Source organism: Saccharothrix isguenensis, from assembly GCF_052936305.1.
In genome coordinates, this window is the sequence record NZ_CP193626.1 from 2,914,747 (window position 1) to 2,971,754 (window position 57,008).

A 57,008-nucleotide genomic window follows, 5' to 3' on the forward strand; every position below is an offset into this window, starting at 1 on the left:
CGACCTGCTCCGCGAGGAGCAGGTCGACCGTCTCGGCGGACAGCCGTTCCCGGTCCCAGGCGTGGGCGGTGCCACGGGGCACCCGGCCGATCCGGGCGCACCGGACGGTCAGGCCGTTGTGGTGGAACTCCTCGCCCAGCCGCACGTCCGGCGCGCCGTCCGGGTAGAACGCGAGGTCGATCACCGCACCCTGCGGCCGGAGCAGTCGCAGCGCCGGCGCCGGCCCCGACGACTGCCCACGGCACTGGAAGACGACGTCCGCGCCGCGATCGCCGGGGCCGTGCCGCCAGCGCGACTTCAGCTCGACCGCCAGGTCCGCGGCCTGCGGATCCGCGGCGGTGAGGCCCAACGCCTTCGCCGCCGCACGTCGCTGCGGCGTCGGATCGGCGACGACGACCTCCGCGGCGCCGTGGTGCTCGGCGAACAGCCCGTGAGCAGCCCGACGACCTCACCGCCCGTCACCGCGACGCGTCGGCCGCGCACCCCGCCCGCGAGCGAGCGCACGTCCGTCCCGTGCAGCTCGGCCGCCGCGTGCAGCAGGCCGTTCGCGCAGATGGGCCCATGTGCGCGACGTACACGCCGAGCAGCGGGTCCAGTGCCTCCGGCAGCGCGATCCGGTCGGTCCCGGGACACCGGTCCGGTGGCCGTAGGTCATCGCCACCACGCTGCCCGCCGCGATCCCGGCGGCCCGGCTCTCGGTGAGCGTGCCGACCTCCATGTAACCGAGCTCTCGGACGGGGTAGCCCGAACCGGCCGCCACCGGCCGGAACAGGCCGAGTTCGGTGTCCCACCGCGCGTCCAGCGAGGGGTTCGTGCCCTTGGAAGAACGACAGCTCGGTGCCCGCGGACAGTCCACTGTAGAGCTGCGGACGTGAGAATCCCCCTCCACCACCAGTCCCGGATCAGGCTCGTCGCACACCACCACACGGCCCGGCGCCTCCACCACCAGCACCCGGTCACCCATCGGGCGTCACCCGCACCGGTCGCCGGGTCGCCGCCGACTCCGCGATGAGGCACGCCAGGCGGTGCGTGCGGTAGGCGTCCTCATAGGGCACCAGAGGCTCCGTCGGCCTGCCCATCACCGCGTCGACGAACGCCTTGTCGGCCATGCGCTTCGCCGCGTCCGGATCCACCTCCAACCGCCACGGCTCGCCGTCGTCGAGCCGGACGACCGCACCGTCCTCGGCCAACGTCACCACGAGCCCGTCCGCGCACACTTCGAGACCGGCGCGGTGCTTGCGCCGCAACAGGCACGTCGCCGCGAGGGAGCCGACCGCGCCACTGGCGAACCGCAGCACAGCGGCCGTGGCGCGGTCGAGGTCACCCGGTGCGTCGCCGGGCGGCGCCACCCCGTCGGCCATCGCGTGCACCTCCACGACCTCGCCCGCCAGCAGCCGCGCCACGTCCAGCACGTGCACCGCCTGTTCGACCACCTGTCCACCGGACCGGTCGCGCCGGGTCCACCACGACACCGGCGGCACCTCGTCCAGCCAGGAACCGGTCACCAGCCGCACCTGGCGGTCGGCGAGCACCCGTGCCGCGTGCCGCAGGGGAGTGGCGTAGCGCCAGTGGTGGCCCACGGACGTCAGCAGCCCGCGTTCGGCGACGGCGGCGGCGATCCGGTCCGCGACCTCCAGGTCGAGCCCGAGCGGCTTCTCCACGAACATCGGCACCCCGGCGGCGATCACCGCCTCCTCGACGGGACCGTGCGCGAACGGCGGAACGCACACGTAGACCGCGTCGAGACCGAGGGCGAGCAGTTCGGGGACGTCCGCCACGTCCTTCGCGCCGAACTCCGCGGCGAACTGCGCGGCCCGGTCGACGAGCGGGTCCGTCACCGCCACCACGGCGGCGTCCGGCAGCCCGGTCAGCATCCGGGCGTGCCGCAGCGCGACACCACCCGCTCCGATGAACCCGATCCGGCAGTCGCTCACCGTGCCTCCCAGGGGACGTCGAGTGAGCGGGGAGTACCGCCCGTGCTCGATCCCAAAACGCCGGCCCCGGACGGACGCCGCGGGCACGGCGTTTCAACCGGGATCCCACGGGAACGTCACTCCCGCGACGGAAGAGGGACCGTTGGATGATGGAACCGATCCGATCAGCCGCTCCGTGACCGGCTCACCCGACGCACTTGTCACCACGGGCGGTGGCGTCCGCGAGAACTGAGCGCCAGCAAGGACGGTCAGCAGGTCAGCGTGGTCATCCCCGCCCAGGACGAGCGGGCGACGATCGGCTCAACCGTTGTCCGGCAAGGGCGAAGCGCTGTGGAAGGGCCCGCTGCACGATCACGTGGTGGTCCTGGAGCGCGTGACGCGGTGCAAGGGGCAGCACATCGCGGTGAGGGTCGCCCGTGAGCTGGGATGGCCGCTGGTCCTCGCCGGGCCGGTCGGTCGGTTCCACGCCCGGGACGACCTGGAGCGCGCCCTCGCCACCGATCCCGCCGTGCGGGCCAACCTCGACGTCCGCTACTGGTGCGACGAGGTCGAGCCGCACGTCGACGGACGGCGGGTGAGTTGGGTGGGCACGGTGCGCGGACGTGAGCGCGATCGACTCCTGGCCATCACCACCGCGGCGCTGTTCCCGATCACGTGGTCGGAACCGGGCGGCACCGCCGTCGTCGAAGCGCTCGCACTCGGCTGCCCGGTGGTCGGCTTCCGCCGCGGCTGGCTGCCCGAACTGCTCGACCACGGCCGCACCGGCCTGCTCGCCGAGCCGGCCGAGGAGGCCGTCCTGGCACGTGCTCGCCGCGACGTGATCCGGATCACCGGAATCGTCCTTTTCGGACCACCGGGCGCCCGGTCCGCGGCGGTCGTGACCTGTTGGTTCACCCTGAGTGGAACGATCGACGCGGCCATGCGTCGTAATTTCCGACGGCACGTCGGTTCCGGCGTTTGCCCGGTTGTGCGGCCGGGTAACTCGGAGACTGTTTCTGCCTTGAGAAAACAGGGCACTGGAGGGTGGACCGTGAGCACTGTCGATCTCCCTCGGGACGGGGTCGATCTCGACCTGCCCGATACGCCTCCCACTCCGACCGAGTTGTCGGAACTGGTCGCAGGCACGTTCCCGGAAGTCGGCGACGACCGGCTGGTGGACATCCTGGTGGTCGCGGCGCAACTGGTGGGCAACGCCTACCGGCACGCCCGCGCGCCCCGCCGGCTGCGGCTGCACCGGTCGGGCGACGGGGACGTGGTGCGGGTCGAGGTGAACGACGCCAGCCCGAGCAGGTTCCCGGTCCTGGGCCGGCTCGACACCCCCGAGCACGGTCGCGGACTGCTCATGGTCAACCGGCTGTCGGTCAACTGGGGGCATCGGCCCCGGCGCGACCACAAGACGGTCTGGGCCGAGGTCCGCCTGGTCTGAATCGTTCCGACCACCGACGCCGACGTGAGGTCGAGGTCGTCCTCGGATCACAGTTTGCGGGTGTCGCGCCGGGGAAACCCGTCCGGTACTCCCGGAGACCGCCTCGGGTTGTGACAGTTGGGGAAGGCACGAGTGTGGACGTCGTCGAACGGTCCCCTGACCACATCGACTTCGACTTGGAGGAGACCGTCCCGCCGATGCGCAGCGCGCGGAGATGGATCGCCGAGAATCTTCCCGACCTGGACCGGGCGCGGCTGCTGGACCTGCTGGTGATCGCCGATGCGTTGCTGACCAACGCCTTCGAGCACGCCAGCGCGCCGCGACGGCTGCGGCTCCGTCTCCCCCAGGAGGAGGGGGTGGTCCGGGTCGAGGTGGACGACGCCAGCCCGGAACTGCTGCCCGTGCTGGGCAAGCCGGGCGCAACTGGTCTGCACCACCGGGGTCTGCTGCTGGTGAACAGGCTGTCGTGCGGGTGGGGCGTGGCTCCCCATGCCCGCCACAAGACCGTGTGGGGCGAGGTCGCGGCCTGACGTTCACGGCCTGACTTCCACGGTCTTGAGTTTGTGCGGCCTGGCTTTGCGGTGTGACCTTGCGGTCCGGTCTCGTAGCGGGCGTCCGGTAGCCGACGAGCGACCGTTCGGCGACAGTCCGTGATGGGCTCTGCTTGAAGTGGAAACGCGTTCGGGCCTGGCGATTCCCGCAGGTAATGTTGTTGGCAGTCAGGGCACCGTCGCCCATTTCCGCACCTGTTTCGTCCTGGGGGTCTTGCGTTGACTGCCGCACGTGTGTCCGAGTCCGACGTCGAGACGTCGCCGCCCGGACTCAGTCCCAGCGACCGCGCCGTGATCGGCGTGCTGCTCGTGGCGACGTTCGTGGTCATCCTCAACGAGACCATCATGGGCGTCGCGCTCCCGGTGCTGCTGGTCGACCTCCAGGTCACGGCGGCCGTCGGCCAGTGGCTCACCGCCGGCTTCCTGCTGACGATGTCGGTGGTCATCCCGATCACCGGTTACCTGATCCAGCGGGTGCCGACGCGGGTGCTGTACGGCCTGGCGATGAGCTTGTTCAGCGCCGGCACGCTGCTCGCGGCGGTGGCGCCGGGCTTCGAGGTGCTGCTCGCGGCCCGCGTCGTGCAGGCGACCGGCACCGCGATCATGCTCCCGCTGCTGATGACGACCGTGATGACGCTCGTGCCGGCGGCCCGCCGGGGTGCCGTGATGGGCAACATCTCCATCGTCATCTCCGTGGCGCCGGCCATCGGCCCGACGGTGTCCGGTGTGGTGCTGAGCCAGTTCGGCTGGCGGGCGATGTTCTGGGTGGTGCTGCCGATCTCGGTGGCGACGCTGGTGCTGGGGCTGCGCTGGGTGACGCGCATCGGCGAGTCGAGCAGCGCGCCGATCGACGTGCTGTCGGTGGTGCTGTCGTTGTTCGGGTTCGGCGGGCTGGTCTACGGCCTGTCGAACATCGGGCACTCCGGCGGCGGTTCCGGGATGTGGGTGGCGCTCGCGGTGGGCGTGCTGGGCATCACGGCGTTCGTGCTGCGGCAGGTGTCGCTCCAGCGTCACGAGCGCGCGCTGCTCGACCTGCGGACGTTCGCCTTCCGCACGTTCACGTTGGCCAGCTCGCTGATGATGGTCCTGATGGCGCTGCTGCTGGGCGCGGTCACGATTCTGCCGCTCTACACCCAGAACGTCCTCGGGCTGGACCCGCTCGACACGGGTCTCCTGCTGCTGCCCGGCGGTCTGGTGATGGGCCTGCTGTCGCCGGTCGTCGGCCGGCTCTACGACCGGGTGGGTCCGCGCGTCCTGCTCGTCGTCGGCACGGTCGCCACCAGCGCGTCCCTGTGGTTCGCGACGACGTTCGACGCCTCGACGCCCACCGCGCAGGTGCTGGTGTTCCACCTGGTGCTGAGCGTGGGCCTGGCGTTCTCGTTCACGCCGCTGTTCTCGGCCGGTCTCGGTGCGTTGCCGGCGAGGCTGTACGCGCACGGCAGTGCCATCTTCAGCACGACCCAGCAGTTGGCCGCCGCTGCCGGGGTCGCGTTGCTGGTCAGCGTGATGAGCGCGCGTGCCGCCGGGCTGGCCGCGTCCGGCGAGTCCGCGATCGGCGCCGAGGTGGGCGGGCTGCGGATGGCGTTCCTGATGGCGGCGATCCTGTCCGTGGTGGCGGTGGTCGGCGCGTTCATGGTGCGGGGCGGGAAGGCCGAATCTTCGGGTGTCTGATCGGTTTTGATCGGATGTGACCGTGGTTGGGGTCTTGACTGGGCAAATGGCGATCACAGATGATCGGTCCATCGTCCCGTTGTGCCGGCCGCAAAGGACTCCGCGTGACCCGACCTGAAGCGTTGTTGGAGACGGAGTCGATCACCGGCTGGAGCCGGGACCGGTGGGCCGAGCTGGCCGACCGGATGCTGCTCGCCGTCCGCCCGTACGCCTCACCGGGCCACGCCCGGATCACGCCACCGGGGCCGCCCGGCGGGTACGGCACCGCCGTCGACGGGCTGGAGGGATTCGCCCGCACGTTCCTGGTCGCCGGTTTCCGGTTGGCCGGCGAGAACGGCCGCGACCCGCTGGGCTTGGCCGACTGGTACGCCAAGGGCTTGGACGCGGGCACGGACCCGGCGTCCCCGGAACGCTGGCCGCGTCCCGAGGAGCACGCGCAGGCGAAGGTCGAGGCGGCGTCGATCGCGCTGATCCTGGACATGACGCGGCCCTGGCTGTGGGACCGGCTGACGGACTCCGTGCGCGACCGGGTGGTCGACTACCTGTCCGCCGTGGTCGGCGACGACACCTACCCGCGGTGCAACTGGGTGTGGTTCCGGATCGTGGTGGAGACGTTCCTGCGGTCGGCCGGCGGACCGTGGCGGGCCGAGGACATCGCGTCCGACTTGGCGGCGCACGACTCCTTCTACCGGGGCGACGGGTGGTTCGCCGACGGTGAGGAGCGGTCGTTCGACCACTACGGAGGTTGGGCGCTGCACCTGTACCCCGTGCTGTGGGCGCGGATGCGGGGCGCTTCCGACCTCGCCGCGGACCGGACGTCGCTCGACGCGGCCAGGCTCGACCGCTTCCTGGTGGACTACGTGCGCCTGATCGGTGGCGACGGCGCTCCGTTGGTGCAAGGCCGGAGCCTGATCTACCGGTTCGCCGCGGCGGCGCCGTTGTGGGCGGGTGCGATGGCGGGTGTCCCGTCGACGTCTCCAGGTCTGTTGCGCCGCGCGGCTTCCGGGATGGTGGCCCACTTCGCCGACCGGGGCGCGCCCGACGAACGCGGCTTGTTGACCATGGGCTGGTACGACGAGTGGCGCGCGCTGGCGCAGGCCTACTCGGGACCGGCGTCCCCGTACTGGGCCGCGAAAGGCCTGCTGGGCCTGGCGCTGCCGGCCGACCACCCCGTGTGGACGGCCACAGAGGAGCCGTTGCCGGTGGAGCGCGGGGACGCGACGTGGGTCACGTCCCCGGCCGGCTGGCTGATCTCGTCCACCCGCGCCGACGGCCTGGTCCGCGTCGTGAACCACGGCACCGACCACGCGGTGGTCGGAGCGCAGGTCGGTGATTCGCCGCTGTACACCCGCTTCGCCTACTCGACCGCCACCGCGCCGCTGCTGTCGGAACGGGCGTGGACGTCGCCGTTGGACCAGTCGGTGGTCCTGCTGGACGCGGCGGGCAACGCCACGCACCGTGCCGGTATGCGGACGCTGTCCGCGGAGCAGGTGGGGGACGCCGTGGTCGGAGCCTCGACGGCCCGGGTCCACTGGCTGGACCCGGAACCGGGCCGGCGCGACCACGGCTCCGGACGTCAGGGCGTGGCGCGGGACGTCGCCGAGGTCACCACCGTGTCGGTGCTGCGGGGGTCGTGGGAAGTGCGGTGCGTCCGGGTGAACGCCCTACCCGATGCGCCCGACGCCTTGCGCGCGGCGACGGCGCTGCGGATCGGCGGCTGGCCCCTCGCCGGCGACCCCACGGTGACGACGGGTCCCGGCCGCGCCGAGGCCCGGTCCGGCGCCCTGCGCTCAGTCGTGATCCCCGGTCTCGGCCTGCACCGGACCGGCGTCCACACCGAGCCCGACGCGAGCCCACTCGGCCCGAACACCGCCACCCCGTGGACGTCGGGCGACGTGACGCCCGGCAAGTGGACGGCCGTGGTGATCGGACTCGACGCGAGCGGTCGGCCCGACAGCCCGCCGACCGTCCTGGTGGACCAGGAAACCGGCCACGTCACCGTCCGCTGGCCCGACCACACCTCGACCCGGGCCGACCTGCCGACCGGATGAGCGTCCCGCGCCGGCCTGCGGGGCGTGGCCCGTGTGCCGACATCGTCTTCGACTGGGGGCAGCAGGCGACCCTGGGCCGGGGTCTTGGACGGCCACCGGGCGGCGCCGTACGACCAGCAGGAGTTGCGCCGCCTGGAAGAGCGGGGGATCGGCGACACCGAGGACGGCCCCGCGGTGCTCGTGGAGGCCGGTCCCGGCCGCCGAGCTCGCCCGTCTGGTGGACCTCGGCCCGGTGGCCGTGGCGGAGCACGACGGTTGGGTGCGGATGGCCGATCCCGTGGGCAACGAGTTCTGCGTCCTGCGCTGACCGCCGGACGTGACCGCAGCAAGTTGCCGGTGCCCGGCAAGTAACGTCCCGCCGGACCGGCCGGGTGGGCACGTTGTCGCGTCGCCCCCGGCGGGAGAGCATGGGAGCAGGCTCGGAGCGTGGCGTCGAATGTCGACGTGCCACGGAGGGAGCGTGCGGTGGACGGCTGGCTGGTGTGGTTGCTGCTCGGGTTGTTCCTGGGTGCGGCCGAACTGCTCGTGTTGACGGCCGCGCTGGGCATTCTCGGCGGAGCCGCGTTGGTCACCGCCGGGGTCGCCGCCATCGGGTTCCCCGCTCCGGCCCAGTTCGCGGTGTTCACGCTGGCGTCGGTGCTCGGTCTCGTCCTGGTCCGCCCGCTGGCCCGTGAACACCTGCGCAAGCCGCAGACCGTGCGGTTCGGCGTGGACGCCCTGGTGGGTGAGTCCGGTTACGTGGTGAGCGAGGTGACTCGGCACGGCGGCCGGGTGCGCATCGCGGGGGAGGAGTGGACGGCCCGGCCGTTCGACGACAGCCTCGTGATCCCCGAGGGCGCCACCGTCGATGTCATGCGGATCAGCGGCAGCACCGCGTTCGTCTACCCCGGGAGTGACTCGTGGAACCCTTGATCGCCGGCCTGCTGATCGCGCTGTTCGTGATCGCCATCGTGCTGATGGCGGTGCGGATCGTGCCGCAGGCCCGGGCGCGCAACGTGGAACGGCTCGGCCGGTTCCAGCGCACCCTCCAACCGGGTCTGAACGTCGTCATCCCGTTCATCGACCGCGTGCACCCCGCGATCGACCTGCGCGAACAGGTCGTCTCCTTCCAGCCGCAGCCGGTCATCACCGAGGACAACCTCGTGGTGGAGATCGACACGGTGCTGTACTTCCAGGTCACCGACCCGCGCGCGGCGTTCTACGAGATCGCCAGCTACCTCCAGGCGGTCGAGCAGCTGACCGTCACCACGCTGCGCAACGTGGTCGGCTCCATGGACCTCGAACGCACCCTCACCTCCCGCGACACGATCAACAGCCAGTTGCGGGGCGTGCTGGACGACGCCACCGGCCGCTGGGGCCTGCGCGTCAACCGGGTCGAGATCAAGGCCATCGACCCGCCGCGGACCATCAAGGACGCGATGGAGAAGCAGATGCGCGCCGAGCGGGACAAGCGCGCGGCGATCCTCAACGCCGAGGGCCAGCGGCAGTCGCAGATCCTCACCGCCGAGGGCGACAAGCAGGCGGCGGTGCTGCGGGCGGAGGGCCAGCGGGCGGCGGAGATCCTGAAGGCGGAGGGCCAGTCGCGGGCCATCGACCAGGTGTTCCAAGCGATCCACCGCAACGACCCGGACCCGAAGCTGCTGGCCTACCAGTACCTCCAGACGTTGCCGCAGCTGGCGCAGGGCCCCGGCAACACGTTCTGGGTGATCCCGAGCGAGGTCACGTCCGCGCTGCAGGGCGTGTCGCGCGCCTTCACCGAGGCGTTGCCGAAGGTCGAGCCGAGCGCGGACACCACCGCCGCCGACGAGGCCGCGGCGAAGGCGTCCGACGACGCGGCCCGTGCCGCGGCAGCCGCCGCCGAGGCGGTCGCCGACGCCGAGACCGAGGGCGGGCTCGACGGCCGGACCAGCACCACGCACGCCTGACCATCCCCCGATGATCGGGGCGGTTCCCAGTCGGGGGACCGAGCCAACGCACCGGAGCACAGCCGACCATGGCGTGCTCCGGTGCGCTCTTTTCAGCTGTGCCACCGAACTGTGCCACCGAGGGTCGCCACCGAGCGGACTACTCGGTCTTGGACTCCTGCGACTCGGGTTGGCCGGTGGGCAGGTTGTCCGGCGGCTCCACGCTCAGCGCCTTGGCCACCGGGACGTCGGTGGAGGAGTGCAGCACGATCGACAGCGCGATCGTGATCGCCACCAGGTCGAACACGTGCTCACCGGACGGTATGCCCGCCTGGTAGGCCAGGAGCACGTAGACGACCGAGGCGAACCCCTTGGGGCCGAACCACGCCGCGACCCACCGTTCCCGGGACGGGAGGCTGGTGCGCAGCAGGGACAGCAGCATCGCGGCCGGGCGCACCAGCAGGATCGCGATCACCGCGACCGCCCAGTCGCCCCACGTCAGGTGGGAGATCCGGTCCGGCGTGATGAGCGCGCCGAACACCAGCAGCGCGGCGAACTTGGTGGTCTCGGAGAGCAGGTCGCCGAAGTGCTCGAAGTTCTCCGCGCTGACCCGGTCCAGGGTGGCCAGCGCCGACCCGGCGGCGAACGCGGCCAGGTAGGGGTTGGCGTGCGTCAGGTGGCAGGCCGCGTAGACGATCACGCCGATCGCCAGCGGACCCAGCGCCTGGAGCCGGGGTTCCGCGGTGAGGATGCGCAACCTCCAGGCCACCGTCACCGCGGCGGCGATCGCAACGCCGAACACCAGGCCGAGGACCAGTTCCAGCCCGATCGTGGCGAAGTCCGTCTCCTCGCCGGTCAGGGTGGCCAGGAAGATCAGCACGAACGGCAGCGCCAGACCGTCGTTCAGCCCGGACTCGACGTTGAGCAGGCGACGCAGGCGCAGCGGCACGTCGGTCCGCCCGACGATCGCCGACGCGAACACCGGGTCGGTGGGGGAGAGGATCGCGCCGATCAGGAACGACGTGGTCCAGTCGAGACCGGCCAGGTAGTGCGCGGGCAGCGCGATCCCGACCATGGTCAGCGGCATCGCCAGGCCGAGCGCCCGACCCGAGAGCCGCCACCCCTCCCGCAACGCGCGCACGTTGGCGCGCTGACCGTCGGTGAACAGCACGGTGAACAGCGCCAGGTCGGCCAGCCCGGTGACGAACGCGCCGTCGGACGGGATGTCCACCAGGCCGAAGCCGCCCTGCCCGACCAGTGCTCCGGCGACCAGGAACAGCAATGCCGTGGACAGCACCGTGCGCGCGGCGACGCCGGAGAGGGACACGCTGAGGAGCAACACCAGCCCGAAGGCCAACACGAGAGCCATCTACCCGATCCTGTCATCGGCGATACGGCCCTCCGCATCGCACAAAGGGCGTGCCGACCAGACGTCCCGGCGGTCCGGGCGGAAAGGTTGCCGCATCAGCGCCGTTTCCGCAAACCAGCGCCGAGGCGAAGACGACGGGGTTACCAGGAGATGTCGCCGGACTCCACCCGCGCCACGAACGCGTCCGCGTCCGGCGCCGACGACCGGGCGGTGGACCACCCGGCGCCCGTGACGTCCACCAGTGCCACGGGCGCGGGATCTTCGCGCAGGTCGAACGCGAGGCGTTCGCGGGAGCCGTCGTCGCCGACGATCGCGATGCCGGGGCGCGCGGCGGTCGCCGCGGTCGCCTCCACCGTTTCCAGCGGCGTGTAGAGGGTGACGAAGGTGTCGCCCAGCCACCCGCTGCGGAACCACGACTCACCCTGGAGGTAGCGCCGCCACGCCGCCGGCAGCGGTCGGCCCAGGTCGGCCTCCGCCCGGTCGAACTCCGCGTCCGCGACCGGACCCCGGTACTCGGCCTCGCGGACGATCGTGCCGACGATGTTCGCGTTGAACTCGTCGAGGTCCTCGGCGGGCACCCAGTGCTCCAGCACCTCGCGCCCGCCGGCCTGCTGCACGGGGTACCGGGCGAGGAAGTCGCGCCGCACGCTGAACCGGGTGACGAACCCGACGCCCTCGGCGGGCACGTTCCACTCGCGTGCGATCTTGGTGGCGTACCAGCGGTTCGCCACCGGGTAGAAGATCGGCTGGTCGGGCAGCCTCGGCGGCCACGCGCGCCACTGCGACGCCGCCACCAGGTCCAGTTCCGCCCGTCCGGTCGGTCGCCAGAGGTCCACCAGGTCCATGGCGGAGAGGGTAGGCGCGCGGCGCGGATCGGTCAGCGGATTTCCGCTCAGCCCACCTCGACGCCGACCGGCATCCCGGTCACGGTCCGGCCGGTGGCGGACGCTATCGCCGCGGCAGCCGGTGGGTAGGCCAGTTCGCCCAGCCCGCCGATCGGCGCGTCCGACGGCACGATGACCACGTCGATGTCCGGCGCCTGGTCGATGCGCGCCCACGCGTAGTCGCGGAACGACGACTGCACGACCCGACCGTCCCGCACGGTGATCTGCGCGCCGGACACGGTCGACACCGCGTCCAGCACCGCGCCCTCGACCTGCGCCCGCACCCCGGACAGGTGCAGCGCCGGACCCACGTCCACGGCGGCCGTGACCCTGCGGACCGCGCCCTCGGAGCTGTCCGCGATCACCGCGACCACGGACCCGTAGTCGTCGTGGCACGCCACCCCGCGGGTGAAACCCGGCCGCACGGCGCCGGCCCGCGCCGCCGCCGCGTCCAGCACCCGGCGCAGCCGTGAGTCGGCGGGCAGCAGCCGACGCCGCAGGTCCACCTGGTCGAGCCCGGCGCGGTGGCCCAAGGCGCTGAGGAAGTTCTCCTCGGCGTACTGGAACTGCCCGGCGTAGACCGCGCGCCAGAAGCCGGTGCGCAACGGCGAGGGCCGCAGCGCCACGTCCACCGGACCCGGCACCGCGTACGGGAAGTGGTCACCGTTGGACTTGACGGACTCGGGGTCGGTGAAGAACGGCAGGACGGTCAGCGGCCAGGTCGCGACCCCGTGCGCCCGCCACGTCGGCACGCCGGACCCGTCGACCACGGCGGACAACCGGTGCACGGACATCGGCCGGTACGAGTCGTGCCGGATGTCGTCGTCCCGGGTCCACAGCACGCTGACCGGCGCACCCGCCGCCCGCGAACACGCGATCGCCTCCAACACCGGGTCGGATTCGATCCGGCGGCCGAACGCGCCGCCCGCCAACGTCGGCTCGACCCGGACGTTCGCCGGGTCCAACGCGAACTGCTCGGCCAGCATCGTCCGCAGACTGCCCGGGTCCTGCGTCGGCGTCCACACGGTGAGACCGGTCGCCGTCAGGTGCGCGGTGGAGTTCATCGGTTCCATCGGCGCGTGCGCCAGCAACGGCAGCCGGTAGACGGCCTCGAACGCCACCGGACCGGGCGCCGCCGGCACGGCGGGCAGCGCGGATTCCAACTCGGCCAGCCACACCCGGCTGTCCGCATCCGGTGTGCCGCCGCGCCACGTCACGCGCAGCGCGTCACGCCCGCGCAGCGCCTCCGGCATCGACCGCGCGATCACCGCGACGCCGCCCTGGCCGGACGTCGCCGGGTCCAGCGCCGTCACCGCGACCACGCCGGGCACGGCGCGCGCCGCCCTGTCGTCCACCGCGTCGACCACCGCGCCGATCCACTGTGGACGGAGGGCCACGGCGACCAGCGCGCCGGCCGGACGGGTGTCGATGCCGTACCGGGCCTTGCCGGTCACGATCGCCTTCGCACCCACCTGTCCGGCGCGCGTGCGGCCCAGCAGCCGCCACTGGTCCTGCGGGGTCAACGTGACCGGCACGGTCGCCGGGTCCAACGCCGCCGCGTCCCTCACCAGGCTCCCGTACCGCGCCGCCCGACGTCCGTGGCGGACCACGCCGTCCCGCGCCGTGCAGTCCCCGGCCGGCACGCCCCACCGCCGGGCCGCCGCCTCGACCAGCAGGCACCGCGCGGTCGCGGCGGCCGTGCGGATCGGTTCGGTGAGCTGCCGGGCGGAGAACGAGTTGCCGACGCCCTGCCACCCGAACCGCTCCTCGTCACCGAGGGCCTGCTCCAACCGGACGTCGTCCAGCCCGACCGCCAGCTCTTCGGCGACCAGCAGGGCCACCATCGTCCGCATGCCCTGGCCGAAGTCCGGTTTCGGCACGGTCGCCGTGATCCGGCCGCGGTCGTCCAGCCGCACGAACACGTTGGGGGCGAACCTTCCGGCCGCTTCGGCCGAAGCCGGCAGTGCGATCGGCACGGACACGACCAACACGCCGCCGAGGAACGTCCGCCGCTTCACCGTTCATCCCGCTTCAGCTGGGCAGCGCGCTTCACGGCCGCGCGCACCCGCGTGTACGTCCCACACCGGCACACGTTGTCCCGCAGTGCCGCGTCGATCGCCGCGTCGTCCGGATCCGGGTCGACCGCGAGCAGCGCGACCGTCGACATGATCTGGCCCGGCTGGCAGTAGCCGCACTGCGCGACGTCCAGCTCCAGCCAAGCCCGCTGAACCGGGTGGTCACCGTCCTCGGACAGGCCCTCGATGGTGGTGACGCGCCGACCCTGCGCCTCGGCCACCGTGGTCACGCAGGGCCGCGCCGCCTGACCGTCCACAAGGGACGTACAAGCGCCGCAAGCGCCCACCCCGCAGCCGTACTTCGGCCCGAGCAGCCCCAACTGTTCCCGCAACGCCCAGAGCAACGGCGTCCCAGCGGGCAGGTCCACCTCGCGCCGCTCGCCGTTGACGTGCAATCGGTATCGCCCCACCAAGGCCTCCTCCGCCTGCCCCCATCGTGGTGGGCGGGCGACCGGCAGGCAATCATTCATTCAGACGTTGATCGAACTCGCCGGTACGGCCGTCAGGCGGTTGTGCCCCTGCTCCGGCCGGCCACCCCGGCGTCCCGCGGGACGTACCGCACGACTCGCGCACGGTCAGGCTCGGCCACAGGGTGACCCGGTGCACCGGCCGGTCCAGCGGATCGGCGACCCGGGCCAGGGCCAACTGCGCGGCCAGCGCGCCGAGCCGGTGCTTCCGCGGCCGGACGGCGGTCAACGGTGGGTCCGACGCGGCGGCCACCTCGTCGTCGTACGACACCACCGCCAAGTCGCCCGGCACGTCCAACCCCTGGTCGCGGGCGCGTTCCAGCAGGCCGATCGCCTCGCGGTCGGCGTGCACCAGCAATGCCCGCACCTCGGCGCGCACGCACCGCTCCAGCACGTCGTCGCACGCTTCCGCCCACCCCGGCGACCCGTACGGCGGCACGTCCAGCGCCGGCACCCCGCCCGACGACAGGTCCAGCGACGACAACGCGGCCGACCACCCGGCCCGGATCGCCGCCCGGTGCGGGCTCAGGCGCGACAGCACGAGTCCCACGGCGCGGTGCCCCATCGTCGCCAGGTGCCGCACGGCCAGCCCCGCGCCCAGCGCGTGGTCGGTGACGGCGGCGTCCAGTCCGATCACCGGCAACTCCGCCGGCGGCATCCGCTCGATCAGCACCACCGGCGCGCTCAACCCGCTCAGCCAGCGCAACAGGTCGATCCCGGCGGCCCCGGTGGTGCTCGGCGCGACCAGCAGCGCCTGCACACCGCGTTCGAGCAGCTTCACCACCTGCCGCCGGTCCTCGGCCGCGTCGTAGCAGGACGTGCGCAACGCCAACCGCCCGCCGGCGGCCGTGACGGCGGCCTGCGCGCCCTGGATCACGGCCGGCCAGTAGTACTCCTCGGACGGCGCGACCATGCCCACGAGCGTGTGCGCAGATCGGGGTGACGGCGGCGGATCGCCGTGGTGCGGCATGGTGATGCCGCCGTGCACCCGGGACACCAGGCCGCGATCGGCCAGTGCGGTCACGTCCCGGCGGACCGTCACCGCCGTCACGCCCAGTTGGTCCGCCAGATCCGCCAAGCGGACCACCCCGTGGGCCCTCACCGCCGCGAGGATCAGCTCACGTCGTCGCGCCGCCAGTCGCATCTTCGGTTCCGATCGACTTCGATCGATTCTGTTCGTTTCGTTGACCCGGGACTATGCCACGGACTGGGGTGGTCCTCATCACTCCAGTGGAGGGACGGGCGATGAGGCCGCAGTCGGACGACGAGAACTCCGTGCACCCACCGAGGAAGGTCACCCGCAGAGCGCTGTTCACGACGGCGGTGGTGATGCTGGCCGCGTCACTGGTCCAGCCGGGCGTCGCGCACGCCGGGCCGGGCGTCACGCTGCTGTCCGACACCGTGCTCGACCAGTCGGCGCTGTACTTCGTGTCGTACGACGGGCTGGTCAACAACAACGCGTTCCAGGACGCGATGGTGACGTACAACGGCCACCAGTACGCGGCCTGGTACACGTCCAGTCGGAATGCCGTGGTGGCGCGGCGGGCGTTGGGCGGGACCTGGGAGAAGGCCGTGCTGCCGCACCAGCTCAGCGCCAACGACTCGCACAACGTGATCTCACTGGGGATCTCACCGCAGGACGGCACGCTGCACGTCGCGATGGACACGCACAACACGCGGCTGCACTACTCGAAGTCCGTCGCCGGGCTCGCGTCGCAACCGGGTTCGCACCGGTGGTCACCGTCGGTGTTCGGCTCCGTGCAGCGGACCCTGGGCGGCGTCGAGCTGGGCACCATGACGTACCCGCAGTTCGTCGTCACGCCCGAGGGCGCCTTGCAGTTCAGCTACCGGACCGGTGGGTCCGGCAACGGCGTGAACGAGTTGGCCGAGTACACCGGTGGCGCGTGGCGGCGGTTGGGCGCGTGGTCGTCGGCGACGGGCAACTACAGGGGGCCGAACGGGGTCGTGTCCACGACTCGCAACATGTACCTGCACGGCCTCACCTACGACCAGCGGGGACGGCTGCACGTCGCGTTCACGTGGCGTGAGGGCAACTCGGGTGTGCTGTGCAACTCCGGCGGTCTGACCAACCACGAGACCGGCTACGTGTACAGCGATGACCGGGGTCGGACCTGGCGCAACGCGGGCGGCAGCGTCGTGGGCAACACCGGTGGCACGCGGGTGTCGGTGAACTCGCCGGGCCTGGTGGCCGATCCGCTGGACCCGAACCACGGTCTGATGAACCAGGAGGGGCAGGCCGCCGACTCCACCGGCACACCGCACGTGGTGATCAGCTACGTGCCGGGCCGGTTCACGCAGTGCGTCTCGAACTACTCCCAGCAGCGCACCCAGTACGGCCGGACGTTCCACGTCGTGCGGAACTCGAACGGCACGTGGACCAAGCGCGAGGTGCCCGTGGCGCCCGGCAGCACCCAGCGCACCAAACTCGTCTTCGACCGCTCCGACAACGCCTACCTCGTGATGCCGCGCGGTCGGATCGTGTCGGCGAGCAAGGCCGGCGGGTGGACCGACTGGACCCTCGTCTTCGACCGGCCGTCGATGAACGCGTTCGGTGAGGTCAACGTCGACACGTCCCGGCTGGCGGCGGACGGCATCCTGTCGGTCCAGTACCAACAACGCTCCAGCGGCACCACGCCGTCACCGATCCGGGTAGCCGACTTCCGCCTCGGCTGACGGGCGTCCTGCTACCCCGTGGTGTGCCGGGCCGCCGCCCTGTTCTTGATCCTCCCGACCGGGTCCGACAACTCGTCCGCGACGAGGCGCTCCAGCAGCGGCACGGCCGCCGAGGGCTCGGGCAACCGGAGCATCTCCGCCCGCACCCGTTCGGCCGCCTGCCGGTAATCCCGATCGGCCAGCACCTCCGTCACCGCCGCCCGCACGTCCTGCGGCGTGGCGGTGACCGGGTCCAGTTCCTTCCCCACCCCGAGCCGCGCGCACTGCTCGGCGTTGTGCGGCTGGTCGGCGCCGATCGGCAGCAGCACCGTGGGCAGGCCGTGCGCCAGCGCGCCGATGACGCTGCCCGACCCGCCGTGCGAGATCACCAGGTCGCAGCGCGGCAGCACCTCGGACTGCGGCAGGTAGTGGGCGATGCGCACGCCCGGCCGCTGCTCGCCGAACTCCGCCGGGTCGATGTGCCGGCCGACGGTGGCGATCACGTCCACCGGCAGGTCGTCCAACCCGGCCAGCACGCGGGCGAACAGGTCGCCGGACTCGGTGTTGAACACCGTCCCCAGGGTGAAGTAGACCGTGGGCGTGTCCGACCTGGCCCGCGGACCGACCGGCGGGCGGATCGGGAAAGCGGTGTGCGGCAACGGGAACGCCGGATGGCGGAAGCTGGGCGGGAACGGCGAGAGCACCAGGTGGCGGTGCAGCATGACCAGGTTCGGGTCGGGCGCCAGACCGTGCTCGGCGCGCAACTCGGCCAGTGCTTCCCCGATCACCGCCGGCCGCACGAACGAACCGGACGCGATCACCTGCGCGTTCGCGAACGGCAGGCCGAGCTTCTCGGCGGCGAGCACGCTGCCGAAGTCGGTCTCCTCGCACACCACGACGTCCGGCCGCCACTCGCCGAACAGGTCGAGGTAGAGCGGCAGGCGGTGGGCGGCGCCGTGCCGGACGAAGCCCTCGCGCAGGTCGCGCTCCTCCCGCTCCCGGTCGGGTACCAGCAGCGGCCGGCGTTCCGGGACGTCGTCGCCTCCGTCGCCCACCGCGAACGCGGTGAACCCGGCTGCCTCGATCGCCTCCCGCTGCGCCGGACCGGCCGCGATCGCGACCGCGTGGCCGGCGGCGGCCACGGCCGAGGCGAGCGGGATCAGCGGCTGGAAGTGGCCCAGCCCGCCGGCGAACGTCAGCAGCACGCGCATCCCGTCACCCTATCGAGCCGTCCCGCGGGCTCACGCCAACAGCGCGGCCACGATGTCGACCACCTCGGTGATCACGGCCGGTTCGCGCAGGCTGCGCGACCACAGCGCGGACTCCGCCGCCCTGGCCTGCGTCCACCGGCGGACCCGTTCCCGGTCCACTTCCGCGGCCTCGGCGAACTCCGCGATCCGTCGCTCCACCGCCGTCCTCAGGTCCGGTTCGCCGGCGACGGCGAGCCAGTCGCCGCGCAGGAGGGGGAGTAGTTCGAACGCCGGATCGCCGACCAACCCGGTCGGATCGACGGCCCGCAGTTCCGCGTGGTCGCCCATGATGTTGCCGAAGTGCAGATCACCGTGCACCAGGACGGCCGGCCCCGCCGCCAGGTCGCGCGCGTTGGCCACGGCCGCGTCGACCACCCGCGCCGGCAGCGGTGAACCCAGCCGCGCGGCGTGGGCGGGCACGTCCTCCACCCACCGGAGCGCCTTGTCCGCCAGCGACGGCACACCGGGCGGTGCGGCGATCGCCAGTCGGCGGACGAGCCGGCCCACGGCGGTGAACGGCGCGGACGGGGGCTGGGCCAAGGGCCGCAACCGCTCCAGCACCATGGCGGACCGGCTGTCGTCGCGCTCCAGCAGGCGCACCGCGCCGTTGCCGTTCCACGCCGCCAGCGCCACCGGTTCCGCCGCGTTGGACGACCCCGGGAACCCGAGCTTCAGCACCGCCTCGGACCCGTCCGCGGGGACGACCGGGATCACCACGCCGACGAAACCGTGCACCGTCGGCCCGGACGCGGTGCAGGACCAGCGGTCCAGGAACTCGGCGGCCGACGCGGGCAGCGACTCGACCCACCGCCGGCCCGCCGCACCCTCACGACCGATCGTGGCCTCGGCGAAAGCCGCCGGAACGGCCCACCCGCCCGTGCTGTGCGCGCTCATGCCGTGCGTGTTGATGCCGTGCGTGCGATGCGGAACCCCACGTCGTCGATCTTGAACTTCGGGTGGCTGCGGCGGCGGACGGACGCGCGGCAGCTCCAGTGCTCGTCGAACCAGCCGCCGCCGCGCAGCACCCGGTAGATGCCCTTGACCTCGACGTCGTGCATGTCCCAGCACCACTCCCACACGTTGCCGAGCATGTCGTGCAGGCCCCACGCGTTGGGCTGCTTCCCGCCGACCTCGTGGACGCGCTCGTCGGAGTTGCCCCGGTACCAGCCGACGTCGTCCAGCGCTCCGTAGCGCGCGCTCGTCGTACCGGCACGGCACGCGTGCTCCCACTCGGCCTCGGTCGGCAGCCGGTAGCCGTCGGCGGACACGTCCCACTCGACGTCGTCGGCATCGACCCGGTAGGCGGGGGTCAGGCCATGGAGGAGCGACAGGGCGTTGCAGAACCGGACCGCGTCGAACCACGACACGCCCTCGACGGGCAACCGGTCGCCGTGCGCGGCGCCCGGCCGTTCCCCGGTGACCTCCGCGTAGCGCGCCTGCGTCACCGGGTGGGCGGCGATCTCGAACGCCTCGACGTCGACGGACCAGGTGCGCTGGGCGCCGCGGTGCGTGAGCGTGACCCGGCCAGGCGGGGCGGTGATCATCCCCGGCTCAGTAGCCGACGTAGCCGCTGCCCTGCCGGATGCCCACGAGGCCCGGGTGGTTGCCGAAGCCGCCGTAGCGGGCGTACGTGTAGCGGACACCGGCGATGATGTTGTCGACCGGGGCGTAGATGTCGCCGTAGCCGGGCAGCATGTAGGCCCGGAACGTCGGGTCGATGCACTGCATCAGGCCCTTGGACGGTGTGCCGCGGACGGCGTTGGAGTCCCAGGTGTTGACGGCGTTCGGGTTGCCGTTCGACTCCTTGATGATGATCGTGTAGATCTCGTCCATGCTGTCTTCTGTGATCGGGGTGCCGTTCGCGGCCAGGACGCCGATCGCCTCGCGGATCCAGCCCTCGATCTGACGCTGCTTCGGCGGCTTGCGCGCCTCCGCGGCCTCCCACGCCTCACGCGCGGCCTGCTCCTCGGCCGCCTTGCGCGCCGCGTACCCGTCCTGGGCGACGCCGCTGGCCTGGTTGAACGCCTGCATCGCGGCCAGCTGCTCCTGGCGGATGATCCGGGCGGTCTCCGACCCGAGGTCGACCGCGTGCACGGTCTCGACCTTGGCGACGGGCGCCGACTGGTCCGGCACACCACCGAGGTCCGCTCCGCCGGCCACGGGGCTGAACTGTCCCGTCATCGCGTGGGCCGCGGCTCCGGCGGCGCCCACGATGCCGACGGCCACCGCGACACCGGCGATGCGCCGCGGGAGGACCCGCTCGGACTCGGCCCGGTGCGCGCCCTTGTAGCCGGGCGGCGGCGGTGGGACGTGGAACGTGGTTTGGTCACGTTTGTTCTTGTGACGGACATGCCGAGCCAACGGTGCAGCCTCCTGCGGTCGGGGAACTCCGTCACCGGAACCCGGCGGGGGATCCAGGTGGCCACGGGGCCGTTTTCGGGGATGAGTGGCCCGTGTCCGTTCGGTGATGGAACCGTGATCTGCGGCCGAGAACGTAACCGTTCGTGTTTTAGAGAGGCAAGCAAACCGCGTTAATGGGTGACGCGGGTCACGTTAGATGGGTCCGGTGACTACTCTCTGTCTTCTGAATCGTCACCGTTATGTCGGGACGGTCACGAACGAGTGATGAGGTTGCTCAAGGTCGGGTGAACCTCCGTCACCCGTTCGGCGGCGGTGGCCGGGCGAAAGTACTTTCTCAGTGGAAAGCCGCTGCCTGGAGGGGACGAGGCGAACGTGGACGATCCCGAGGAAGGCCTGGCCGCCGTGCGCCGCCGGCGTGCGGCGATGGCGGACCGCATCAACCTGCCGTGGTGGTACCGGGTGGCGTTCGCCGTCGCCTGGACCGGCGTCCTGCTGGGTCCGCTGCTGGCGCGCGACCACGGCCGGTTCGGCCTGCCCCCGTTCCCGTACTGGCTGGTCGCCACGGCGCTGCTGCTGGCGCTGCTGCTGGAGTACCGGCGGCGGTCCGGGCTGGACGTGCTGGCCCACAGCAGGCCGTACCCGGCTCTGCGCGCGCTCCTCGTGCCCACCGCGGCGGTGATCGCCGGGAGCGTGGTGGTGGTGTGGGGGCTGACCCTGCTCGACCAGCCCTACGCGGCGATCGGCTGCGCGGTCCTCGCCGGCGGGCTGACCGCCCGGCAGGTGTGGCTGGTCAACCGGGCGATCCGGCGTGACGTGGTCGAGGGCAGATGAGCGCGTCCGACCTCGACCCGGTGATCCACCCGCTGCCGCGGCTGTCGCTGTGCGCGGCGCTCGCGGTCGGTCCTGAGTGGGCCGGTTTCCAGGTCGTCCGCGACACCACCGGCCTGAGCGACTCGGCGCTGTCCAAGCACTCCCGGACCCTGGAGGAGGCCGGCTACCTGGAGATCCGCAAGGGAGCGGTCGGCCGCCGCCCCCGGACCTGGCTGAGGCTGACCACCCTGGGCCGGGCCCGACTGCGCGCGCACGTCGACGCGCTCCAGCGCCTCGCCGCCGGAGTGCGGGACACGGCACCGGAGGTGTCGACCTGACGGGCCGTGCGCCCACACCGCGTCACCGGCCGTAAGTTGAGGTCATGAGCAGCGCGAAGGGCAGCGGGCAGCAGCCGCATGTCGTCTCCGGCAGGCAGTCGGAGCTGCTCGGGCTGCTCCGCGACGAGGGTGCGATGTCCCGGGTCGCGCTGGGCGAACGGCTGGGGCTGCCCCGCGCCAAGCTGGCCACCGAGCTGCCCAGGCTGGTGGACGTCGGGCTCGTGCAGATCGGCGGACCGGCGGCGAGCCGGGGCGGGCGGCGGTCCACGCTCCTCCACCTGTCCGACGACCTGCGCGTCCTCGGGATCGACGTGGGCGCCACCTCGGTCACCGTCGCGGTCACCGACGGCCGCTGCGAGGTGCTGGAGAGCCGCAGTGAGGACTGCGACGTCCGGGACGGCCCCGCGCAGGTCCTGAGCCGGGTCGCCGAGCTGGCCGACCTCGTCTACGCCAAGTCGCCGGGCCGGCTGATCGGCGCCGGTATCGGGCTGCCGGGTCCGGTGAGCTTCCGCGACGGCATGCCGGTCGCGCCGCCGATCATGCCCGGCTGGGACCGCTACCCCGTGCGCGACGAACTCGCCGGCCGGTGGGGCTGCCCGGTCACCGTGGACAACGACGTGAACGTCATGGCGCTCGGCGAGCGCCACGCGGGCGTCGCCCGGTCGCTCGAAGACCTGATCTTCGTCAAGGTCGGCACCGGCATCGGCTGCGGGATCGTCCTCGGTGGACGGGTCTACCGAGGTGTGGCCGGGACGGCCGGCGACATCGGGCACATCAGGCTGGACGACTACGGCCCGGCCTGCGCGTGCGGCGAGGTCGGGTGCCTGGAGGCCTACTTCGGCGGCGCGGCGCTGGCCCGTGACGCCACCGCGCTGGCCCGCAGCGGGCGTTCCGTCGCCCTCGCCACCGCCCTGCGCGACAAGGGCGTGCTCACCGCCGAGGACGTCGGCGCCGCCGCCGCGGCGGGCGACTTCGCCGCGGCGAACCTGGTCCGTGAAGGCGGCCGGCGACTGGGGCACGCGGTCGCGTCGCTGGTCAGCTTCCTCAACCCGGGCATGGTCGTCATCGGCGGCGGGGTGTCGAGGCTGGGCCACTCCCTGCTCGCCGAGGTCCGCAGCGCCGTCTACCGCCGGTCCCTGCCGCTGGCGACCGGCAACCTGCCCATCGTGCTGTCGGAGCTGGGCGACCTGGCCGGCGTGACCGGCGCGGCCTGGTCCGCGACCGACCGGGCCTTCTCCCCGGCGGGCTGACCGGACCCGGCTGGTCGGGTCGTAACGAACCGCTCACGGCATTTGCGAAAGCAACGGGCTTCCGGCTGAACCGAACCGACTTTTGCAACGGTGTGGCGAAAGTCGGCCCGAACCGTTGTGACTCCGCACGGGGAACTGTCAAGATCGGGCACAACCCACCCGGAAACGTGAGCTGGACCACGATTCGACCCCCTGACGAAGCCGGAGCGACGATGCAGGCGCAGACGGAAGGCCGACGCGAGTCGAACCTGCTCAGGATGACGGGCATCGGCAAGACCTTCCCCGGCGTGCGCGCCCTCGACCAGGTCGACCTGGAAGTGGCGGAAGGCGAGGTGCACTGCCTGCTCGGCCAGAACGGCGCCGGCAAGTCCACCTTGATCAAGGTCCTGTCCGGCGCGCACCAGCCCGACGACGGCGAGATCACCTGGCGCGGCGCGACCACCACCCTCCCGTCGCCGGTCGCCGCGCTGCGGCTGGGCATAGCCACCATGTACCAGGAGCTGGACCTCGTCCCGGACATCACGGTCGCGGAGAACGTCTTCCTGGGCCACGAACCGGCCAGGTTCGGCTTCACCCGGCGTTCGGCGGCCCGCGACCGCACCCGGACCCTGATGGCCCGCCTCGGCCACCCCGAGATCGACCCGGACCGCGAGGTGGGCACGCTGTCGGCGGCCGGCAAGCAGCTGGTCTCGATGGCCCGCGCCCTGGTCCACGACGCCCGGCTCATCGTGATGGACGAGCCGACCGCCGCCCTGGCCGCCGACGAGGTCGACAACCTGTTCCGGATCGTCGGCGAGCTGACCGACGACGGCGTGTCCGTCCTCTACATCTCGCACCGCCTGGATGAGATCCGCCGCATCGGCACCAGGGTCACCGTGCTCAAGGACGGCCGCACGGTCGCCGCGAACCTCCCCGCGCACACCCCGACCGCCGACCTGGTCGACCTCATGTCCGGCCGCAAGGTCGAGACGGTCTTCCCGCACCGCGACACGTCCACCATCGACACCGGCCGCGAGGTGCTGACCGTCACCGACCTCTGCCGCGCGGGCGAGTTCAAGGACGTCACCTTCCACGTGCACGCGGGCGAGGTGCTGGCCATCGCGGGCCTCGTCGGCGCGGGGCGCAGCGAGATCCTGGAGACGGTGTTCGGAGCTCGGAAACCGGACTCCGGGCACGTCGCGGTCGACGGGAAACCGGTCCGGCCGGGCAGCGTCGTCGCGGCCGTGAAAGCGGGCATCGGCCTCGCGCCCGAGGAGCGCAAGGCCCAAGGACTGCTGCTGGGCCTGTCGGTCGCGCACAACGTGACGCTGTCCAGCCTCCCGAGCTACAGCCGCGCCGGTTTCATGGACCGCGCTCGCGAGCTGAAGGACTCGAAGGCCACCCTCGAACGGCTGGACCTGCGACCCGCCGACCCGCGACGGCTGGTCGCCGAGTTCTCCGGCGGCAACCAGCAGAAGGCCGTCGTGGCGCGCTGGCTGGTCAGGGGCTGCAAGGTGCTCCTGCTGGACGAACCGACGCGCGGCGTGGACGTCGGCGCGCGCGCCGAGCTGTACCGGGTGATCCACGAACTGGCGGCGGCCGGCGTGGCCGTGGTGCTGGTGTCCAGCGAGGTCGCCGAGGTGCTCGGCCTGGCCGACCGGGTGCTGGTGCTGCGCGACGGCGAAGTGGTCGCGGACCGGCCGGCCGCCGAGCTCACCGAGTCCGCCGTGCTGGACATCGTGATGACCGGCAGCGCCGTCACGGAGAGCCCGATGACCGGGAACACAGCGGCTGTGACGGAGGAGGAGGTCCAGTGACCGAAGCCCGGGTGCTCGACCAGGGATCAGCGCCGCTCCAGGAGCCGCGGAAGCACCGCCGCCACCTCGACCTGAGGCTGACCGGCCTGCTCGGCGTGCTGGTGGTGCTGTGCGCGGTCGGGTACCTCACCCGACCGGACAGCTTCCTCACCGAGGCCAACATCTCCACCATGCTGCGGCTGGCCGCGGCGATCGGCGTGGTCAGCGTCGGCATGACGTTCGTGATCATCAGCGGCGGCATCGACCTGTCCGTCGGCTCCCTCGTGGCGCTGTCGGGAGTGTGGATGACGACCGTCGCCACCCAGTCCTACGGGCCGGTGGTGATGGTGCTGTGCGCGCTGCTGGTCGGCCTGGGCTGCGGCCTGGTCAACGGCGTGCTGATCTCGTACGGGCGGATAGTGCCGTTCATCGCCACCCTCGCCATGTACGCGTCGGCGAAGGGCCTGGCCGAACGCCTGTCCGGCCGCCGCACGCAGGTCGTCACCGAGACCGGGTTCTCCACGTTCTTCCGCGGTGACGTCCTCGGCATCCCGGTGCTGATCTGGATGCTGGCCGCCGTGTTCGCGGTCGGCTGGGTGCTGCTCAACCGCACCACGTTCGGCCGCCGCACGTTCGCCGTCGGCGGCAACGCCGAAGCCGCCCGCCTGGCCGGTATCGACGTCCGCCGGCACACCGCGCTCGTCTACGGCATCGCCGGCCTGTGCTGCGGCATCGCCGCGATCATGGTCGTCGCCCGCACCACCTCGGGCGCGTCCACCAACGGCATGTTCTACGAACTCGACGCCATCGCCGCGGTGGTCATCGGCGGCACCCTGCTCAGCGGCGGACGCGGCTCGTTGATCGGCACGTTGATCGGCGTCCTCATCTTCACCGTGGTCGGCAACATCTTCACCCAGAACAACCTCGACACCGACATCCAGAACATCGCGAAGGGCGTCATCATCGTCGCCGCGGTGCTCCTCCAGCGGACGACAGCCCGCCACCGCGGAGCGCACACCACCTGACGCACGGCGCACCCCGCCAGTCCCCTCCCCAATCCCACCCACGCCCGGGAGCCAGCCATGTCCTCACTCGACCGTCGCCGCTTCCTCTGGGGAACCACCGCCGTCGGCACCGCCGCCATCCTCGCCGGCTGCACGTCCAACGAGTCCGCGAACACCGCGCCGAACGCCGTCGCGGGCGGATCGGGCCAGAACAGCCAGCCGGGCAAGCCGGTCACCATCGGGTTCTCCGCGCCCGCCGCCGACCACGGCTGGATGGCGGCGATGACGAAGAACGCCAAGGCGCAGGCCGACCAGTTCGCCGACGTCACGTTCAAGGCCACCGAGGGCACCAACGACGTCAACCAGCAGATCGGCCAGGTCGAGACGCTGATCAACGACAAGGTCGACGTGCTGGTGGTGCTGCCGTTCGACGGCAAGGCGCTCACCGAGGTCGGCCGTCAGGCCATGGACGCGGGCATCCCGGTGGTCAACGTCGACCGGATCTTCGACACCCCGCTCGCCTACCGGTTGTGGATCGGCGGCGACAACTACCGGATGGGCGTCAACGCCGGCGAGTACATCGCCGAGCAGATGAAGGCCAGGAACGTCGGCAACCCGATCATCGGCGAGGTCGCGGGCATCGACTCGCTGCCGCTCACCCAGGAACGCAGCAAGGGCTTCCGGGACGCGTTGGCGCGCGCCGGCTTCTCCGTCGGACCGCGTGTCTCGGCGTCGTTCACGTCCGAGTCGGGCGAGCAGCAGACCGCGAACCTGCTCCAGTCGGCGGCCAAGCTGGACGCCCTGTGGAACCACGACGACGACCAGGGCATCGGCGTGATGGCGGCCATCGACAGCGCGAACCGCACCGAGTTCGTCATGGTCGGCGGCGCCGGGTCGCGCAACATGATGGACCTGATCAAGGCCGACAGCGGCGTGGTCAAGGCGACCGTCCTCTACAGCCCGTCGATGGCGTCCTCGGCGATCGCGCTGGCCCGGCTGCTGGGCCAGGCCAAGGGCATCGGCGACCTGGCCGAGCACGACGTCCCCGCGTCCATCACCACCTACTCCGCCGTGGTGACCAAGGAGAACGTCGACCAGTACCTCGACGTCGGTTTCGACTCCTGACCCGGTCCCCGGGCTCTCGGACACCGCTGCTGTGAAAGGTTCCCTGATGACAGACGAGATCGGCGTGGGCATGGTCGGCCACGCGTTCATGGGCGCGGTGCACTCACACGCGTGGCGCAGCGTCCACCGGTTCTTCGACGTGCCGCTGACACCACGCCTGGCCGTTCTCGGCGGACGTGACCCGGTGCGCACGAAGGAGGCCGCGACCAAGTACGGCTGGGCCGCCGTCGAGACCGACTGGCGCGCGCTCGTCGCCCGGGACGACGTGCACGTCGTCGACATCTGCACGCCCGGCGACACCCACGCCGAGATCGCCCTCGCCGCCCTCGCCGCGGGCAAGCACGTGCTGTGCGAGAAGCCGCTGGCCAACACGGTGGCCGAAGCCGAGGCGATGACCGCCGCGGCCGAGGAGGCGGCGACGCGGGGCGTCCGGTCGATGGTCGCGTTCAACTACCGCCGGGTGCCCGCCATCGCGTTGGCCCGCGAGCTGGTCGCGGAAGGCCGGATCGGCGACATCCGGCACGTCCGCGCGGTCTACCTCCAGGACTGGCTGTCCGACCCGGAGGCGCCGATGACGTGGCGGCTGCGGCGCGAACTCGCCGGCTCGGGGGCCCTGGGCGACCTCGGCGCGCACATCGTGGACGCCGCCCAGTACGTCACCGGCGACCTGATCACCGGGATCAGCGGCACGACGGAGACCTTCGTGCGGTCACGGCCGGACGGCGACGGGCGCGGCGAGGTGACGGTGGACGACGCGGCCGTGTTCCTGGCCCGCTTCTCGTCCGGCGCGCTGGGCACGTTCGAGGCGACCCGGTACGCGCTGGGCCGCAAGAACGCCATGCGGCTGGAGGTCAACGGCACGCGCGGCAGCCTGGCGTTCGACTTCGAGGCGATGAACGAGCTGTCCGCGTACTTCGAGGACGACGGGCCGTCGGCCGGGTTCCGGCGGATCCTGGTGACCGAGCCGGAGCACCCCTACTTCGGCGCCTGGTGGCCGCCCGGTCACCTGATCGGCTACGAGCACACGTTCACGCACGAGGTGGCGGACTTCCTGACCGCCATCGGCGGTGGCGAAGACCCCGCGCCCAGCTTCGCGGACGGCCTGCGCGTCCAGCGGGTCCTGGCGGCGGTGGAGGAGAGCGCCGGACGGCAGTCCGCGTGGACCGCGATTGGAGACAGTCGATGAGCCGTCCGGTCACGTTGTTCACCGGTCAGTGGGCGGATCTGCCGTTCGAGGAGGTGTGCCGGTTGGCGTCCGGGTGGGGCTACGACGGGCTGGAGATCGCCTGCTCGGGCGATCACTTCGAGGTCGACAAGGCGCTGGCGGACGACGAGTACGTGCCGGCCAAGCGCGCGATGCTCGAAAGGCACGGGCTGGAGGTGTTCGCCATCTCCAACCACCTGGTCGGCCAGGCCGTGTGCGACGACCCGATCGACTTCCGCCACCAGGCCATCCTGCCCGCGCGGATCTGGGGCGACGGCGAGCCCGAGGCGGTGCGCGAGCGCGCCGCCGCCGAGATGGCCGACACGGCGCGCGCGGCGGCCAAGCTGGGCGTGGACACCGTCGTCGGCTTCACCGGGTCCTCGATCTGGAAGTACGTGGCGATGTTCCCGCCGGTGTCGCAGGCCGTGATCGACGCCGGGTTCGACGACTTCGCCCGGCGCTGGAACCCGATCCTGGACGTGTTCGACGAGGTCGGGGTGCGGTTCGCGCACGAGGTGCACCCGTCGGAGATCGCCTACGACTACTGGACGACGCGGCGGGCGCTGGACGCCGTCGGCAACCGGCCCGCGTTCGGGCTGAACTGGGACCCGTCGCACTTCGTCTGGCAGGACCTCGACCCGGTCGGGTTCATCCTCGACTTCGCCGACCGGATCTACCACGTGGACTGCAAGGACACGAAGAAGCGGTTCGACGGGCGCAACGGGCGGCTGGGCTCGCACCTGGCGTGGGCCGACCCCCGGCGGGGCTGGGACTTCGTGTCGACCGGACACGGCGACGTGCCGTGGGAGGAGTCGTTCCGCGCGTTGAACGCGATCGGCTACCGCGGGCCGATCTCGGTGGAGTGGGAGGACGCCGGCATGGACCGGCTGCGGGGCGCGGAGGAGGCGGTCGGGTTCATCCGGCGGCACCTGTTCGACCCGCCGGCGGCTTCCTTCGACGCCGCCTTCAGCACGGGGGAGTAGCCCGGTGGGCACGGATCGCGGACCGCTCCGGCCGCGATCCGTGCCGCAGGGGCGAACCGGACCGGCGGCCCTTCCCCATGCCGCTTGTGCGCCCTTTGCCGCTTATGACGTGGTCGGCCCGTTGGGAGCGTCGGCGATGCAGGGCGCTCCAGGTGACCTCCGCGAACAGCTCCCGCTCGTCGCGTGGTCGCAGCGGCCTCGAACACCCGGTCCACCCCGCAGCTCTCGGCCGCTACCGGGACCACCTCATGCGCCACCACGACGAGTCGCCACTACCGGTCGCACCGCGCGCGTCGGGCCGGCGCACGGCCGCGCCGGCCCGACCCACGACGGCGTCAGCGCGTCGAGTACTGGTGGTCGTCCCCCTGCGTGCCGTACACACCGGTGTTCTTGGGCACCTGCGTCACGATGGTCTCGGCGATGTCGTCCGCCGCGCCGGACGGGATCTTCGGCATCGCCTTCGCCAGCGCGTCCTTGACCTTCTCCAGGATGCCGAGGAACTTGTCGACCAGCTTGGACAGGCTGCGGATGGTGCTGACGATCTTGTCGATCCACTCCTTGACCTTGTTGGCCCACTTCACCACGACCCGGATGCCGTCGGCGACGATCGCGGGCGTGGCCAGGCCGAGGGTGATGGCGGCGGCAGCGGCGGCCCGGATGAGCCACTGCACCAGCTCGCTCATGCCCATGGCGATCAGGTCGCGCACGGTCGTGCGCACCACGGCGACCGCCGCGGCGGCGCCGGTCAGCGCGGCGCCCACACCGCTCGCGGCGACCGAGGCGGCCTTGATCGCTCCGGCCTGCGCGAGCGCGACCGGGCGGTACGCGGTCACCGCGGGCCCTTCCCACTGCGCGGTGTCGGACTCGACGATCCGCACCATGTCCTCGGACGCCCGGCCCAGGGCGTCGGAGACGTTGCCCCAGGTGCCCGCGTTCTGGTTGATCACGCCGGGGTTGCCCGCGAGCGCGTCGAGCATCTCCTTGAGCGGTGACGTGTTCTCCATGAACCAGGCGAACGCCGAGGTCAGCAGGCTGCCGAACGGGTCGGCGATGAACCCGAGCGCGTCGATCGCGGTGGCTCCGGCGTTGACGCCGGCCTCCAGCCAGTCCCCGCGCTGCACGGCCAGCACGGCGTCCGTCGCGGGCTCGACCATGCCGATGCCGGTGAGGTGGTCGTAGCCGTCGTTCGCGGTCGGCGGAGCGATCAGCGGGTTGTTCATCCGAGGGACCCCAGCTTTTCGAGAATCTTGGACAAGGCGCCTTCGACGGCCCCGTCGACCGCGTCGTAGGTGTCGGCCATGGCGACGATGGACTCCGACGTCGCGGAGACGACGGTGTTCGCCGTGCCGATTGCCGCGTGCCCCATCGCCTCGATGGAGCCCATCAACGGCAGCAGGAGGGGGCTGCACAGGATGCCGTAGGCCGTCGTGCCGCTGATGGTGGCCTGCGTGGCGGCGTCCTGCGCCACGCCGATCTGCTCGACCACACCGTCCAACCGGCCCGCGTGCTGCCGCATCGCGTCGGTGTGGACGCCGAAACCGTCCGTCATCTGGTCACCACCCGCTCTTGTCGTTCGGACGGTCGGTGGCCCAGTTGTGGCCGCCGAAGTCGTCGTCGTCATCCGGTCGCGGGGCGCGGGCAGGCGCGGTCCCGTCGGGCTCGGGCGGCGGGGGGAACTTCTCCCTGTACCCGCCCATGATCGCGTCCATGGTCGCCGAGTCCCCACCGACGATCGGCGCCATCGCCTCCTGCATCCGGCCGGCGATCTGCGCCTGGGCGGCGCGCATCGTGCCGAGGATCTCCGCGGACAGCAGCGCGGGCGGCTTGCGCAGCGCGGCGTCGGTCAGGTCGAGGGCGGTGACGTTGCCGCCGCTGTCGACCGTGATGGAGACCGCGCCGTCCTTCGAGCGCTCGGTGACGTTGAGCTCGCGCGCCGCCTGCGAGATCTGGTCGGCCTGCTTGAGCTTGGCCTGGATCTGCTGGTCCCAGCTCCGCAGCAACGCGTCCGGGTCACCTGTGGCCGGATTCATACCCACTCACTTCCCTCTTTGTCGTGCCTTGGTCCGGGACAGCGCGGCCCCGAAGATGATCAGGGCGAGCAGACCTCCCAGCCCGATCCCGGCGAGCAGCGACCCGACCCCGAGCACCGCGCTCGGCTCGAAATCCGCCCGGTACACCTTCGGCGTCCCCGGCCCGCCACCCTTGTTGCCGAGCACCGTGCGCTGGACCACCGGCACGTCGCGGTCGCGGTCGTCCGGGCTGAACTGCCCCGGCTGCGCCGTCACCCGCTCACGTTCACCGCCGTCCCACACGACGTCGGCCTGGCACGTCCACCAGTAGCCGACGCCGAGGCCCCCGATCGGCCCCTCCTCCACGCAGTCGACCACCCGGGCCGTGCCGCGGTCCGTGACGTCCACGGTCGCGGCCTGCGGCTGGTAGTGGGTCATCCCGCTCAGGCCCAGCATGATCGCGCTCGCCCACACCGCGAGGGCGATCAGCCCTGCCACCGCTTTCACGAGTCAGTCCCACCTTCGTCCCCGAGTGCTCTGCCGTCCGACGCGAGGATCGCACACCCGGTTCCCCCGTTTCGGCGATTCCGGCGATCGGAGGTTTACGACGCTCGATCGGCCGAACGGGTGTACGTGGCGGCAGGCGGGCGGGCGGGCCTACCAGGTGATCGGCAGGGACCGGAGGCCGTAGATCGGCGCGTCGAACTTGAACTCGACGTCCTCGAACGGCACGGCCAGGCGCAGCGTCGGCAGGTCCGTCACCAGGGCGCGCAGCGCGACCCGCAGCTCCGCACGAGCCAGCAGGTGGCCGACGCACTGGTGCACCCCGGTGCCGAACGCGAGGTGTGACCTGGGGTTGCGGCGCAAGTCGAGGCGGTCCGGTTCGGGGAACGCGGCCGGGTCGCGGTTCGCGGCGAACAGGGACGCGATCACGCCCTCGCCCGCGCCCAACGCCGTGCCGCCGACCGTCGCCTCGCCCGTCACCGCCCGCACCACGCCCTGGTGCACGGGACTGAGGTAGCGGAGCAGCTCCTCCACCGCCTTGTCCACCAGACCGGGCCTGGCGACCAGGGCCTCCCACTGCGCCCGGTCGCGCTGGAGCGCCAGCACGGACAGCGCGATGGAGTTCGCCGTCGTCTCGTGCCCGCCGACGAGCAGCAGCACGGTCATCCCGACGGCCTCCTCGTCGGTCAACCGGGGCTCCCGCACCAGGCGGCTGATCAGGTCGTCCCGTGGTGACTCGCGGCGGGCGCGGATCAGGTCCGCGAGGTAGGCGTGCAGCTCGTCCAGCGCCGTCCGCACCCGCGCCGCCGACAACGTCCGATCGAGGTGGGCGCGGCTGCGGGTGGAGAAGAAGTCCTGGTCCGACACCGGCACGCCGAGCAGAAGGCAGATCACGTCGGACGGCACGGGCAGCGCGAACCCGGTCACGAGGTCCGCCGGGCGCGGCCCGGAGCACATCGCCGCCAACCGTTCCCGGGTGATCCGCTCCACCTCGGGCCGCAACGCGGTCATCCGCCGCACGGTGAACTCGCCGGTCAGCATGCGCCGGTACCGGGTGTGCGCGGGCGGATCCGTGACCAGGAAGCTGCCCGGCGCGGCCTGTCGGTCCACCACCGGGCGCAACTGCGGGAAACCGGGCCTGCTCGGATCGGACGAGAACCGCCCGTGGTCCCGCAGCACCGCCCGCACGTCGTCGTACCGCGTCACCAGGTGCGCCTGCTGCCCGTGCCGCAACGACACCGGGCACACGGGCGACTCCTGGCGCAACGACGCGAACTCCGCCGGCGGGTCGAAGCCGGGACGACGCGCGATCGGGTAGTCCATGGTGATCGACCTTATAGCCGTCATCCGCGCCGGAAAGGCCTGAGGACCAGCACACTGCTCGATGTGGACGCGGTGACAGCGCAAGCCTGGGCGGCACTGGGCGGACGACCCGACCTGACCGTGGAGCACCGGACGGCGGGCGACGTCCTGGACGCCCGCCTGCCCGTGCGCGACATGGCACGGGCCACAGTCGGCGTGTGCGCGCTCGCGGCGGCGGAACTGGCGGCTCAGCGCAACAGGACGCCCGTGCCGGTGGTGACGGTGGACGAGGCCGCCGTCGCCACGGCGTTCGTCAGCGAGCGCCACCTGCGGATCGACGGACGGCCCGGCGCCACCTTCGCGCCGCTGTCCGGGTTCTGGCGCACCGCAGACGGCTGGGTCCGCACCCACGCCAACTACCCGCACCACCGGACCCGCCTGCTCGAAGCGCTCGGCACCACCGCCGACGCGCTCGAACGCGAGCTGGCGACCAGGCGAGCCCTGGAAGTGCAGGAGACCGTCTACAACGCGGGTGGGCTGGCCGTCGCGGTCCGCGCCGAACCCGATCCGACGCGACGCCCGTTGGTCGAAACGACCCGCACCGGCACCGCGATCCGCCCGCTGCCGCCGGCATCCCGCCCCGCGGAGGGCGTCCGCGTCCTCGACCTCACCAGGGTCATCGCCGGTCCGGTCGCCACCCGCACGCTCGCGTTCCTCGGCGCCGACGTCCTCCGCGTCGACCCGCCGCACCTCCCCGAAGACCCGGACGCGCACGCGGACACCGGCATGGGCAAGCGCTCGGCCCTGCTGGACCTCGCCACCAGCCACGACCGGCAGGTGTTCGACGACCTCCTCGACCGGGCCGACGTGCTCGTCACCGGCTACCGGCCCGGCGCACTCGAACGGCGTGGCCTCGAAGCGCTGCACGACAGGCGTCCCGACCTGGTCGTCGCCCAGCTCTCCGCCTGGGGCCGCACCGGCGGCTGGGCGCACCGGCGCGGGTTCGACAGCCTCGTCCAGGCCGCCACCGGCATCGCGGCGGTCGAAGGCGCGGACGGCGTCCCCGGCGCGCTGCCCGCCCAGGCCCTGGACCACGGCACCGGCTACCTGCTCGCCGCCGCGGTCCTGCGCGCCCTCGCCGACCGACGGGGCCACCACATCAGGCTGTCGCTCGCGGGCACCGCGTCGTGGCTCCTGCACGACATCGACCCCTCACCCGCCCGGGGCGACTACGACCCCGAACCCTGGCTGGTGGAGACAGCCTCGCCGTACGGCGTGCTCCGCCACGCCCGCCCGCCGTTCACCGAACGCGGAACGTGGGCGAAACCGTCGTCCTCGTGGGGTTCCGACGAACCCCGCTGGTCCGATCCGGTCCACTGAGGACGGTGAGGTGGCGCGCTGGTCACAGCCCGGATCGACCCCCGCGTGGTGAGCGGACAAAGCGCCCCTGAAGTGTTACCACTGAAACGCACGTTCGAAGGGTCACTCGATCGGGTACCCCGGTCGCCGGACGTGCGCGCGACGTTGGGAGCACGGGTGGAGGACCGCACTATCGCAGGCCGGTACCGGCTGACCGAGAAGATCGGGGCCGGTGGGATGGGGGTGGTGTGGCGGGCCGAGGACCTGAGGCTCCGTCGCATCGTCGCGGTCAAGGAACTGCTGTTCCGCGCCGGCTTCGACCAGGAGTCGATCGACCGCGCGGTCCGGGAGGGGCGCATCGCGGCGAAGTTGCAGCACGCCAACGTGATCGCCCTGTACGACGTGGTCGAGCACGACGGCCACCCGTGGCTGGTGATGGAGTACCTGCCGTCGCGCAGCCTGTCCACGCTGATCAGCGAGCGCGGCACCCTCCCGCCCGACGAGGTGGCGCGGTTGGGCGTGCAGTTGGCGTCCGGGCTGGCCGCCGCGCACCGCGCCGGGGTCGTGCACCGGGACGTGAAGCCGGGCAACGTGCTGGTCACCGAGTTCGGCACGGTCAAGGTCACCGACTTCGGCACCTCGCGCGCGGCGGACGAGGTGACCGTCACCGCGTCCGGGATGCTCGTCGGCACACCCGCCTACCTGGCGCCGGAAGTGGCGCGCGGTGGGACGGGCGGGTTCCCGGCGGACGTGTTCGCGCTGGGCTCGACGCTCTACGCGGCGGTGGAGGGCGCGCCGCCGTTCGGCGCGGACGGCAACACCATCGCCCTGCTGCACCGGGTCGCCGACGGCCGGTTCCCGCCGCCGCGCAACGCCGGGCCGCTGGCCCCGGTGCTGCTGCGCCTGCTCGACACGAACCCGGACACCCGGCCGACCATGCCCGAGGCGGCGGACATGCTGCGGGACGTGCGGTTCGACGAGACCCCGGCTGCGGCCCCCGCGCTTCCGCCGCCCCCGCCTCGGCCGACCGCCGTCATGCCCGCGCCCGTCGACCCCGCGCCCGCCGGTCCGACGCCCGCCGACCCCCAGCCCACTCCCCAGGAGCAACCCCGACGTGACCGGAAGGCGCTCGTCGCACTCGCGGTGGTGGCAGTGATGGCCGCGGTGCTGATCGGTTACCTGGTCAGCCGGGGTGAGAAGGGGTCACCCTCGGCGGGGGAGGACGGAACCACGACCGAAACGGCGCAGACCACGACCGTCGCCGCCGCCGAACCCGCCGACCCGACCTCGGAAGAACCGGAGCAGCCGCCGACGACCACGGCAGCGGAGACCACGACCACGGCCGAGGCGCCCGTCGCGGTCGGCCCCGACCAGGCCCTGGCCGACTACTACGGCCTCGTCCCGAACGACCTGGAAACCGCGTACGGCCGGCTCACCGCCGGGTTCAAGGCCGCGCGGGCGCCGAGCTTCGAGGCTTACCGGGGGTTCTGGGACCAGATGAGCGCGGTAACCGTGAGCGGCGTGCAGGTGGTCGGCCCGAACCAGGTGTCGGCGTCGGTGTCGTACACGCGCAAGTCGGGCGCGAACGAGGTCGAGCGGCACGTCTACACGCTGGTCGAGGTCGACGGGCAGTGGATGATCGACGGCCAGTCGTAGCCGGCGCGGTGCGGCACTGTCGATCCCGTTTTCGCCCGGTTAAGGTCTCCGGATGATCGTCCGGCGGATGTGGGTGTTGGCCCTGCTCGCGGTGGTCGCGGCGGTGGGCGCGCTGGCGGTGCTGGCGTTCCGGCCTCCCGCGCCCCTGGCGGACGCGGCGGCGGGGGAGTTCGCCGCCGGACGTGCCGAGCAGCACCTGGTCGCGATCGCCCAGCGACCACACCCGATCGGGTCGGCCGACAACGCGCGGGTCCGCGAGTACATCGCCGACACCGCCCGCGGCTTCGGGGCCGAGGTCGCGGTGGAGTCCGACGACGTGGTCCACCCGTGGCGCGACGTGGTCCGCGTGGCCACCGCGCACAACGTCGTCGCACGCGTGCCCGGCACGGACCCGTCGGTGAGCGGCGGCAAGGCGTTGATGCTGGTCGCGCACTACGACTCGGTGCCCACCGGTCCCGGCGCGGCCGACGACGGGGCGGCGGTCGCGGCGATGCTGGAGACCCTGCGCGCGCTCCGGACCGCCGACGTGCGCAACGACGTCGTGTTCCTGTTCACCGACGGGGAGGAGTTCGGGACGCTCGGCGCGGAGGCGTACGTGCGGCGGCACGGCGTGGACGGGCTCGGGGCGGTGCTGAACTGGGAGGCACGGGGGAGTGGCGGGCCGGTGTGGATGTTCCAGACCGGCGCCGACAACGGGCCGCTGGTGTCGGCGTTCGGCGCGGCGAGCAGTCGGCCGATCGCGAACTCGATGGCGTCCGAGGTCTACCAGCGGATGCCGAACTACAGCGATTTCACGGTGTTCCTGGACGCCGGGGCGCGCGGTCTGAACAGCGCGTTCATCGAAGACGTGCGGGACTACCACTCGCCCTACGACGACCTGGAGCGGCTCGACCGGGGCAGCCTCCAGCACCACGGCGAGACGATGGTCGGGCTGGTGCGGGTCCTGGGGGACCGGGACCTGCGGGCCGGCGACGGGGACGCCGTCTACTTCGACCTGTTCTCCCGCGTGCTCGTGCACTACCCGACGTGGCTGGCGGTGGCGCTCGCCGTCGTGACGGTGCTGGGGCTGGCACTCGGCATCCGGAGTGGACGGTTGCGGGTGCGGGCGGTGCTCGCGGTCGCCGGGGTGGCGGTCGGGGCGGTGGTCGTGGCCGGTGCGCTGGCGTTCGGGCTGTGGGCGCTGGTGACGGCGGTGCGGCCGGAGTTGGCGTTCCTGGCGTTGTCGGAGCCGTACGAGCGGGGCTGGTTCGTCGCCGGGTTCCTGGCGGTGGGGCTGGCGGTGCTGTTCGCGGCGGTCCGGGTGGTGCGGCGGTGGTCGCCGGCCGAGGTGCTCGCCGGGGTGCTGGCGCTGACGGCCGCGCTGCTGGTGGCCACGACGGTGGCGGCTCCGGGCGTCGGGTTCCTGTTCCAGTGGACGTTGCTGCTCGGTCTGCCCGCGCTGTGGGCACCTCGCCTCGCCTTCCTCCCGCCGCTCGTGGCCGCCGCGATCTTCCCGCCGTTGGTGGGCACGCTGATGGTGGCGCTGGGGATGCCGCTGAGCGCGGCGGGCGTGGTGTTCGCGCTGCTCGCGGGCGTGCTGCTGATGCCGTTGCTGGGTTTGCTGCCGCGTCCCGGCGCGATGGCGGTCGGGGTGGCCGTGGTCGCGGTGGCGTTGATCGCCGTGGGCACCGCGCGGTTCGGCTTCGACCCGGACGAGCCGCGCCCCAACTCGCTGATCTACCTGCTGGACACCGAAACCGGCCGGGCCGACTGGCTCTCCGCCGATCCCGCGCCTGACCCGTGGACGTCCCGCGTGCTGGGGGAGAACCCGGAACGGGTGAACTTGACCGGTCGCTACCCGATGCTGGACGACCCGCTGATGCGCGCCGACGCCCCTCGCCTCGCCCTGCCGGCGCCCACCGCGACCGTCGTCGAGGCCACCGACGGGGACGTCCGCACGGTCCAATTCCGCGTCACCCCCACTGCTTCCGCGTGGCGGACGCAGGTGACGTTGTCGGACCGGCGGGTTTGTCGGTCCGGCGGTGCGGAGCTGGCCGGCGCCACGCTGGAGCTGTACGGCCCGACCAGCCGTGAGATCACGTGCGAGCTGGACCCCGGCACACCGCTGGAGGTCGCCGTCGCCGACCACTGGATCGGCCTGCCCGCCGAGGCGGCGGCCCTGGTCGGGCCGCGTCCGGCGGACACCATGCCCGTCCAGTCAGGCAACCGCCCGTACGACGCCGCGCTGGTGCGGGCCGTGTTCCGGCTTTGACGTCTCGTCGCGATGCGACTCGCGCCCGCGTTCGGCGCCTGGACGCGCTAGCGGGGACGCACTGCCCTGACCCACATGTGCCAGGGGATCGTGTCGTTGTCGACCTGCGGTTCCCGGAGGGCCTCGATGAGCAGGCCGGAGATCTCCAAAGCCTCGGTGTAGGCGCTCAACGGGTGGTTCCACCCCTGGAACTTCATCCGCATCCCGTCCCGCTCGACCTCCTCCTCGAAGCGGTGACGTCCGAAGTAGGGCCGGTCGAGGACGAACAGGCCGTCCTGTCGGCTGCCGGTGTTGGTGATCGGGTGGGTGATCGACAGGCAGAGCCTGCCGCCCGGTTCGAGCACCCGGCCGACCTCGCTGATGGTGCCCGGCAGGTCGTCGACGTCCATCAACACGTTGTAGGCGATGACGGTGTCGAAGCTGTGGTCAGAAAAGGGGAGGCCCGCCGAATCGGCGAGCAGGTACCGCCCTTCGGGGTGAGCCTGTCGCGCCGCTTCCAGCAGCGTGGGCGAGGCGTCGATGCCGGTGACCCGGTGGCCTCGCCCGACGAGGTCGCGGGACACCCGGCCCTCGCCGCAGCCGAGGTCGAGGGTCGCCCGGCCCGCGGTCGGCACCAGCGCGAAGAACGCGTCGCGGTAGCGCCAGTACGAGTCGAAGCCGGGTTCGCGCACCCAGGCGATCCAGTTCCGCGCCTGCTCTTCCCAGTCCTGCCCGGCGGCGGTCAGCGCCTTCTCGGTCATCCCTCGGAGGCTAGTGCGGGCCGGCTGCGAGGCAACCGGTTTACCGCGACCGCACCGCCCCGAGAGGATCGCCCGAAGGCGTCACCCACTGCTCAGGAGCCGGCCGCCGACGCGGTAGCGCTGCATCACGACGCCCGTGCCGAACGTCCGGGTCTCGATGAGGTCCAGGTCCGTCCGGCGGTCCTCCGGCCCGAACACCGGCCGCCCACGACCGATCAGCACCGGGTGGACGTACAGCCGGTACTCGTCGATCAGGCCGTGCCGGCGGAAGGTCGACGCCAGGTCCGGCCCGCCCACCACGAGGTCCCCGCCCGCCGAAGCCTTCAACGCCAGCACCTCGTCCACCACCACGTCCCGCACGATGGTCGTGTTCCAGTCCGCCGACTCCAGCGTCCGCGAGTACACGATCTTCGGCATCTCCCGCCAGATGCCCGCGAACTCCACCTCCGGCCCCGTGCTCGCCGGGTCGCGATCCGCCGTCGGCCAGTGCCCCGCCATCAGCGAATGCGTGCGCCGCCCGCTCAAGAACGCGCCCATCCGCCCCAGCCACGAGTTCATGTGCTGGTGCAACTCGTCGTCCACGACGTGCCAGTCGATCTCGCCGTCCGGCCCCTCGAAGAAGCCGTCAACGGACACCGACGAGGAGAAGATGATCCGCCGCATTGCCGCTCACCAGTCGTGGAGGGTGCCGTCCGCCAGTCGGTTCACCGGCAGGTACGCGGCACGGTAGGGGAACCGCCCGGCCGCGTCCAGGTCCAACTCCACACCCAACCCGGGCGTGTCCGACGGGTGCAGCAGCCCGTCCGCGAACGTGTAGGACGTCCGGAACACCTCCAGCGTCGCCGCCGTGTGCGGCATGTACTCCTGGATTCCGAAGTTGTGCACCGCCAGGTCCAGGTGCAACGCGGCGGCCATGCCCACCGGCGAGATGTCCGTCGGCCCGTGCATCCCCGACTTGACCCCGTACACCGCCGCGAAGTCCAGCACCTTCTTCAACGCCGTCACGCCACCGGTGTGCGTCACCGCCGAGCGGACGTAGTCGATCAACCGCTCGCTCAGCAACGTCGTGTAGTCGTGGATGGAGTTGAACACCTCGCCGATCGCCAGCGGCGTCGTGGTGTGCTGCCGGATCAGCCGCAGCGCCGCCTGGTCCTCACCCGGCGTGGCGTCCTCCAGCCAGAACAGGTCGTACGGCTCCAGCGCCTTGCCCAACCGGGCCGCCTCGATCGGGGTCATCCGGTGGTGGCCGTCGTGCAGCAACGGCAACGACGGCCCGAACTCCGCCCGCACCGCCTCGAACACGGAAGGCACGTGCCGCAGATAGGCGCGCGTGTCCCAGCTCTCCTCCACCGGCAGCACACCGGCTCGCGCCGGCTCGTAGTCGTACCGATCCCCACCGCCCGCCGCCGACGCCGCGACCCCGTACACCGTGTCCAGCCCCGGGATTCCGGTCTGCACCCGGATCGCCCGGAACCCCAGCTCCAGGTGCAGCCGGATCGAGTCGAACAGTTCCGGCAGGTCACGCCCCGACGCGTGCCCGTACGCCAACGCACCGACCCGGCACGCACCACCCAGCAGCTGGTACAGCGGCATCCCGGCGGCACGCGCCTTGATGTCCCACAACGCGGTGTCGACGGCGGCGATCGCGGCCATCGTCACCGGGCCGCGCCGCCAGTAAGCGCCCCGGTACAGGTACTGCCAGGTGTCCTCGACGGCCGACGCGTCCCGCCCGATCAGCAGCGGCACGACGTGCTCGCGCAGGTACGCCTCCACCGCCAGCTCGCGGCCGTTCAGCGTGGCGTCGCCCAGACCGGTGATCCCGTCCTCGGTGGTGATCCGCAGCGTGACGAAGTTCCGCCCCGGGCTGGTCACCACCACCTCCGCCGCAGCGATCTTCACGACTGAGCCCTCCGCACTTCCGCCACCGACACGCCATACGCGTCAAGCTCCACAGTGGACAGAGCCGCACCGTCCAGCGCCACCAAAGCCCCGTCCACCACGGGCCGCGCCACCACCGGTGACGCGTGCTGGCTGATGAACCACGCGAACACCCGCCCGTCGGTCGAGTGCTCCATCAACCCCGTCATCACCAACGGGTCGTCGACCCGCACCCACGGCGTCACACCGGCCGACGCCGCCAGAGCCGCGTACAGCCGCCACGTCGGCTCGGGGTTCACCCGGGGGGTCATCGCCGCCATGTGCTCCAACGGGTACGTGCACAGCACCATCCACCCGTCGCCCACCCGGTGCCGCAGCAGCGCGGGCCGACCGCGCCCGTCCACCGCGATCACCTCCGCGCCATCGGGCACCACCGGGAGGAACGCCCGCGAGTTCTCCGTCCCGCCGACCCGGAACACCAGCTCCTCGCCCGCCCCGACACCGCCGAAGTCCCGGACGAACACCATCCGCAGCTCGTCGTCCTCGATCGGGTCGACCAACCCGTACCGCAGCTGCTTCACCACGCCGAACGTCTCGTCCAGCTTCGGCCACCACGGCCCGCGCTGCGTCCGGTGCTCACCGACGAAGTACGACGCGTACACCACCGCACCGGCCGCGGCGCGCTCCACCAACGTCCGCCACGTCGGCGCGGTGAGCTGCTTGACCGACGGCGCCAGGTACAGCGCGCAGTCGTCCGGCACGCCGTCCAGCTCCCGCACCACGCCCACCGGCAGGTCCGCCTCCCTCGCCGCGATGTACGCCTGGCGGCAGTTGTTCGCCACGCTCGTCGCGTCCTCGGGCTGCGTGAACGGGTACTGCGCCTCCAGGAACGACGACACCAGCAACGCGATCCGCGTGTCCGGCCGCCGCAACCGGCCGAAGTCCGTGCGCCGCAGCACTTCCGTGAACGCGTGCACCTCCCGCAACTGCTGCTTCGGCCGTCCCCGGGAGTCGGTCAGCCCGAAGTGCATCTCGAACGGGTGGTGCCGGTACGGGTCCTGGTCGGCCAGGTCGTCGTAGTCGGTGTTGTTCCACGGTATCCAGCCCGTCGCGCCCGCCAGCAGCGTCGTGTGCAGGACCTGCCGGTAGTAGTGCGCCGCGTTGGCCTCGGAGGCGTAGTCGGACGTCACCCCGAACTCCTCCATGACCACCGGCTTGCCGCCGATGTCCAGCAGCTCGCAGACGAACGCCGCGCCGAGGTGCAGCCGGAACTGGTCGTCCTCCATCCGGTAGACGTGCGGCCCGTGGAAGTCGATCAGCGGCGCCAGGTCTCGGACCCGGAAGCCGTTGTCCAGCCCGGTGACCTCCACGCCCCAGGCGCCGTCGCCGACCGACACGGGCTGCGTCGCGCCCGCCGCCCGGACCTCGCCGATCAACGCCGCCGCCCACGCCGTCACCGCGTCCGCGTCGAGCGTGCCGATGCCCCGGGACTTCCAGTCCGCGTAGATCGGGATCTCGTTGCTCAGCAGCCATCCCGCGACCGCCGGGTGGTCCTTCCACCGGGCGGTCAGCTCCCGGACGTACCAGCGCTGCCGCTCCAGGAACGACTCGTCGGTGAAGACGTCCCGGCCGTTCCGCCACGCCGGGTCCCAGTTCTGGCCGGACATGTGCCCGACGACGAACGTCGGGATCGTCCGCATGCCCAGCGCGAGGTGCCGGTCGAGGAAGTCGTCGTACCTGGTCAGGAGCGTCCCGTCCAGCGCGTCCTCGGTGGGCATGAAGTCCGGCCAGTAGAAGAAGCTGCGGGTCAGGCCGATGCCGTGGTCGCGCATCACCCGCAGCTCCTCGTCCACCACGGACGGGTCGTAGTCGCGCCACATCAGCGGGCCGCCGGTGCGCGACCAGTAGTTGACCCCGACCCAGATCAGCGGGGAGCCGTCGGCGTCGGCGAGCTTGGCGGAGTTGCGCTGCATGCACATAGGTATATCGTTTAACTGCACGTATGTCGAGGCACAGCGACCAAGCGGTGTAACGTTCGCCTGGTGGTGAGACGTGCTCAGGGCAAGCCCACGATCGCTGACGTCGCCGCCCTCGCGGGTGTGTCGGTGGCGGCCGTGTCGAAGGTCGTCAACGGCAAGGGCAGCATCTCCGCGCCCACCCGTGAACGCGTCCTGACCGCCGCACGCAAGCTCCAGTGGACGCCGTCCGCCGCCGCCGTCGCCCTGCGCTCGGCGAAGACCCGGGCCATCGGCATGGTCGCCAAGCGCTCACCGGACCTGCTCAGCGCCGACCCGCACTTCACCCTGCTGATCTCCGGCATCGAGAGCGAACTGTCGCCGCTCGGGTACGGCCTGCTGCTGCACATCGTGGGGGAGGAGCCGTCCGCCGAGGAGGCCGCCTACCGCAGGCTGGCCGACGAACGCCGGGTCGACGGCGTCGTGCTCACCGAGAGCCTGATCGGCGACAGCCGGTTCGACCTGCTGCGCACCCTCGGCGTGAACACCGTGCTGATCGGCACGCCGTGGCGCGACGACCCGGTGCCCGCCGTGCAGGCGACCGGGCTGGACAACGGGATCCGGTCGGCCGTCGAACACCTGGTGGCGCACGGGCACCGGCGCGTCGCCTACGTCTCCGGCCCCGAGGACCGGGTGCACACGGTCTACCGGCGTCGGGTGTTCGAGGAGGCGCTGGCAGCGCACGACCTCACGCCCAGCCACGCGATCGTGTCGGACTTCACCGCCGCCGGCGCGGTCGACGCCGTCTCCGGGCTGCTCGCCGACCGCCGACGCCCGACCGCCGTGCTGTTCGCCAACGACTCGATGGCCGTGGCGGGGATGAGCGCGGCGCGGCGGCTCGGGGTGGACGTCCCCGGTGAGCTGTCCGTGATCGGCCACGACGACCTGCCGCTCGGCGAACTCGTCTACCCGCAGCTCACGACCGTGCGGCAGGACCTCGTCGGCCTCGGGCGTGCGGCGGCCCGCGTCCTCCTCGCGTCCCTCGGGGAGGTCGAGGACGCCCCGGTCGGCATCCGTCCCCCCGAGCTGGTGGTCCGCGAGTCCACCGGTCCGCTGACCAGCCGGTAGCGGCGCCGGCCCACGTAAAGTGGAGCGCATGCGCACACGGCCGACGTTGAGCTGGACGGCGACCGGCACCCCGTTGCCGCGCACGACCAGCCTGGACGAGGTCGTGCGGGTGGTCGCGGGCGGCCGGGTGCTGGTGCTCAGCGGCGCCGGCCTGTCCACCGAGTCGGGCATCCCGGACTACCGGGGCGCGGCGGGCAGCCTGCGCAAGCACACGCCGATGACGTACGACGAGTTCGTCGGCACCGTCGAGGGCAGGCGCCGGTACTGGGCGCGCAGCCACCTCGGCTGGCGGACGATCGCCCGTGCCGCGCCGAACACCGGTCACCACGCCGTCGCCGAACTGCACGCCCGTGGTCACCTGTCCGGTGTCATCACGCAGAACGTCGACGGACTGCACCAGGCCGCCGGCACGCCCGACGTGGTCGAACTGCACGGCAGCCTGGACCGCGTGGTGTGCCTGGACTGCCGCGCCGTCAGCGCCCGCGAAAACCTGGACCGCCGCCTCCGTGCCGCCAACCCGTCGTTCGAAGCGACCGCGACCCGCATCAACCCGGACGGCGACGTGGACCTGGCCGAGCACGAGGTCCGCTCGTTCCGGCTGGTCGCCTGCGCCGACTGCCGTACGGGCACCCTCAAGCCGGACGTGGTCTTCTTCGGCGAGAACGTCCCCCGCTCCCGGGTGGACCAGTGCTACCGCTCGGTCGACTCCGCCGACGCGCTACTGGTGCTCGGCTCCTCGCTGACGGTCATGTCCGGCCTGCGCTTCGTCCGCCACGCCGCCACCACCGGCAAACCCGTCCTCATCGTCAACCAGGGTGAGACCAGGGGCGACCCCCACGCCACCGTCCGCGTGGACCTCCCCCTGGGCCAAGCCCTGACGACCCTCCTGGCCCACCTCCCCTAACGCCCACCCGAACACCGCGAGTCGTCCATGTGCGGGTGGTCGACTCGCGGTGTCGGAGTGGAGGGCTCGCGGGGCGGGGTTAGCGGAGGCGGAGGCGGAGGACGTGGTCCGAGCGGGTGCCCTGTTCGCCGTTGGGGCCGGGCATGTCGCGTTCGACCGTCTCGTCCACCTCCACGGTCCAGCGCTGGTCCGGCTTGAGCGAGTCCAGCAGCTCGGCGTTGGTGTCGAAGTGGTGGTGGGCGTGCGGGTGGTCGTGCTGCCACGTGGCCCAGCCGCCGTGCCCGACGACCAGCAGCACACCGCCCGGCGCCACGGCCTCGGCCGCCCGCGCCAGGATCCCGTGCCGCTCACCGTCCGCGGCCACCGCCGAGTGCAGGAACATCGCGGAGACCAGGTCGAACGTCCCGGTCGGGAACGACCGCGCCAAGTCGTGCTGCCGCCAGTCGATGCGCGCGGCCAGGCCGGCGTCGGTGGCCCGCGCCGCGCCGCGGGCCAGCGCCGTGCTCGACACGTCGACCGCGGTGACCATCCAGCCCTGCGCGGCCAGCCACAGCGCGTCGCCGCCCTCGCCGCAGCCCAGGTCGAGCGCGGTGCCCGGAGTGAGCTGTTCGGCTTCTCTCTTGAGCAGTTCGTTGACCGAGCCGGTCCAGATCTGACCCTTCTCGCGGTAGAACGACTCCCAGTGGTCCTCGGTCGTGCTGACATCCGTGTTCATGTCACCGATCCTCCGAACACGCGCCAGTTCTGGCAAGGTTTGTTGCCAACTCGGCAACTCGCCGGCGAGCCTCCGTTGCGTAGTCGGAGGGGATAACTCGATCGGGTAGTGACCTATCGCTCGATCGAGTCGGGAAGATCCGGGTTCTACGCTCGCGCTCCGATATCGGGATCACACCGACCGCTTCCGCGCGCCGGATGTCTCCATGGGAAGAGTCGCGTGACTGGTTACCTCGAACTCGCCGCGTCCGCGGTGCTGTACGCGCTGGGCATCGTCGCCCAGTCGGTCGCCTCCCGCCGCGCCGATGAAGGCGTCGGCGGACTCGGGCTGCTCGCCCGGCTCGCCCGGGACCGGCTCTACCTGCTCGGCTTCGCCGGCCAGGTCGGCGGGTTCGCGCTGGCCTTCCTGGCCCGCGCCGAGCTCCCGCTCTACCTCGTGCAGGCCGGGTCCTCGTGCGCCGTCGGGCTGGCCACCCTCTTCGGCATCACCGTGCTCGGCTGGAGGGTCCGCACGGTCGAGGTCGTGGTGCTCGTCGTGATGGCGACCGGCCTGGTGCTGCTCGTCGCGGCGGCCACCCCGTCGACCGCGCACGACGTGCCGCAGGGCCTGGGCATCGTCCTCTTCGGACTCCCGATCGTGGCCCTGGTCCTCGTCCAACGGCGCGTCAAGGGCGTGGTGCCGCTGGCCACGGCGGCAGGGCTGACGTTCGCCGTGGTCGCCATGACCAGCCGCACCCTGGCCGACGAACCGTTCCTCACCCTCCCGCTGTACCCGTTGGCGTGGCTGATGATCGTCGCCGCGCTCGTCGGCCAGTCCTACCTCGCCCTCTCCCTGCGCCGCGGCTCGGCCACCTCCACCGTCGCGACCATGGACGCCACCACGGTCGTCGTCACCTCCGTCATCGGCATCGCCGCCCTCGGTGACCGGATCACCCCCGGCCGCGAGTGGTGGGTCGTGCTCGGCGTGGGCCTGGTCGTGTCCGGCGTGCTGCTGCTCGGCTCGGCCGACAGGTTCGCGAAGACCGCCAAGACGAACCCGGCACAGGTGACCCGATGAGCACCGCCAGCGTCTCGCTCGACCTCGACAACCTCTGGGCCTACCTCAAGACCCACGGCAACCCCGAGTGGGAACGCCGCCCCAGCTTCCTGCGCACCGCCGTGCCTCGACTGCTGGAGGCGTTCGGCACGAACGACCTCACCACAACGGTGTTCGTCGTCGGCGCGGACGTCGAGCGCGACGACGGCGCCCAGGCCGTCGCCGACATCACCGCCGCCGGCCACGAGATCGGCAACCACTCCTACGGCCACGAACCCTGGCTGCACCGCTACTCCCGGACCAGGCTCGAAGCCGAACTCGCCCGCACCGAGCACGCCATCATCACGGCCGGCGCGCCACGGCCCACCGGCTTCCGCGGCCCCGGCTACAGCGTCACGCACAACCTGCTGGAACTGCTGGCCGAACGCGGCTACCGCTACGACGCCAGCACCCTGCCGACCTGGATCGGCCCGCTCGCCCGCGCCTACCACAACCGCACCGCGCCCACCGGCGGCGACCGCGACCTGTTCGGCGGCTTCTCCCGCGTCCGCGCCCCGAACGCCGCCTACCGCTGGCGCGTCGGCACGGGCCTGGTCGAGCTGCCCGTCACCACCATGCCGCTGCTGCGCGTCCCCATCCACGGCTCCTACCTGCTCCAATTGCACCAGGTGTCACCCCTCCTCGCCCGCGGCTACTTCACCACCGCGTTGCGACTGTGCCGGGCGCGCGGCGTGCAGCCGTCGTTGCTGCTGCACCCCACGGACGTGCTCGGCGCCGCCGAAGCCCCGGGCATGGAGTTCTTCCCCGGCATGGCGGTGCCGGGCGCGCGGAAGGTCGAGTTCCTGGGCTGGGTGCTCGGCGCGCTGCGCGCCCACTTCGACGTGGTGGGCACCGGCGAGCACGTCCGCCGACTCGAAGCGCGCCTGCCCGAGCACGACACCGGACTCCTGGCGCGGTGCGGCGGATGACCTGGCGGATGGCCCGGAGGAGTGCCTGGCGGACGACCGGACGAGCGACCGGGCAGTCGGCCGGGTGGATGACGTGGCTGCTGCGGGCCTTCGCCTGCGCGACGGTGTTCGCCGCGCCGCTGGAGGGCTACCTCCTCCAGGCGCACGGCCAACTCGCCAAGCTGCCACCCGCCCTGCTCGTCGTCACCTGGGTCGTGGTCAGGGTGCGTCAGCGCCGAACGCCGGAACCACACCCGGTCCACGCGGTCCTCGCCCTGCTCGCCGTCGTGCTGCTGACGTCCTCGGCGCTGCACGCGGGCGGCCCGTACACGATGGAGTACCTCCTCCGCTGGCTGCCGTTCCTGCTGGTCGCGGTCGTCCTGATCGACGTGGCGGCACGCGAGGTGCCGATCCGGGCGATCCTCGCGGCCACCGTCGCCGGAGCCGTGATGGCAGCGGTCGGGGCGCTGCACAGCCTCCTCGCGGCGGGCGAGACGCGGGCGACCGGTCCGCTGGAAGACCCGAACGACCTCGCGTACTTCCTGGTCGCCGCACTACCGCTGCTGGTCGCCCTCCGCCGCGGCGCGGTAGTGGCCGCGGCCGTGCTCGTGGCAGGGGCCGCGGCGACGTTCTCCCGGGGCGGCGCCCTCGCCCTCACGGCCGCCATGACGTGGCTGCTCGCCCGCCGCGCGTTGCCGCTCAAGGCCGTGACGGGCGCGGCGGTGGCCGTGACGGCGCTCGGCGTGGCGGCCGTCCTGTTCGCCGGACCGGAGCTGGACCGGGCGATCAGCGAGAAGTCCCACATCGCCGGGACCAATGTGGACACCCGTGAGCTGCGCTGGCAGGCCGCCGCGCGGATGGTCGCCGACCACCCCGGCCTCGGCGTCGGACCGGGAGGGTTCCGCGCCTGGTACCCGGCCGCCTCGCACAACGCCGAGATCGACGAGCAGACCCCGGTGGCGCACAGCATGTACCTGGAGGTGGCCGCCGAACTCGGCGTGCCGGGGTTCGCCCTGTTCGCCGCGCTCCTGGTGCTCACCGCGGTCACCAGCGAACGCGTGCGGCGCACCACCGCCGACCCGTTGCCGATGGTCGCCGTGCAGGCGTCCCTGATCGCGGTCGTGGTCGCCTCCACCTTCCTGTCCCAGCAGTACTACCTGCCGTTGTGGTCGCTGGTCGCGGTCGTGGCCGCGGCCGACCTGCGTCTGAGGAGGACGAGCGACGTTGCGTGTGCTCCACGTGATCAGTGAGATGGGTACCGGTGGCGCCGAAGCCCTGGTAGCCGGGATGGCCAGGGCGGGGGCGCAGTTCGGCTGGCAGTCGGCCGTCGCCAGCGGCGGCGGGCACCGGGCGGAGGCGTTGCGCGCGTGCGGCGTGCCGACGTTCACCGTGCCGGTGGCCGAGCGCAAGGCGACCGGCGTGCTCCGCGCGACCACCGCCACCAAGGCCGCGATCCGCACCTTCCGGCCGGAGGTCGTGCTGGCGCACAACGTGTCGGCCAGCCTGGTCGCACGGCTCGCCGTGCTGCCGCGCCGGCTGCCGCTGCTGACCGTCTTCCACGGCGTGGCGGAAAGCGACTACAGCGGTGCCGCCCGCATCCTCAAGCGCACCTCGCGCACGGTCGTCGCGGTCGCCGACGCGACGGCCGACCGGCTGCGCGCCGCGGGAGTCGCGGACCCGGTGGTGATACCGAACGCCGTGTTCCCGCAGACGGAGAGGGTGAACCGGGCGGCGGTGCGGGCGGTGCACGGCGTCGCGCCCGACGTGCCGGTCGCGCTGTGCCCGGCCCGGCTGGAACCGCAGAAGCGGCACGACGTGCTGCTGGAGGCGTGGGCGAAGCTCGGCGGCAACGCGGTGCTGTGGCTCGCCGGTGACGGCAGCCTCCACGACGAGCTGCGCCTGCGTGCGGCGGAGCTGGGCATCCGGGACCGGGTCCGGTTCCTCGGCAACCGGTGCGACGTGCCGGACCTGCTGGCCGCCGCCGACGTCACCGTGCTCGCCAGCGACTGGGAGGGCATGCCGATCGCGGTGCTGGAATCGCTGGCCGCCGGACGCCCGGTCGTGGCGACCGATGTGGACGGTGTGCGGCAGGCGCTGGCCGGTGGCGGCGGCATCCTGGTGCCGCGCCGTGACCCGGGTGCGACGGCGGAAGCGCTGCGGTCACTGCTGTTCGACCCCCGCGCGCGGGCCGAGCTGGGCGAAGTGGGGCGCGCGTCCGTTCAGCGGCAGCACGACCCGCGCCTGCTGATGCGGTCCTACGACGAGCTGTTGCGCACCGCGATCGGGGTGTCATGAGGCTGCCCGGGATGCAGGTGAGGATCAGCCTCGGCGTCGCGCTGCTGGTCGCGGTGGTGGTGCTGGTCGTGGTCGAGGTGGGCGGCGAGGAGTACGAGAGCCGCGTCGGCCTGCTGGCGGTGGCGGCCGAGAACTCCGCCGAGTCCGGTCACGCCCGGTACGGCGAGGTCGTCGCCCTGTCGCTGCCCGCGCTGGTCGAGGTGTCGCGCAGCCCGTCCGTGCTGCGCGAACCCGCCCAGGAGCTGGGCACCACGATCGACGACCTGGCCCGGCGCGTGTCGGTGGAGCTGGTGCCCGCGTCGGGCCTGGCCCGGTTGTCCGTGCGCGCCCGGACCGCCGACGAGGCCGCGCAGGCCGCGACGCGCATCGCGCGGGCCGTGGTGGACGTCGACCTGCTCGCGCCCGCCGCCCGGCTCCGCCAACTCGACCGGCCCGAGACCACGCGGACCGCACCGGACCGGCCGTTGGCGTTCGGCCTCGCGCTGATCGCCGGGGTGATCGCGGGTCTCGCCGCGCACGCCTTCGGCCACCTGCGCCGGACCCGTGCCGGTGACCTGATCCGAGCGGCGTTGACGGCCGGTGGCGTGCGGCACCCGGTCACGGTCCTGCCCGACGACGACCCCGGTCTGGGGCGACGGCTGGCGGTGCTGTGCGAGGCGTCGGCACGGCCCGCGCGGGTCGTGGCCGTGGTCCCCGAACTGACCGCACGTGCCGACGAGCTGGCCGCCGAACTGCCGGACAAGACCGGTGAGCCCGGCGACGGTGACGCGGTGATCGCGGTCGTCCCGGCGGACGGCAGGCGACAGGACGAGTTGGCGACCGTGGTCGGCGCACTGCCGGCCGCTGCGACCGTAGTGGCGGTGGTGACGTGTTGACATCGGTGAAGATCGGTTTGTGGAAGCGGTCGGGGCTCACCGCGCTGGTGGCGTTGGTGGGGGTGGTGGCCGCGTGGCGCGCGCTGCGGCCGTCGTGGGAGGTGCCGCTGCCCACCCTGGCCACCCTGTCCGAGGAACGGATGCAGGACTTCCGGGACGCGTTGTACTTCCCGGTCCGGGAGTTCCTGGCCGGCGGCAACCCGTACCACCCGGCGATGATGTTCGAGCACTGGCCGGTGCGGCAGAACTTCAACCTCTACCAGCCGTACCACCTCCTGCTGCACGCGCCGTTCGCGCTGCCGGGGTACCGGGTGGGCGCGGTGGCGTTCGCGTTGGCGTCGCTGGTGCTGCTGGTCGCGCTCGCGGTGCTGGCGGCGGGACGGCTGCGCCCGCACCTGCCGGTGGCACTCGGCACGGCGGTGATCGCGACGCTGCTCGTGCTCAGCCAGGTGGGCAAGGCGCAGCTGTACGTCGGCCAGGTGAACCCGCTGATCGCGGTCGGCGCGGCGGGCGCGTTGCTGGCCCGGCGGGACGCGCCGAAGTGGGCGGCGGTCGCGTTGGCGCTCGCGTGGCTCAAGCCGCAGTTCGGCCTGCCGCTGGCGGTGCTGCTGTACGTGCGCGGGTCACAGCGGGTGGCGTTGGTCGGCACGGCGATCGCGGCGGTGGCGAGCCTGGTCGTGGTGGTCCCGCTGATCGTGCGCGGTGGCGGGGTGGGGCCGTTCGCGGATGTGATCGCGGCGAACCTCGCGCACGCCAACGAGACGGCGTACGGCGCGGTGGACTCGCTGGTGTCGCAACGGGTCGACCTCGCGGCGGTGTTCTACCGCGTCACGGGCTGGTTGCCGGCGGGTGCGGAACTGGTGGTGCTGATCGGGGTGCTCGCGGTGAGCGCGGTGCTCGCGAAGCGGCTGGACCGGATGGGCAAGCCGGCCGCGGCGGACCTGCTGACGTGCCTGGCGGTGGTCGTGGCCGTCGTGCACCAGCCGGGCGACGTGCTGATCGCCGTGCCGTCGATGGTGGCGGTGGGTGTCGTGTGGTGGCGGCGCCCGCGCGAGCGGGACTGGCGGCTCATGTGGTGGTCGGTGGTGCTGCTCCTGGTTCCCTTCGCGCACCTGCACTTCGTGAGCTCGGCGATCCGGGACTCGCTGGGTGCGCGGGTCGACGTGACGGTCGACGGTGTCGCCGTCGTGGCGGCGTGGCTGCTGGCAGTGGGCTTCGCGGCCACCCGCCGCTGCTCGGGCGGCGGGACGGTGCGGATGTGACGGCCCTCGGTCAGCGGGCCGTCCGCGGTTCGCTGTGGCTGTTCCTGGTCAACCTGGTCGGCAAGGGCAGCCAGATGGGCGTCACGCTCGTGCTGGCCGCGTTCCTCACGTCCGAGGGCCTGGGGTTGGTGGCGCTGGCCGTGGCGCTGGTGAACATCGGGCAGGTCGTCCAGTCGATGGGCGTCTACGACGTGGTCAGCCGGACGGTCTGCGACCCGCTCCGGGTGGCGGGCACGTTGCTCACCCTCAGCGCGGGCGTCGGGCTGGTGCTGGCGCTGGGGCTGGTGCTCGCGGCGGACGGGATGGCGCAGGCGCTGGACGCTCCGGCCGCCGCGCCCCTGGTGCGGCTGGCGGCGGTGAGCCTGCCGTTCTCGGCGGTGGCCGGGGTGCAGATGGGGCTGCTACACCGGGACCTGGACTTCCGCCGTCGCCTGCTGCCCGACGCGGGCGGCGCGGTGCTCGGTGCGATCGTGACGGTCGTGCTCGCGGTGGTGGGCGCCGGGCCGTACGCGCTGGTCATCGGCCTGCTGTGCACGGCCGTGGCGCAACCGGTGCTCGGTGTGGTGGTCGGGGTGCGGGTGCGACCGGTGTGGGACGCGGACGCGGCGGCCGAGGCGCTGCGGTGGATCGCGGTGGTCGGACCGGGTGCGCTGGTGGCCGTGCTGCTGATCAACCTGGACTACCTGGCGCTCGCCCGCGTGCACGGGCCGGAGGCGGTCGGCGTGTACTCGTTGGCGTACCGGATCGCGTGGGTGCCGTACATCCTGGTGGCGGTGGTGCTCGGCGGTGTGGTGCTCCCGTTGTGCGCACGGATGATGAGGGACGGGCAGGAGCTGTCCGAAGTGGTCGGACGCTTCACGGTGGCCGTGCTGGCGGTGACCGGCGGCCTGTACGCGGTGACGGCGGCGTTGGCGGACCGGGTCGTGGTGTTCGGCGCGCGGTGGTCGGACGCGGCGGCGCCGTTGGCCCTGCTGTGCCTGTACGGCTTGGGGATCAGCCTGCTGCACGTCTGGTACCAGGTCCTCAAGGCGGCCGGGCACGCCCGCCGCTACCTGGCGCTGGAGGCGACCCACCTGGTGCTGCTGGTCGGCGGGCTGCTGGCGTTCACCCGGCACGGTGTGGTGGCGGTCGCGCTGGTCCAGCTCACAGCCGCGTGGCTGGTGGTGCCGCTCACCTGGCGCGCGTTGGCCCGGCGCGGGCTCGGACCGCCGCTCGAGGTGCTGGCGAAGGGCGCCGCCGGGGTCGTGCTCGCGGCGGGGTGCTGTGCGGCGGTGGCGACGTACTTGTTCGGGCCGCCCGGTTCGGTGGCGGCGGTGCTGGCCGAGGGGACCGTGTTGACGGTGGTGTGCGGGGTGGTCTTGTCGGCGGCGAACCGGGAGGTGGTGCGCCGGTGGAGGTCGTGCACGTGAGCCAACCCGTGACGGCGGGTGTGGCGTCGGTGGTGCTGGAGTTGGCCGAGGCGCAGCGGGCGCTGGGGTGGACGGTGGTCGTGGTGTGCCCGCCCGGTCCGCTCGGCGAACGGGCACGGGGGCTGGGGATCGAGGTGCGCGACTGGCCGGCGGGTCGGCAGCCGGGGTTCGGGACGGTCGCGGAGGTGGTGCGGCTCCGGCGGATCCTGCGGGACCTCGCGCCGGACGTCGTGCACCTGCACAGCTCCAAGGCCGGTCTGGTCGGCCGGCTGGTGGTGCGCGGGCGGCGGCCGACGTTGTTCCAGCCGCACCTGTGGTCGTTCCAGACCGCTACCGGGTTGGTGGCGGGTGCGTCCCGCGCCTGGGAACGGGTGGCGTCGCGGTGGACGCACCAGCTCGTGTGCGTGAGCGACGACGAACTGGCGGTCGGGCGCGCGGTCGGCGTGGGAGGTTCGGCGGAAGTGGTGTGCAACGGCGTGGACGTCGACCGGCTGCGGCCCTCGGACCGGGTTGCCGCGCGATGGCGGTTGGGGCTCCCGGACGTGCCCACGGCGGTGTGCGTGGGTCGGCTCGCGCCGCTCAAGGGGCAGGACCGGCTGCTCGCGGCGTGGCCGGCGGTGCGGGCGAAGGTGTCGGACGCGCGGCTGGTGCTGGTCGGCGACGGACCGATGGGCGAGCGGTGGCGGGCGGCCTGCGGCGACGAGTCCGTGCGCTGGTGGGGGCACGACGACGAGGTCGCCGACTTCTACGCCGCCGCCGACGTGGTCGTGCTGCCGTCACGGGCCGAGGGGATGGCGCTGGTGCCGCTGGAGGCGATGGCGTGCGGGCGTTCCGTGGTGGCGTTCGACGTCAGCGGGGTGCGGCAGAGCGTCGGTGAGGCCGGTGCGGTGCTGCCGGACGGTGACGTCGAGGCATTGGCCGAGGCGGTCGCGGAGCGGCTCGCCGATCCCGCGCTGGCAGACGGGGAGGGCGAGCGGGGCAGGCGGCGGGTGGAGCTGCTGTTCGACCGGCGGCAGGTGGCCGACCAGGTCGCGACCCTGGTGGACAAGCTCGTGGTGGGTGCCCGGTGAACCGACTGCGGATCGCGTACCTGCTGACCCAGTCCGGCGGGGGACCGGTGGACGTCACCGTGCGGCTGGCGCGGGCGTTGCTGGCGACCGGCGAGGCGGACGTGCGGGTGTTCGGGCCGGTGCCGCGCCGGGGTGCGGAGGTGGTGACCGGGCACCACGAGCTGGTGGAGGTCGGGGACAAGGCCGACGTGCGTGCCGGGCGGCGGGCGCGGGCGGCGGTGCGGGCGTGGGAGCCCGATGTGGTGCACGCCCAGGACCGGCGGGCCGGGCTGGTCTGCGCCGGGCTGCGGTGGCGCCACAAGGTGGTCCAGACGTACCACGGCGTGCCGGACGACGTGGGGGAGCAGTGGTTCCGGGGTGTTCCGGGTGCTGCGCAACCTTCCGCGTACACGCGGACCGTGCTGGCCGCTGATGCCGTGGTGGCGCGTGCCGTGCACCGGACGGTGGTGCCGGCGCGGGAGATGGGCCGGTTCCTGGAGACCCGGCTTCGGGTGCCGTCGACCATGGTGACGCACATCGACAACTGCGTGGAGCCCGCGCACGTCCACCTGCCGGTCGGGCCGGTGCGGCGGCTGGTGTTCGTCGGTCTGCTGGTGGAGCGCAAGGGGTTGGGCACGTTGTTGGCGGCACTGGCGCTGCCGGGTGTGATGCCGGCGGACGCCACGTTGACCGTGGTGGGTGACGGTCCGGAGCGGGCCAGGTCCGAGGAGCTGGCGCGGGCGCTGGGTGGGCGGGTGACGTTCCTGGGGTTCCGGGCCGACGTGCCGGAAGTGCTGCGGCACCACGACGCGCTCGTGCTGCCGTCCACGATGGAGCAGCAGCCGCTGGTGGTCGCCGAGGCGATGGCGGCGGGCAAGCCCGTCGTGGCGACGGACACCGGTGGGGTGGCCGACATGCTGGGTGGTCCGGACGACGCCGTCGCACTGGCCGCGCCGGGAGATGTCGACCAACTGGCCGAGCGGCTGCGCGAGCTGTTCGCCGATCCGGACCCGGCGCACATCGGCAAGCGGCTCGCCGAACGGGCGCGGGAACGCTTCGCGCCGCACGTGTCCGCTCGTCGCCACCTCGCCCTCTACCGCGAACTCACGGGGCGGGAGCCGACGTCGTAGGGGCGGGTGAACCTCACCGCGCGGGTCGGGCTGACGGAGCGCGTGCCGGCGGCGTAGACGGCGCGGGACTCAGGGGGCGGGCGGCGGCGCAGGGGGCGTTGTCGTCGCGCCCGTCGTGGTCGTGGTCGCGGTCGTCGTTGGCGGGGTGGTTGTCGTGGTGGTCGGAGCGGGAGCGGTGGTGGTCGGCGTTGGGCTCGTGGTCGGTGGTGTCTCGGGCTTGACCAGGATCACGGCGTCGCCGCCGGCCACGTCGATCGTGGTCGGCGCGGGCTCGCCCCCGTCGAAGTCCACCAACCCCTCCGGCGGCGTCACCTGGGCCGTCTTCCCGGTCGGGTTCACCACCACGTACCCGCCGGTGAACCGCCGGTCCCACACGCCGGACGGCAGCTGGTTCGCCGTCTCGGTCGCCTCGCCGAGCGCGGACCCCTGGTACCGCGACCAGTCGGGGTCGCGGTAGTCCTTGGTCGTCGCCCCCGACCAGCACGTGAACGGGCTCGCCAACAGCGCCGCCGTGGCGTAGCCGACGCGCTCCTCCCGCGCGCCCTTGGTGTGCGTGATCAGCAGCAGCCAGGACTCGCCGAGCGCGGCCTGTGACCGCAGCTCTTTCCACTCGTTCCCCTTGAAGGTGAGAAGTTCACCCGTACCGGTGTCGCGGAGCCCGAAGTTCTCCTCCATCGCGCCGTCGTACCGGGAGTGCGCCGCCCACCGCCCGGCGGTGAGGTGCGATTCGGACACGTTCGGGATGAGCATCTTCCCGGCTTGGTGCAGGGAGTCGCCGGCCGTGGCGAGGAACTTGTCCATGCCCTCGCGGATGATCCGGTCCGACTCCTCCGCGTCCTCCGCGCCCTTCAGCACGGCCGACGAGTAGTGCTTCAGGGTGCTGAAGTCGTTGTCCGCCAGCACGCCGTCCCAGCCCTCGCGCACCACCTCGGCGGTGACCGCGTCGCTCCACGCCTTCTGGTACGCCGGGTCCCACACCGTCATCTGCCAGTGCTTCGGGTAGCTCTTCCACTCGATCCGCGACCCCGACGTGTCCACCGCGAACCAGTGCGGGCTCTCCCGCTGCGCCTTGAAGTAGCCGATGCCGGTGGGCAGCAGCGGGGCGTCGTCGTCGCCATGCACCGCGCCGGGGTAGTTGCGCGCGCTGGAGAAGTCCTTGTAGACCAGCACCTTGATCTTGGGGTTGAGCTGCTTGAGCTGCCGCAGCGCCGCCGTCTCGGTCGCGTTGAGCACCACCAGGCTGTAGTGGCGCGCCGCGAACTCCAGGTCCCTGGACGTGGGCGGCTCGCCGATGCCGTACCACCAGCCGCACGGCGCCAGCGGCTTCGGCAGCGGGCCGAGCGGGTCCCCAGGCGGCCCGACGTCGGGCGCGGACGCGTCCACGGCGGTGCACCCGATGCTCGGCAAGAGGAGGGCGGCGGCGCACAACAGGCCGAGCAGTCGGCTGCCCAGCCCGTGACCTGGTCGTCGGTTCAGCGATTCCTTCGGCACAACAGCTCA

Annotated in this window: 53 protein-coding genes (2 of these 53 only partly in view); 30 read left to right on the top strand and 23 right to left on the bottom strand. The window is 72.4% G+C overall.

Translation table 11 applies throughout. The features are described 5' to 3' along the window. Positions 1-427: the 5' portion of a zinc-binding dehydrogenase gene (locus ACRAKI_RS13765; protein ID WP_447008417.1), read on the bottom strand. It extends 122 nt beyond the left edge of the window; 427 of the gene's 549 nt are visible here — the first part of the coding sequence; it begins with the start codon at positions 425-427; its stop codon lies off the left edge, out of view. Positions 428-956: 529 nt separating this feature from the next. After that, the gene (locus ACRAKI_RS13770) at positions 957-1,934 is read right to left on the bottom strand and encodes a Gfo/Idh/MocA family protein (RefSeq protein ID WP_447007460.1); all 978 of its coding nucleotides are present in this window, start codon (positions 1,932-1,934) and stop codon (positions 957-959) included. Positions 1,935-2,241: 307 nt separating this feature from the next. Between ACRAKI_RS13770 and ACRAKI_RS13775 the strand changes: the two genes are divergently transcribed. The 7 genes from ACRAKI_RS13775 (at position 2,242) to ACRAKI_RS13805 (ending at position 9,558) form a co-directional block, all read left to right on the top strand. Beyond that, positions 2,242-3,360 (top strand): glycosyltransferase, encoded by a 1,119-nt coding sequence (locus ACRAKI_RS13775; protein ID WP_447007461.1) that lies wholly within the window; start codon positions 2,242-2,244, stop codon positions 3,358-3,360. A gap of 134 nt (positions 3,361-3,494) precedes the next feature. Next, positions 3,495-3,890, top strand: coding sequence for an ATP-binding protein (locus tag ACRAKI_RS13780; protein ID WP_447007462.1), 396 nt, complete (start codon positions 3,495-3,497; stop codon positions 3,888-3,890). Between the two features lie 240 nt (positions 3,891-4,130). Beyond that, positions 4,131-5,582, top strand: a complete 1,452-nt coding sequence (locus ACRAKI_RS13785; RefSeq protein ID WP_447007463.1) for a DHA2 family efflux MFS transporter permease subunit — start codon at positions 4,131-4,133, stop codon at positions 5,580-5,582. Between the two features lie 104 nt (positions 5,583-5,686). Further along, positions 5,687-7,633, top strand: coding sequence for a DUF2264 domain-containing protein (locus tag ACRAKI_RS13790; RefSeq protein ID WP_447007464.1), 1,947 nt, complete (start codon positions 5,687-5,689; stop codon positions 7,631-7,633). Between the two features lie 31 nt (positions 7,634-7,664). Next, the gene (locus ACRAKI_RS13795) at positions 7,665-7,940 is read left to right on the top strand and encodes a VOC family protein (RefSeq protein ID WP_447007465.1); all 276 of its coding nucleotides are present in this window, start codon (positions 7,665-7,667) and stop codon (positions 7,938-7,940) included. Positions 7,941-8,077: 137 nt separating this feature from the next. Beyond that, the gene (locus tag ACRAKI_RS13800) at positions 8,078-8,545 is read left to right on the top strand and encodes an NfeD family protein (RefSeq protein ID WP_447007466.1); all 468 of its coding nucleotides are present in this window, start codon (positions 8,078-8,080) and stop codon (positions 8,543-8,545) included. Beyond that, complete coding sequence (locus ACRAKI_RS13805; RefSeq protein ID WP_447007467.1) at positions 8,533-9,558, top strand: SPFH domain-containing protein; 1,026 nt, start codon at positions 8,533-8,535, stop codon at positions 9,556-9,558. Before ACRAKI_RS13800 ends, ACRAKI_RS13805 begins: the two co-directional genes overlap by 13 nt. Before the next feature lie 139 nt (positions 9,559-9,697). Here ACRAKI_RS13805 and ACRAKI_RS13810 read toward each other — a convergent pair whose 3' ends face one another. From ACRAKI_RS13810 to ACRAKI_RS13830, 5 genes are all read right to left on the bottom strand, one after another. Then, the gene (locus ACRAKI_RS13810; protein WP_447007468.1) at positions 9,698-10,906 is read right to left on the bottom strand and encodes a cation:proton antiporter; all 1,209 of its coding nucleotides are present in this window, start codon (positions 10,904-10,906) and stop codon (positions 9,698-9,700) included. Positions 10,907-11,046: 140 nt separating this feature from the next. Then, a complete protein-coding gene (locus ACRAKI_RS13815; RefSeq protein WP_447007469.1) occupies positions 11,047-11,751 on the bottom strand; it encodes a hypothetical protein in 705 nt (234 codons plus the stop codon). A gap of 47 nt (positions 11,752-11,798) precedes the next feature. Further along, on the bottom strand, positions 11,799-13,808 hold the full coding sequence (locus ACRAKI_RS13820) for a molybdopterin cofactor-binding domain-containing protein (protein ID WP_447007470.1): 2,010 nt from the start codon (positions 13,806-13,808) through the stop codon (positions 11,799-11,801). Further along, positions 13,805-14,275: a (2Fe-2S)-binding protein gene (locus ACRAKI_RS13825; protein ID WP_447007471.1), complete on the bottom strand. Its 471-nt coding sequence runs from the start codon at positions 14,273-14,275 to the stop codon at positions 13,805-13,807. Before ACRAKI_RS13825 ends, ACRAKI_RS13820 begins: the two co-directional genes overlap by 4 nt. A 52-nt stretch (positions 14,276-14,327) precedes the next feature. After that, on the bottom strand, positions 14,328-15,476 hold the full coding sequence (locus tag ACRAKI_RS13830; protein WP_447007472.1) for a substrate-binding domain-containing protein: 1,149 nt from the start codon (positions 15,474-15,476) through the stop codon (positions 14,328-14,330). Positions 15,477-15,577: 101 nt separating this feature from the next. On the opposite strand from ACRAKI_RS13830, the gene ACRAKI_RS13835 reads away from it, so the two are divergent. After that, entirely contained in the window at positions 15,578-17,026 is a 1,449-nt protein-coding gene (locus ACRAKI_RS13835) for a BNR repeat-containing protein (RefSeq protein WP_447007473.1), read from the top strand. An 11-nt stretch (positions 17,027-17,037) separates the two neighbouring features. On the opposite strand, the gene ACRAKI_RS13840 is transcribed toward ACRAKI_RS13835, so the two are convergent. From ACRAKI_RS13840 to ACRAKI_RS13855, 4 genes are read right to left on the bottom strand one after another with little or no spacing between them, the layout of a single operon-like run. After that, positions 17,038-18,216 (bottom strand): glycosyltransferase, encoded by a 1,179-nt coding sequence (locus ACRAKI_RS13840; protein ID WP_447007474.1) that lies wholly within the window; start codon positions 18,214-18,216, stop codon positions 17,038-17,040. Between the two features lie 30 nt (positions 18,217-18,246). Then, positions 18,247-19,149 carry an aminoglycoside phosphotransferase family protein gene (locus ACRAKI_RS13845; protein WP_447007475.1) on the bottom strand — a complete coding sequence of 301 codons (903 nt, stop codon included), beginning with the start codon at positions 19,147-19,149 and terminating at the stop codon, positions 18,247-18,249. Then, the gene (locus ACRAKI_RS13850; protein WP_447007476.1) at positions 19,146-19,799 is read right to left on the bottom strand and encodes a formylglycine-generating enzyme family protein; all 654 of its coding nucleotides are present in this window, start codon (positions 19,797-19,799) and stop codon (positions 19,146-19,148) included. Before ACRAKI_RS13850 ends, ACRAKI_RS13845 begins: the two co-directional genes overlap by 4 nt. A gap of 7 nt (positions 19,800-19,806) precedes the next feature. Next, positions 19,807-20,616 carry a transglycosylase SLT domain-containing protein gene (locus ACRAKI_RS13855; protein WP_447007477.1) on the bottom strand — a complete coding sequence of 270 codons (810 nt, stop codon included), beginning with the start codon at positions 20,614-20,616 and terminating at the stop codon, positions 19,807-19,809. A gap of 372 nt (positions 20,617-20,988) precedes the next feature. Between ACRAKI_RS13855 and ACRAKI_RS13860 the strand changes: the two genes are divergently transcribed. From ACRAKI_RS13860 to ACRAKI_RS13895, 8 genes are all read left to right on the top strand, one after another. Beyond that, a complete protein-coding gene (locus ACRAKI_RS13860; RefSeq protein ID WP_447007478.1) occupies positions 20,989-21,447 on the top strand; it encodes a hypothetical protein in 459 nt (152 codons plus the stop codon). Next, a complete protein-coding gene (locus ACRAKI_RS13865; RefSeq protein WP_447007479.1) occupies positions 21,444-21,764 on the top strand; it encodes a winged helix-turn-helix domain-containing protein in 321 nt (106 codons plus the stop codon). The genes ACRAKI_RS13860 and ACRAKI_RS13865 overlap by 4 nt, the downstream gene beginning before the upstream one ends. Positions 21,765-21,808: 44 nt before the next feature. Further along, positions 21,809-23,014, top strand: a complete 1,206-nt coding sequence (locus ACRAKI_RS13870) for an ROK family transcriptional regulator (RefSeq protein WP_447007480.1) — start codon at positions 21,809-21,811, stop codon at positions 23,012-23,014. A 212-nt stretch (positions 23,015-23,226) separates the two neighbouring features. After that, the gene (locus ACRAKI_RS13875) at positions 23,227-24,810 is read left to right on the top strand and encodes a sugar ABC transporter ATP-binding protein (RefSeq protein ID WP_447007481.1); all 1,584 of its coding nucleotides are present in this window, start codon (positions 23,227-23,229) and stop codon (positions 24,808-24,810) included. Positions 24,811-24,821: 11 nt separating this feature from the next. Beyond that, positions 24,822-25,814 (top strand): ABC transporter permease, encoded by a 993-nt coding sequence (locus tag ACRAKI_RS13880; protein WP_447008418.1) that lies wholly within the window; start codon positions 24,822-24,824, stop codon positions 25,812-25,814. A 57-nt stretch (positions 25,815-25,871) separates the two neighbouring features. Then, the gene (locus ACRAKI_RS13885) at positions 25,872-26,918 is read left to right on the top strand and encodes a substrate-binding domain-containing protein (protein ID WP_447007482.1); all 1,047 of its coding nucleotides are present in this window, start codon (positions 25,872-25,874) and stop codon (positions 26,916-26,918) included. Positions 26,919-26,964: 46 nt separating this feature from the next. Further along, on the top strand, positions 26,965-28,104 hold the full coding sequence (locus tag ACRAKI_RS13890) for a Gfo/Idh/MocA family protein (protein WP_447007483.1): 1,140 nt from the start codon (positions 26,965-26,967) through the stop codon (positions 28,102-28,104). After that, a complete protein-coding gene (locus tag ACRAKI_RS13895; protein WP_447007484.1) occupies positions 28,101-29,105 on the top strand; it encodes a sugar phosphate isomerase/epimerase family protein in 1,005 nt (334 codons plus the stop codon). The genes ACRAKI_RS13890 and ACRAKI_RS13895 overlap by 4 nt, the downstream gene beginning before the upstream one ends. Positions 29,106-29,440: 335 nt before the next feature. On the opposite strand, the gene ACRAKI_RS13900 is transcribed toward ACRAKI_RS13895, so the two are convergent. From ACRAKI_RS13900 to ACRAKI_RS13920, 5 genes are all read right to left on the bottom strand, one after another. Then, on the bottom strand, positions 29,441-30,325 hold the full coding sequence (locus ACRAKI_RS13900; protein WP_447007485.1) for a hypothetical protein: 885 nt from the start codon (positions 30,323-30,325) through the stop codon (positions 29,441-29,443). Beyond that, positions 30,322-30,654 (bottom strand): type VII secretion target, encoded by a 333-nt coding sequence (locus tag ACRAKI_RS13905; protein WP_447007486.1) that lies wholly within the window; start codon positions 30,652-30,654, stop codon positions 30,322-30,324. The genes ACRAKI_RS13900 and ACRAKI_RS13905 overlap by 4 nt, the downstream gene beginning before the upstream one ends. A gap of 4 nt (positions 30,655-30,658) precedes the next feature. Beyond that, a complete protein-coding gene (locus tag ACRAKI_RS13910; RefSeq protein WP_447007487.1) occupies positions 30,659-31,135 on the bottom strand; it encodes a YbaB/EbfC family nucleoid-associated protein in 477 nt (158 codons plus the stop codon). A 6-nt stretch (positions 31,136-31,141) separates the two neighbouring features. Then, entirely contained in the window at positions 31,142-31,621 is a 480-nt protein-coding gene (locus ACRAKI_RS13915) for a DUF6346 domain-containing protein (RefSeq protein ID WP_447007488.1), read from the bottom strand. A 150-nt stretch (positions 31,622-31,771) separates the two neighbouring features. Continuing rightward, positions 31,772-32,941 carry a cytochrome P450 gene (locus ACRAKI_RS13920; RefSeq protein ID WP_447007489.1) on the bottom strand — a complete coding sequence of 390 codons (1,170 nt, stop codon included), beginning with the start codon at positions 32,939-32,941 and terminating at the stop codon, positions 31,772-31,774. 72 nt (positions 32,942-33,013) lie between these two features. On the opposite strand from ACRAKI_RS13920, the gene ACRAKI_RS13925 reads away from it, so the two are divergent. The 3 genes from ACRAKI_RS13925 to ACRAKI_RS13935 all read left to right on the top strand — a co-directional run bounded on the left by ACRAKI_RS13925 (position 33,014) and on the right by ACRAKI_RS13935 (position 38,186). Continuing rightward, complete coding sequence (locus ACRAKI_RS13925; RefSeq protein ID WP_447007490.1) at positions 33,014-34,300, top strand: CoA transferase; 1,287 nt, start codon at positions 33,014-33,016, stop codon at positions 34,298-34,300. A gap of 156 nt (positions 34,301-34,456) precedes the next feature. Beyond that, a complete protein-coding gene (locus tag ACRAKI_RS13930) occupies positions 34,457-35,935 on the top strand; it encodes a serine/threonine-protein kinase (protein WP_447007491.1) in 1,479 nt (492 codons plus the stop codon). 52 nt (positions 35,936-35,987) lie between these two features. Continuing rightward, positions 35,988-38,186, top strand: coding sequence for a M20/M25/M40 family metallo-hydrolase (locus tag ACRAKI_RS13935; RefSeq protein ID WP_447007492.1), 2,199 nt, complete (start codon positions 35,988-35,990; stop codon positions 38,184-38,186). A 47-nt stretch (positions 38,187-38,233) separates the two neighbouring features. Here the strand turns inward: ACRAKI_RS13935 and ACRAKI_RS13940 are convergent, their stop codons facing one another. From ACRAKI_RS13940 to ACRAKI_RS13955, 4 genes are all read right to left on the bottom strand, one after another. Beyond that, positions 38,234-38,926, bottom strand: a complete 693-nt coding sequence (locus ACRAKI_RS13940) for a class I SAM-dependent methyltransferase (protein WP_447007493.1) — start codon at positions 38,924-38,926, stop codon at positions 38,234-38,236. Between the two features lie 81 nt (positions 38,927-39,007). After that, positions 39,008-39,589, bottom strand: a complete 582-nt coding sequence (locus tag ACRAKI_RS13945) for a dihydrofolate reductase family protein (protein WP_447007494.1) — start codon at positions 39,587-39,589, stop codon at positions 39,008-39,010. Between the two features lie 6 nt (positions 39,590-39,595). Beyond that, a complete protein-coding gene (manD, locus tag ACRAKI_RS13950; RefSeq protein WP_447007495.1) occupies positions 39,596-40,825 on the bottom strand; it encodes a D-mannonate dehydratase ManD in 1,230 nt (409 codons plus the stop codon). Further along, positions 40,822-42,777, bottom strand: a complete 1,956-nt coding sequence (locus tag ACRAKI_RS13955; protein WP_447007496.1) for a glycoside hydrolase 5 family protein — start codon at positions 42,775-42,777, stop codon at positions 40,822-40,824. The genes manD and ACRAKI_RS13955 overlap by 4 nt, the downstream gene beginning before the upstream one ends. 69 nt (positions 42,778-42,846) lie before the next feature. Between ACRAKI_RS13955 and ACRAKI_RS13960 the strand changes: the two genes are divergently transcribed. Further along, positions 42,847-43,887: a LacI family DNA-binding transcriptional regulator gene (locus ACRAKI_RS13960; RefSeq protein WP_447007497.1), complete on the top strand. Its 1,041-nt coding sequence runs from the start codon at positions 42,847-42,849 to the stop codon at positions 43,885-43,887. Positions 43,888-43,915: 28 nt separating this feature from the next. Next, complete coding sequence (locus ACRAKI_RS13965) at positions 43,916-44,791, top strand: NAD-dependent protein deacetylase (protein ID WP_447007498.1); 876 nt, start codon at positions 43,916-43,918, stop codon at positions 44,789-44,791. A gap of 79 nt (positions 44,792-44,870) precedes the next feature. Here the strand turns inward: ACRAKI_RS13965 and ACRAKI_RS13970 are convergent, their stop codons facing one another. Then, positions 44,871-45,506, bottom strand: coding sequence for a class I SAM-dependent methyltransferase (locus tag ACRAKI_RS13970; protein WP_447007499.1), 636 nt, complete (start codon positions 45,504-45,506; stop codon positions 44,871-44,873). A 219-nt stretch (positions 45,507-45,725) separates the two neighbouring features. On the opposite strand from ACRAKI_RS13970, the gene ACRAKI_RS13975 reads away from it, so the two are divergent. Genes ACRAKI_RS13975 through ACRAKI_RS14015 form a run of 9 tightly spaced genes read left to right on the top strand, consistent with a single transcriptional unit; the run spans position 45,726 to position 55,508 of the window. Then, the gene (locus ACRAKI_RS13975; RefSeq protein WP_447007500.1) at positions 45,726-46,562 is read left to right on the top strand and encodes a hypothetical protein; all 837 of its coding nucleotides are present in this window, start codon (positions 45,726-45,728) and stop codon (positions 46,560-46,562) included. Next, the gene (locus ACRAKI_RS13980) at positions 46,559-47,509 is read left to right on the top strand and encodes a polysaccharide deacetylase family protein (protein ID WP_447007501.1); all 951 of its coding nucleotides are present in this window, start codon (positions 46,559-46,561) and stop codon (positions 47,507-47,509) included. Before ACRAKI_RS13975 ends, ACRAKI_RS13980 begins: the two co-directional genes overlap by 4 nt. Next, on the top strand, positions 47,506-48,738 hold the full coding sequence (locus tag ACRAKI_RS13985; protein ID WP_447007502.1) for an O-antigen ligase family protein: 1,233 nt from the start codon (positions 47,506-47,508) through the stop codon (positions 48,736-48,738). The genes ACRAKI_RS13980 and ACRAKI_RS13985 overlap by 4 nt, the downstream gene beginning before the upstream one ends. A 1-nt stretch (position 48,739) precedes the next feature. Next, positions 48,740-49,783, top strand: coding sequence for a glycosyltransferase (locus ACRAKI_RS13990; protein WP_447007503.1), 1,044 nt, complete (start codon positions 48,740-48,742; stop codon positions 49,781-49,783). Positions 49,784-49,794: 11 nt separating this feature from the next. Then, positions 49,795-50,658, top strand: a complete 864-nt coding sequence (locus tag ACRAKI_RS13995; protein ID WP_447007504.1) for a hypothetical protein — start codon at positions 49,795-49,797, stop codon at positions 50,656-50,658. Continuing rightward, the gene (locus ACRAKI_RS14000) at positions 50,652-51,920 is read left to right on the top strand and encodes a glycosyltransferase 87 family protein (protein ID WP_447007505.1); all 1,269 of its coding nucleotides are present in this window, start codon (positions 50,652-50,654) and stop codon (positions 51,918-51,920) included. Before ACRAKI_RS13995 ends, ACRAKI_RS14000 begins: the two co-directional genes overlap by 7 nt. Then, a complete protein-coding gene (locus ACRAKI_RS14005) occupies positions 51,917-53,329 on the top strand; it encodes an oligosaccharide flippase family protein (protein ID WP_447007506.1) in 1,413 nt (470 codons plus the stop codon). The genes ACRAKI_RS14000 and ACRAKI_RS14005 overlap by 4 nt, the downstream gene beginning before the upstream one ends. Then, the gene (locus tag ACRAKI_RS14010; RefSeq protein WP_447007507.1) at positions 53,326-54,399 is read left to right on the top strand and encodes a glycosyltransferase; all 1,074 of its coding nucleotides are present in this window, start codon (positions 53,326-53,328) and stop codon (positions 54,397-54,399) included. The genes ACRAKI_RS14005 and ACRAKI_RS14010 overlap by 4 nt, the downstream gene beginning before the upstream one ends. Beyond that, entirely contained in the window at positions 54,396-55,508 is a 1,113-nt protein-coding gene (locus tag ACRAKI_RS14015; RefSeq protein WP_447007508.1) for a glycosyltransferase family 4 protein, read from the top strand. Before ACRAKI_RS14010 ends, ACRAKI_RS14015 begins: the two co-directional genes overlap by 4 nt. Before the next feature lie 69 nt (positions 55,509-55,577). Here ACRAKI_RS14015 and ACRAKI_RS14020 read toward each other — a convergent pair whose 3' ends face one another. Next, positions 55,578-56,999 (bottom strand): putative glycoside hydrolase family 15 protein, encoded by a 1,422-nt coding sequence (locus ACRAKI_RS14020; protein WP_447007509.1) that lies wholly within the window; start codon positions 56,997-56,999, stop codon positions 55,578-55,580. Continuing rightward, a protein-coding gene (locus ACRAKI_RS14025; RefSeq protein ID WP_447007510.1) for a sugar transferase crosses the window boundary here: on the bottom strand, positions 56,981-57,008 show its final stretch. 1,379 nt of this gene lie beyond the right edge of the window; 28 of the gene's 1,407 nt are visible here — the last part of the coding sequence; its start codon lies off the right edge, out of view; it ends in the stop codon at positions 56,981-56,983. Before ACRAKI_RS14025 ends, ACRAKI_RS14020 begins: the two co-directional genes overlap by 19 nt.

What these genes read in the sequence shown, in the direction of transcription:
- ACRAKI_RS13810 (WP_447007468.1), bottom strand. Translation starts at nt 10,906, where the DNA reads ATGGCTCTCGTGTTGGCCTTCGGGCTGGTGTTGCTCCTCAGCGTGTCC.
- ACRAKI_RS13815 (WP_447007469.1), bottom strand. Translation starts at nt 11,751, where the DNA reads ATGGACCTGGTGGACCTCTGGCGACCGACCGGACGGGCGGAACTGGAC.
- ACRAKI_RS13830 (WP_447007472.1), bottom strand. Translation starts at nt 15,476, where the DNA reads ATGCGACTGGCGGCGCGACGACGTGAGCTGATCCTCGCGGCGGTGAGG.
- ACRAKI_RS13835 (WP_447007473.1), top strand. Translation starts at nt 15,578, where the DNA reads ATGAGGCCGCAGTCGGACGACGAGAACTCCGTGCACCCACCGAGGAAG.
- ACRAKI_RS13840 (WP_447007474.1), bottom strand. Translation starts at nt 18,216, where the DNA reads ATGCGCGTGCTGCTGACGTTCGCCGGCGGGCTGGGCCACTTCCAGCCG.
- ACRAKI_RS13845 (WP_447007475.1), bottom strand. Translation starts at nt 19,149, where the DNA reads ATGAGCGCGCACAGCACGGGCGGGTGGGCCGTTCCGGCGGCTTTCGCC.
- ACRAKI_RS13850 (WP_447007476.1), bottom strand. Translation starts at nt 19,799, where the DNA reads ATGATCACCGCCCCGCCTGGCCGGGTCACGCTCACGCACCGCGGCGCC.
- ACRAKI_RS13865 (WP_447007479.1), top strand. Translation starts at nt 21,444, where the DNA reads ATGAGCGCGTCCGACCTCGACCCGGTGATCCACCCGCTGCCGCGGCTG.
- ACRAKI_RS13870 (WP_447007480.1), top strand. Translation starts at nt 21,809, where the DNA reads ATGAGCAGCGCGAAGGGCAGCGGGCAGCAGCCGCATGTCGTCTCCGGC.
- ACRAKI_RS13875 (WP_447007481.1), top strand. Translation starts at nt 23,227, where the DNA reads ATGCAGGCGCAGACGGAAGGCCGACGCGAGTCGAACCTGCTCAGGATG.
- ACRAKI_RS13885 (WP_447007482.1), top strand. Translation starts at nt 25,872, where the DNA reads ATGTCCTCACTCGACCGTCGCCGCTTCCTCTGGGGAACCACCGCCGTC.
- ACRAKI_RS13890 (WP_447007483.1), top strand. Translation starts at nt 26,965, where the DNA reads ATGACAGACGAGATCGGCGTGGGCATGGTCGGCCACGCGTTCATGGGC.
- ACRAKI_RS13895 (WP_447007484.1), top strand. Translation starts at nt 28,101, where the DNA reads ATGAGCCGTCCGGTCACGTTGTTCACCGGTCAGTGGGCGGATCTGCCG.
- ACRAKI_RS13900 (WP_447007485.1), bottom strand. Translation starts at nt 30,325, where the DNA reads ATGAACAACCCGCTGATCGCTCCGCCGACCGCGAACGACGGCTACGAC.
- ACRAKI_RS13905 (WP_447007486.1), bottom strand. Translation starts at nt 30,654, where the DNA reads ATGACGGACGGTTTCGGCGTCCACACCGACGCGATGCGGCAGCACGCG.
- ACRAKI_RS13910 (WP_447007487.1), bottom strand. Translation starts at nt 31,135, where the DNA reads ATGAATCCGGCCACAGGTGACCCGGACGCGTTGCTGCGGAGCTGGGAC.
- ACRAKI_RS13920 (WP_447007489.1), bottom strand. Translation starts at nt 32,941, where the DNA reads ATGGACTACCCGATCGCGCGTCGTCCCGGCTTCGACCCGCCGGCGGAG.
- ACRAKI_RS13935 (WP_447007492.1), top strand. Translation starts at nt 35,988, where the DNA reads ATGATCGTCCGGCGGATGTGGGTGTTGGCCCTGCTCGCGGTGGTCGCG.
- ACRAKI_RS13940 (WP_447007493.1), bottom strand. Translation starts at nt 38,926, where the DNA reads ATGACCGAGAAGGCGCTGACCGCCGCCGGGCAGGACTGGGAAGAGCAG.
- ACRAKI_RS13945 (WP_447007494.1), bottom strand. Translation starts at nt 39,589, where the DNA reads ATGCGGCGGATCATCTTCTCCTCGTCGGTGTCCGTTGACGGCTTCTTC.
- ACRAKI_RS13955 (WP_447007496.1), bottom strand. Translation starts at nt 42,777, where the DNA reads ATGCAGCGCAACTCCGCCAAGCTCGCCGACGCCGACGGCTCCCCGCTG.
- ACRAKI_RS13965 (WP_447007498.1), top strand. Translation starts at nt 43,916, where the DNA reads ATGCGCACACGGCCGACGTTGAGCTGGACGGCGACCGGCACCCCGTTG.
- ACRAKI_RS13970 (WP_447007499.1), bottom strand. Translation starts at nt 45,506, where the DNA reads ATGAACACGGATGTCAGCACGACCGAGGACCACTGGGAGTCGTTCTAC.
- ACRAKI_RS13980 (WP_447007501.1), top strand. Translation starts at nt 46,559, where the DNA reads ATGAGCACCGCCAGCGTCTCGCTCGACCTCGACAACCTCTGGGCCTAC.
- ACRAKI_RS13985 (WP_447007502.1), top strand. Translation starts at nt 47,506, where the DNA reads ATGACCTGGCGGATGGCCCGGAGGAGTGCCTGGCGGACGACCGGACGA.
- ACRAKI_RS13990 (WP_447007503.1), top strand. Translation starts at nt 48,740, where the DNA reads ATGGGTACCGGTGGCGCCGAAGCCCTGGTAGCCGGGATGGCCAGGGCG.
- ACRAKI_RS13995 (WP_447007504.1), top strand. Translation starts at nt 49,795, where the DNA reads ATGCAGGTGAGGATCAGCCTCGGCGTCGCGCTGCTGGTCGCGGTGGTG.